Origin of the sequence: Streptomyces sp. NPDC006997 (assembly GCF_040635175.1) — a bacterium.
GTDB lineage: Bacteria > Actinomycetota > Actinomycetes > Streptomycetales > Streptomycetaceae > Streptomyces.
Genome location: NZ_JBEYHH010000003.1, coordinates 165864 through 223534, shown reverse-complemented (window position 1 = coordinate 223534; position 57671 = coordinate 165864). Strand labels below are relative to the sequence as shown.

The following is a 57671-nucleotide window of genomic DNA, read 5'->3' as shown; positions in this document are numbered from 1 at the left end:
ATGTCGATGGTGTTGCCGCAGACGTTGACCGGCACGTGGACCGGAACCTGCAGCACATTGCCCGACAGCACGCCCGGGGAGTGGGCGGCGGCGCCCTGGGCGCCAGCGTCGGCAGTGGCCACACCGGCGGTGCCGGCCACAGCGGCGGCGGCGACGGAGGTCAGGGCCAGGCCCTTCGCGATACGCGACATGGAGAGGTGCTCCTTGGGATTGACACAAACATCCGGGCGGGATGCCCGGCGTTGTGTCAACGCCTGGGAATCACGGGAGTTGTGCCGCCAAAGGAGTGATCTCAGGCCATGCCCGACCTTCACCGCTTCGACACACTTGCCCGCTTTCGCCGTATTAATCCGGATAGCAGCTAGAGTTGCCGACCGTCCGACGCACCCCTATAGCCAGTCAATCGCACTGTCGTTTTCCGAAAGGGCACTGCCGGTCATGCGCAATTCCCCGGGTCCGCTGCTGCGCCGTGCGACGGTCGGCGTCCTCGCCCTCGCCACCTTCTGGACCTCCGCCACGGCCCCGGCCTCCGCCGCCGAGGCGGAGCGGCTGCCCTTCACCGAGCGCTACCGCGCCACCCAGCACGGCGGCATCGTCCGCGCCGCCAACACCTCCGTCAGCTGCCGTACGACGGCGCCCGGGTGCGCGTCCGCGCGACGCGGCGCGGTGGCCGCCAACGGGGACTTCGACATGTTCTACGTCGACGTCGACCGCGATCCGAACACCTACAACTCCTCCCGCGCGGAGGTCCGGCTGCCCGCGGGCGCCCGGGTCACGTACGCGCGGCTGTACTGGGGCGGCAACCTGCGCGTCGGGGAGCAGAAGCCGCCCGTGGACAACGGGCGGGTGCTGGTGGCCGAGCCGGGCGGCGCCTACAAGGAGGTCCTCGCGGACACCGTCGTGGGGCACCGGGTGGCGCACGGCGCCGACGCCTTCCAGGCGTCCGCCGACGTCACCGACCTGGTGCGGGACAGCGGTGCCGGGCTCTACACGGTGGCCCAGGTGAACGTGGCGATGGGCAGGTCGGCGGCCGGGGCGTGGGGCGGCTGGACGCTGGTGGCGGCGTACGAGAGGGCGGCGGAGCCGCTGCGGCGGCTGTCGGTCTGGGACGGCTTCGCGTCGCTGGACGGGCGGCGCGGGCTCCGGCTGCCCGGCCCGCGGCTGCCGGAGGGCTCCGCCGGCTACGCCGGTCTCGTCGCCTACAACGGCGACCGCGGCCGCACCGGCGACTCCCTCACCGTCTCCGGCGCGGCCCTGTCGGACGCGGCCAACCCCCGGGACGACGTGCTGAACTCGACCATCAGCGGGGCCGCGGGCGCGCGCGTCCCGTCGTACGCGCACACGCTCGGCTACGACTCCGACGTGTACGACCTCGGGGCCGCGCCCCGGCGCCGGGGTGACCAGTCGGGGTCGCGGCTCGTCGCCCGGCGCGAGTCGGCCTGGGCCGGGGTGCTGTTCACCGCCGTCGACGCCCGCGACTGACGGCGCCTCCCCCGCCCGTCCCGAGCACCCTCCGCGAACGAGAAGGCCCGCGTATGCACCAGCCAGCCACCGACCCTCCGTCGCGGGTCCTGCACCTCGCCCAGCCCGCCCACGGCGGGGTCGCCGAAGTCGTCACCGCGCTGACGCGGGCCCAGCTCGCCGCCGGATGGCGGGTGGCGGTCGGCTGCCCGGACGGTGAACTCGCCGCGACGGCACGGCGGTTGGGCGCCGACGTGTGGTGCTGGGCGGCGACGCGGGCGCCGGGGGCGGCGCTGGCCGGTGAGGTGCGGCGGGTCGCCCGGATCGTGGACGGGGCGCGTCCTGACCTGCTGCACGCGCACAGCGCCAAGGCCGGTCTCGCGGGGCGGCTGGCGGTGCGCGGGCGGGTGCCCACGGTGTTCCAGCCGCACGCCTGGTCGTTCGAGGCCGTCGGCGGGGCGACCGCCGCGCTGGCCGTCCGCTGGGAGCGGTTCGGGGCGCGTTGGGCGCACCGGGTGGTGTGTGTCAGCGAGGCGGAGCGCGCGACGGGGGTGCGTGCCGGGATCCGGGCCGCCTGGGCCGTCGTACCGAACGGCGTCGACGGTGAGCGTTTCCGGCCCGCGCCCGCCGACGCCCCGCGGGCCCGGCTCGTCCCGGCGCTGGACGCGGGGGCGCCGCTGGTGGTGTGCGTGGGGCGGCTCTGCCCGCAGAAGGGACAGGACGTGCTGCTGACGGCGTGGGACGACGTCGTACGGCGGGTGCCGGGGGCGCGGCTCGTGCTCGTCGGCGACGGGCCGGACCGGGACCGGCTGCGCGCCCGGGCGCCGGAGTCGGTGCTGTTCCCCGGGGCCGTCACCGATCCCGTGCCCTGGTACCGGGCCGCCGACCTGGTCGTGCTGCCGTCCCGCTGGGAGGGCATGGCGCTGGCGCCGCTGGAGGCGATGGCGTGTGGGCGGCCGGTGGTGGTGACCGACGTCGGCGGCGCCCGGGAGAGCCTCCCGCCCCCGGCCGTCGCGCACTGCCTGGTCCCGGCGGCCGACCCGGCGGCGCTGGCCCGCGCGCTCACCGCGCTGCTCGGCGACCCGGCCCTGCGGGCGGCGCTCGGCGCGGCGGGACACCGCCACGTCCGCGCCGCGCACGACGTACGGCACACGGCCGAGGCGGTCGCCCGGGTGTACCGCGAGGTGCTCGCGGAGCGACGGTCGACGGCGTGTCCCCCACAGACCGGCCACCACCGGGACGAGTTCAGGGAGTCGATCCACTCGTGACTGCGGAAAGCACTGCGGCGGGCACGGCCGCGAGTCCTGCGGCGGGTACCGTCCCGTCCCCTGGTGGCCGGGCGCGGGCGGCGGCTCTCCGGTTCCCCGTGCCCCGGACCACCGCCGCCCCGTACACCTCCCCGGTGCCGCTGCTGCTCGTCGACCTCGGCGCGGCCCTGCCCGGCGCCGTCGCGCTGGCCGGGCGGCGGCCCCTGCTCGGGGCGCTGCTGCTGGCCGGGGCGATGCTGCTGCGTCCGCACCGGCCGCCGCGCCGCACCGAGGGCGTGCTGGACGAACTGCCCGCGCTGTGCGGACGGATCGCGGTGCTGTGGCTGGCGCTCGCCGCGCTGGTGGCGGCGTACATCCCCCAGCACCTGCTGTCCGCCCGCGCCCTGCTCACCGGCCTGCTGCTGCACACCGCGGCGGACTGCGCCGGGCGGGCCCTGGTGCACCGGCGGCGGCGTACCGCGCTGCTGCGGCACCCGCGCGCCGCGCTCGTCGTCGGACCGGCGGCGACCGCGCGCCGGGTGGCCGCCGCGGTACTGCGCCACCCGGCATGCGGGGTGCGGCCGGTGGGGATCGTGGCCGCCGACCACGCCTCCGAGGGTTCCGACCCGTTGCCCGTGCTGACCACCGACGACGAGGTACAGCGGGCGCTCATCCAGAACGGGGTGCGGGACGTGCTGGCCGTACACCCCGCCGTACGGTCCGAGCGGGCCGCGCTGCTGCGGGGGCTCGCCGAGTCGGGGTGCGCGGTCTGGGAGCTGGACGCCGACTCGCCGTCGTACCGCGCGCCCGAGCGGCTCGCCGGGTTCGCCTGCCGACGGCTGGTGCTGACGCCCGGCCGGCACGGCGGCCCCGGCAAGCGGACGCTGGACGTCACCGTGTCCGGGGTGCTGCTGCTGGTGTGCGCGCCGCTGCTGCTGGCGTGCGCGGCGGTGCTGCGGCTGACCGGCGGGCCCGGCGTGGTCTTCCGGCAGGAGCGGATCGGTGAGGACGGCAGGCCCTTCACGCTGCTGAAGTTCCGTACCCACCGCCCGGCCGACGCGCACGAGTCGGCGACCCGGTGGAGCGTGGCCGACCAGCGGGACATGCCCTGGTTCTGCCGCTTCCTGCGGCGCACCTCGCTGGACGAGCTGCTCCAGCTGTGGAACGTCTTCCGCGGCGACATGAGCCTGGTCGGGCCGCGCCCCGAACGCCCCTACTTCGTCGAGCGGTTCAGCCAGACCCACCCCGGCTACGCGGCCCGCCACCGGATGCCGACCGGGATCACCGGCCTGGCGCAGGTGCACGGGCTGCGCGGGGACACCTCGATCGAGGACCGGGCCCGCTTCGACAACGCCTACATCGACAACTGGTCGCTCTGGCAGGACGTGTGCCTCCTGCTGCGCACCGCCGCCGCGCTGCTCCGGCCCACGGGGAGCTGAGCGCGGATGAGCCTCGCCGTGCCGGTCCTGCCCGTGGTGGCCGTGGTCGCCCTGCTGGCGCTCCCGCACCCACCCGACGGCGGTCCGACCCCGGCCGACGCCGCGTCCGCGCTGCTCGTCGGCTGGTGCGTCGTACGGCTGCTACGGCAGCGGCGGCGGCCCCTGTCCCGTACGGCGGCCGCGCTGTTCGGGCTGCCGGTGGCGGGGCTGGCGCTGGCGGCGGCGGGCGCGGCGTCCACGGAGTCGGCGCTCACCGGGCTCGCCCGCTACGCGCAGGTCTTCGTGCTGGTCCCGGCGGCGGTGCTGCTGCTGATCCGGGACCGGCGTGACGTACGGGTGCTGGGCTGGGCGTTCGTCGGTCTGGCGGGGTGGCAGGGGGCGGTCGGCGTGCACCAGTACCTGACCGGGACCGGAGCCTCGTACCAGGGGCAGCCGGTGCGGGCCGTGGGCACGTTCGGGCCACAGGACGTGATGGGGATGGCCGGTGCGGTGTCCGTGGGGCTGGTCTGCGCGCTGGCTCTCGCGCTGGGGCGGGCGCCGGTACGGCAGCGGGTGGTGGCCGCCGGGTGCGCGGTCGCGCTGCTGGTGCCGCTGGCGCTGTCCTTCAGCCGGGGCGCGTGGATCGCCACGGCGGTGACGTGCGCGGCGCAACTCGTGCTCGCCGGGGCGCGGCGGGCGCTGGCGGTGGGCGCGGTGGCCGTCGCGGCGGGGGTGCTGCTGGTGGGCGGGTTCGGGGTCGGTACGGCGCTGCTCGAGGAGCGGATCGCGAGCATCTCGCGGGTCGCCGACGCGCCCGACCAGTCGGTGACCGACCGGTACGCCCTGTGGGCGGCGGCGACCGGGATGTGGGGGGAACGGCCGCTGACCGGCGTCGGGTTGAAGGGGTTCCCCGAGTACCGGGACGCGCACGCCTCCCTGGCGCTGTCCTCGGCCAGCGACACGGAGGGCGCGGGCGCGGGCTTCCGGCGCCAGCCGCTGCTGTCCCCGCACAACATGTACCTGCTGGTGCTGAGCGAGCAGGGGCTGATCGGCCTGCTCACCCTCGCGGGCAGCTGGCTCGCGCTGCTGGTGTGCGCCGTGCGGGGGCTGGTGCGGGCCCGCCGCTCGGCGTCCGGCCTCGACTGCGCCCTCCTCGCCTGCGGACTCCTGACCTGGCAGCTCACCGACTTCGCCTACGCCGACATCGGCGGGCCCTCGACCGTGCTGACGGCGGTGACCTTCGGGGTCGCCGCGTGGTGGGCGCTGGTCGGCGGACGGGAGCCGCAGGACACGGGCGGGACGGTCGCCCTCGGGGGCGGGCGCGCGGTGGCGGAGGTGGGGGCGCGGTGACGGCGGGGGTGGGGCGAGGGGCAACCGCCCAGGAGGCACCCGACGCGCCTGACGTGGCGGACGTGCCTGGCGCGCCTGAGGTGGCCGACGTGCCTGGCGCGCCTGACGTGGCTGACGTGCCTGACGTGCCTGACGTGCCTGGCGCGCCTGAGGTGGCCGACGTGCCTGGCGCGCCTGACATGGCTGACGTGCCTGGCGCGCCTGACGTGGCTGACGTGCCTGACGTGCCTGACGTGCCCGACGTGCCCGACGTGCCCGACGTGGCTGACGTGCCCGACGTGCCCGACGTGCCCGACGTGACCGACGTGACCGACGTGACCGACGTGACCGACGTGGCTGACGTGGCGGACGTGGCCAACGGGGTCGACGATGCCGATGTGGCGGACGTGGCCGACGCGACCGACGCGACCGACGTGGCGCCCTCGCGGGACTCCCGTGGCTTCCTCGCCAGGGCCGCCTTCCTCACCGCCGGGCTCTCCGTCGCCGGGGCCGTGCTCGGGCTGCTGCGGGACCAGGCGCTGGCGCGGCTGTTCGGGGCCGGGGCCGACACGGACGCGTTCCTGGTGGCGTGGACGGTGCCGGAGTTCGCGGCGACGCTGCTGATCGAGGACGGGCTGGCCTTCGCACTGGTCCCGGCGTTCAGCCTGGCCCTCGCCCAGCGGGCCCGGGGCGCCGCCGGGGACCCGGTGCGCGCGCTGGTCGTGGGCACCCTGCCGCGGCTCGCGCTCGCCCTGGTCGCGGTCGCCGCGCTGGCGATCGCCGCCGCGCCCCACCTGGTCGCCGCGCTCGCCCCCGGCCTGTCCGACCGTGCCCTGGCCGTCGACTGCACCCGTCTGACCGCGACCTGCCTGCTCAGCTTCGGGCTCGCCGGATACTCCAGCGCCGCCCTGCGCGCGCACCGCAGGTTCCTCGCCCCGGCGGGCATCTACGTGGCGTACAACACCGCCGTCATCACGGCGATGCTGCTGCTCGGCGGGCGCTGGGGCGTGCGGTCGGCGGCGGTCGGCGTGGCGGTGGGCGGCTGTCTGATGGTGGCGGTGCAACTGCCGGTGCTGTGGCGGCGGCTGCGGGAGGGCGCGGACGTCGTCGTGGCGGGGCCCGAGTCCGCCGCCGCGCCCACCCGGGTCGGGCTGGCCCTCGTCGGCACCGTGCTGCTGTTCGCGCTGTGCCGTCAGTCGCAGGTGCTCATCGAGCGGTTCCTCGCCTCGCACCTGCACGCCGGGGCGATCTCGCACCTGAACTACGCGCAGAAGGTGGCGCAGCTCCCCATGACGCTGTCGCTGATGCTGTGCACGGTCACCTTCCCGGTGGTCGCGCGGGCGCTGGCGGAGGGCGATACCGGGCGGGCCCGGGAGCGGGTGCAGCGGGACCTGGCGCTGGCGGCGTGCGTGGTGCTCGCGGGCGCCTCGGTCGTCGTCGCCTGCGCCCCGCAGATCATCGAGGTGCTGTTCCAGCGGGGCGCGTTCACCGCCCGCGACACGGCGGCGACGGCGTCCGTGATGCGGGTGTACGCCCTCGGGCTGCTCGGCCAGACCCTGGTCGGCGCGCTGGTCCGCTGCTACTTCGGCGCGGGCCGCCCCACCTGGTACCCGCTGGCCGCGATGGCCGTCGGCATCGCCGCCACGGCCTGGCTCGGCGGCTGGGCGGTCCGCCCCTGGGGCACCGCCGGGATCGCCGCCGCCAACGCGGCCGGGATCACCGTCACCGCCGCGCTGCTGCTGGCCGGTGCCCGCCCCGACGGCCCACCGGGCGTCGTACCGCTGGACCGCCGGGCGGTGCTGGCCAGGCTGGGCAGGCCGGTGGGGGCGGCGGTGGCCGCGACGGCGGCGGGCGCCTGCGCGGCCAGCTGGCCCGGCCCCGCGGTGCTGGGGCTGGCCGCCGGTGCCGTGACCGTCGCCGTCGTCTACGTGCCGCTCGGCCGGGCCCTGGGCGACCCGGGCTGCGCGCTCGCCGTGAGTTCCCTGCGTTCCGTGATCCGGAGGCTTCCGTATGTCCGTTCCCGTTGACGTCCGCCGCCGCAGCCGCCCGGCTCCGGCGCCCGGCCCGGTGCCGTGGGTGGCGATGTACCACTCCGTCGGCGACCCCACCGACGACCCCTACGGCGTCACCGTCGCCCCGGACCGGCTCGACGCCCAGCTCGGCTGGCTGCGGCGGCGCGGGCTGCGCGGGGTGTCCGTGGCGGAGCTGCTGGCGGCCCGCGCGCGGGGGGAGGGCGGCGACCTGGTGGGGCTGACCTTCGACGACGGGTACGCCGACTTCGTCACCCACGCGCTGCCGCTCCTTGACCGGCACGGCTGCGGCGCGACCCTGTTCGTGCTGCCCGGCCGCCTCGGCGGCGACAACGCCTGGGACCCGCTGGGCCCGCGCAAGCCGCTGCTGACCGCCGACGGCATCCGGCACGCCGCGGCGCGGGGCGTCGAGATCGGCTCCCACGGGCTGACCCACGTGGACCTGACGAAGGCCGACGACGCCCTGCTGCGCGCCGAGGTCGCCGACAGCCGGGCGGCGCTCGCGGAGCTGACGGGCGCTCCGGTCGCCGGGTTCTGCTACCCGTACGGCACCCTCGACCGCCGTACCGTCGACGCCGTGCGCGCCGCCGGGTACGCCTACGCCTGCGCCATCGACCCCGGCCCCCTCACCGGCCCGCACGCCCTGCCCCGGCTGCACGTCGGGCAGCGGGACACCGCCGTACGGCTGCTGCTGAAGTACAAGCTGCACCGGCTGCGCAGACGGCCCGTGACCGGAGCGGAGGCGGCGCGGTGAAGGCGCTGCACGTCATCACCGGGCTCGGCGTCGGCGGCGCCGAGCAGCAACTGCGGCTGCTGCTGCGGCACCTGCCCGTCGACTGCGACGTCGTCACGCTCACCCACCCGGGACCGGTCGCCGCCGGACTCGAAGCCGACGGCGTGCGGGTGGTCCACCTGGGCATGACCGGCAACCGCGACCTCGGCGCGCTGCCCCGGCTGGTGCGGGTCATCCGGGACGGCGGCTACGACCTCGTCCACACCCACCTCTACCGGGCCTGCCTGTACGGCCGTGTCGCCGCCCGGATCGCCGGGGTGCGGGCGATCGTGGCGACCGAGCACTCCCTCGGGGACTCCCAGATGGAGGGCCGCCCGCTGACGGCCGGGGTGCGGGCGCTGTACCTCGCCGGTGAGCGGCTCGGCCGGACCACCGTCGCCGTCTCCCCCACGGTCGCGGACCGGCTCAAGCGGTGGGGCGTGCCCGCGCCCCGGATCGCGGTGGTGCCCAACGGCGTCGACCTGGACCGCTTCCGCTTCGACCCGTGGGCCCGGCTGCGCACCCGGCAGCGGCTCGGCCTGCCCGACACGGCGTACGTCGTCGGCGGCGTCGGACGGCTCACCGCCGCCAAGCGCTTCGGCGTCCTGGTGCGCGCCCTGGCCCGGCTGCCCGCCGACCACTGGCTGCTGCTGGTCGGCGGCGGTCCCGAGGAGAACGTGCTGCGCCGCACCGCCCACGAGGCGGGCGTCGCCGACCGGGTGCTGTTCACCGGCGAGCGCCCGAGCGTGCCGGACGGCTCACCCGGCCCCGACCTGCCGTCGCTGCTGGCCGCGATGGACGTGCTGGCGTCGCCCTGCCCGGAGGAGGCGTTCGGGCTCGCGGTGGTGGAGGCGCTGGCCTCGGGGCTGCCGGTGCGGTACGCCTCCTGCCCGGCCGTCGAGGACCTCCCCGCGCGGGCCGCGCCCGGGGCCCGCCGGGTCGCCGGGGACGCGGGCCCGGACACCTTCGCGCACGCCCTCGCCGAGGTCCGCGCGGCGGGCCCGCGCCCCCGCACCGCCCCCGACGCCGCCCACCACTACGGCATCACCCGCAGCGCGGCCCGCCTCCTCGACGTGTACCGGACCACGCTGGGGCTGGAGCCGGGGCAGCAACCGGTGCGCGTTCCGGCCACGCAGGTCGTCGGCCCGGCGGCGCACGTCATCGGCCCGGCGGCGGGGCCGGTGCGCGTCCCGACGGAAGCGGTGCGCTCCCGCGCGGAACAGGCAGGCATCTCCGCGAAACAGGCGGGCGTGTTCCCGGACGCGGCGGGCGTCCCCACGAAACAGGCGGGCGTGTCCGCGGACGCGGCGGGCGTCCCCACGAAACAGGCGGGCCTGTCCGCCGAACCGGTGCCCCGTCCCCCGGAACAGGCGGGCGCGCCCGCGGAACCGGTGCGCGTGCCCGCGGAACAAGTGCGCCTCCCCGCCGCGCCGCAGGAAACCCCGCAACCGTCCCCCCAGGGAGTCAGCCCCTCATGACCGAGAACCCCATCGGAGCGCGCCGTCACCCGGCCCGCGCCGCCCTGGCCCGCGCCCGGAGACTGCCGCCCTGGTCACTGCTGGTGGCCGGGACCCTCACCGGCGCCCTGCTCGGCGGCGCGTACGGCGCCCTGCGCACCCCCGAGTACTCGGCGACCAGCTACGTCGTCGCCCTACCGGACGGCAAGTCCGACCCGTCCGCCGCGCTCGGCCTCGCCCAGGCGTACGGCCGGGTCGCCACCCAGCTCGCGGTGCTCGGGGACGCCCAGGTGTGGGCGGGCGTGCCGGTCGGCACCCTCAAGGACAGTGTGCGCACGGCGACCTCGCCGGACGCGCCGATGGTCGCCGTCACCGCCAGCTCCGCCCGCCCCGACCTCGCCGCCGACATGGCCAACGCGGTCGCCCGCGCCCTCACCCGGCACGCCGACGACAGCGCCGACGACACCCGCGTCGAACTCCGGCAGTTCGCCCGCGCGGTGGAGCCGACCGAGCCGTCCTCCGCCTCCCCGGGGCTGACCGGGCTGGTCGGGGCCAGCGCGGGCGGGCTGCTCGGCGGGCTGGCCCTGCTGGTGCGGCCCCGCCGCGCCGCCGACGGCACCGGGCACCCGGCCGCCGTGCCCGGACCGGCGCTGGCCGCCGACGCCCACGGACAGCTGTGACGTACACGACGGAACTCCTCACCGACGAGGACACCTTCGCCGCCCTGGCCCCCGACTGGGACCGGCTGTACGGGAGTTGCGGTGCCGCGACGCCGTTCCAGAGCCACGCCTGGCTGCACTCCTGGTGGCTGTCGTACGGCCGCCACGGGCGGCTGCGGCTGGTCGTCGTCCGGGACGGGGCGGACCTCGTGGCCGCCGCGCCGCTGACCCTCGTCCGCACTCCGGTGCCGTCCCTGGTACCCCTCGGCGGGGCGATCTCCGACTACGGGGACGTCCTGCTGGACGACGCGCACGGCACGGACGCGGTCGCCGCGCTCGCCGAGGCCCTCACCCGGGCCGCCCGCGGCGCGCTGATCGACCTGCGCGAGGTCCGGCCGGGCGGTGCCGCCGAACGCCTCTACGACCACTGGCCGGGACCGCGGCGCCGGGTGCCCGACGCGCTCTGCCTGGAGCTGCCCGCCGCCCCCATGGCCGACCTCGTCGCCCGGCTGCCGTCGGCCAAGGCCCGGCAGCGGGCGCGCGCCAAGCTGCGCAGGCTGGCCGCGCTCGGCGTCGAACGGCACGTCGTCGAACCGGACGAGGTCGACAAGGCCCTGCGCCGCCTCCTCGAACTGCACCGCCTCCAGTGGCAGGGCCGCAAGGTGACCCCCGAGCACCTGCGGACCCGGTTCCGTGAGCACCTGGTGCGGTCGGTGGGGCCGATGGTGTGCTCCGGCGACGCGGTCGTCACCGAGTTCCGGCTCGCGGACGACGTGGTCGCCGTCGACCTGACGCTGCGCTCGCGCTGTCTGACGGGCGGCTACCTGTACGGCGCCCACCCGTGTCTGCGGGAGAGCCGGGCGGACGTGGCGGTGATGCTGCTGGACGCCTGCGCCGAGCACGCGCGGGGCACGCTGAGCCTGCTGCGCGGCGACGAGCCGTACAAACGGCACTGGCGGCCCGAACCCGTCGTCAACCAGCGGCTGCTGCTGGCCCGGCGGCGCACCGCCCCGCTGCTCGCCGCCACCGCCTGCGACGTGGCCGTCCGGCTCCACGGCAAGGAACTGCTGCGCCGCCGGGCCGAGTGGCGCCGACGGGGAGGACACGACGGTGACGGCGGGTCCTGAGCGGGCCCGCCGCCCGGGCGCCGGATCAGCCCCGCCGCGACCACCAGGCGGGCCGCAGGCACACCTTCCCGCCAAGCCAGTGCTCCACCCACTCCCCCAGGTCGACGGGCGAGCAGTCGGCCGCGGGCTGGGTGGGCGTCGGAGTGGGGGTGGGGGTGGGTGTCGGAGTGGGAGTCGGGGTCGGCTCGGGCTGTTGCTGTTCGCCCCGCCCGGACAGGGCCGCCCGGTACACCTCCGCCGACCTGGGGTTGTCGTCGCACTGCCAGACGCCGTGCGGGCAGTAGTCGGTGAGCGTGTTGTACAGCGGCCGGTGCTCGTCCATCCAGGCGATCATGCGCCGCACGTACTCCGCGTTGTCGCCGTTGCGGAACAGCCCCCACTCCGGGTACGAGATGGCCTTGCCGTGCGCCCTCGCGAACTCGACGTGGCCCTTCAGGCCGTAGGGCTCGTCGACCTGCTCGTCGAAGGAGAGCCCGGCGGGCTGGTCGTAGGCGTCCATGCCGACGATGTCGACGACGCCGTCACCCGGGTAGCACCGGGTCCACGGCACGGCGTCCCGGCCGCGGCTCGGGGTGAAGTCGAAGCGGAACCGCTGGCCCGGCACCGCGCGCATGGCGGCGACGATCCGGTTCCAGTACGCCTTCCACGCCTCCGGGTCCGGGCCGCAGCGGTGGGTGTAGGTGGTGCCGTTCATCTCCCAGCCGAGCACGATCACCGTGTCCGGCACGTTCAGCGCGACCAGCCGTTCGGCGAGGGCGCGGAAGTGGTGGTCGTAGCGCCCGGCGGCGCCGCGCCGCAGCTGCCGCCGCACCTCGGCGTCGGGGACGCCCTCCTCGGTCCGTTCCAGCATGGGCACGTTGAGGACGAACATCCGGTCGTCCTTCCCGTTCCGCCAGCGGGCCCAGTCGTCGAGGAAGGCCGGGGCGCCCTCGATGTTGCTCCAGCGGTCACCGGGCAGATAGGTGTGCCCGACGCGCAGCTCGGCACCGCCCAGCCAGCGGCTCAGCTCCGCCATCCGGGCCACCCCGCGCGGACCGTAGTCGAGGTAGGCGCCGAAGGCGGGAGCCGCCGCGGGCGCGGGGGGCACCGGCGGCTCGGAGGGCGCCGCTGGCTCGGAGGGCGCCGGTGGCCCCGGGGGCGCCGCTGGCGCGGGGGGACCGGCTTCCGCCACCACCCCCAGGCCCACGGCGAAACCGGGGACCGACGCCAGCGCGGCCGACGCGGCGACCGTCGCCGCGAGGAGCGCGAGCCGCCGGGGCCGCGCCCGTCGTCGCTGTGGGGCCATGCCCACTCCTTCCTGCACGCGTGATCGTCACTCACTGACACCCAGTCACACCACTACGAGGTACGCCAGTGCGGCTACGGCGTTGGAGCGTTCCGCGCGCCCGCACGGGTGAACCGACCCGAGGAGAACGACCGTGTCGCTGTTCGACACCCGCGTCCCCGCCGTCCTGCTGCGGATCGACCGGAACCCCTTCCACCACGGCACCCTCGGCGCCGCCCGCTCGCTGGGCCGCGCCGGACTCGACGTGCACGTGGTCGCCGACTGCGCGGACAGTCCGGTCCGCGCCTCCCGCTACGTACGGCAGGTGCATGCGCCGCCCCGGCCGGGCGCGGGGCCGGACGAGATCGTCCTGGCGCTGCGCCGGGTCGCCGCCCGGATCGCGCGGCCCGCGGTGCTGGTCCCGATGGACGACGCCAGCGCCGTCGCGGTGGGGCGGCTGCACCCCGAACTCGCCCCCTCCTACCTGCTGCCCACCATCCCCGCCGCGCTGCCCGAGCGCCTCGCCGACAAGGCGGAGCTGGCGGCCCTGTGCGCGGCACTCGACCTGCCGCACCCGCACACCGTGGTCCCGGACAGCGCGCGCCAGGCCGCCGACGCCGCCTGGCGGCTGGGCGTGCCGGTGGTGGCGAAGTGGAGCCGCCCCTGGCTGCTGCCCGCCGGCGCCGGGCTGCGCAGCACCACCCTGGTCCGCTCCCCGCGGCAGGCCCGCGAGCTGTACGGGCGCGCTGCGGACGCCGGGAGCAGGCTGCTGCTCCAGGAGTTCCTGCCGCCCGGCGCCGGACTCGACTGGTTCTGCCACGGCTACGCCGACCGCTCCGGCTCGGTGCGCGGCGGCGGACCGGGCCGCAAGCTGCGCTCCTGGCCGCGCGAGGCGGGCCTGACGGCGGTCGGTGAGTGGACGCCGAACCTCGACGTACTGGCGCTCACCGAGCGCCTCACCGCCGAGGTGGGCTTCCGCGGCGTCTTCGACCTGGACTTCCGCCGCTGCGGCCGGACCGGCCGCTACCACCTGCTCGACTTCAACCCCCGCCCCGGCGCCCAGTTCCGGCTGTTCAGCGACACCGCGGAGCTGGACGTCGTACGCGCCCTGCATCTGGACCTGACCCACCGTCCGCTGCCGGTCGGGGCGCCGCGGCACGGGCGGACCTTCGTGGTGGAGAACTACGCGCCCCTGACGACGCTGCGCCCGGCACCCGCCGGACGTGAGCTGGCCTGGCACGCCGACGACGACCGGGGCCCCGGCCGGGAGCTGTGGGGGCTGTGGTCCCGGCACGTCTCCCGGCGGCTGCGCACCCGGCTGCGCCACCGGGCCCCGACCGGCACCGGGCGCACCCAGCCCCGGGTGGTCCGGCAGGCCACCGCCCCGGCCGACGACGCGGGGGACGCCCCCGCGGCCCGGCCCACCGACGAGAAAGCGAGCAGCCACTGATGTACGACCTGCTGGTGGTCGGCGCGGGCCCCTACGGCCTGTCCGTCGCCGCCCACGCCGCGAGCGCGGGGCTGTCCCTGAAGGTGCTGGGCCGCCCGATGGCGTCCTGGCGCGACCACATGCCCCGCGGCATGTTCCTGAAGTCGGAGCCCTGGGCGTCGAACCTCTCCGACCCCGAGCGCCGCTGGCGCCTGGACGCCTACTGCGCGGACCGGGGCACGACGGCCCGGCACGGTGAGCCGGTCCCGGTGGAGACGTTCACCGAGTACGGCCTGTGGTTCGCGCGGCACGCCGTCCCCGACGTCGACGAGCGCGCCGTGACCCGGCTGGCGCCCTGCGCGGGCGGCTTCGAGGCGGTCCTCGACGACGGTTCCGCCGTCGCCGCCCGGACCGTCGTCCTCGCGGTCGGGGTGATGCCCTTCGCCGAGGTGCCGACCGCGCTGCGCGGGCTGCCGCCCGACCTCGTCTCGCACAGCGGCGACCACGCCGACCTGGGCCCGCTGCGCGGCCGGGACGTCACCGTCGTCGGCGCGGGGCAGGCCGCGCTGGAGACGGCGGCGCTCCTCGCCGAGCAGGGCACCCGGGTGCGGATCCTGGCCCGCGCGGACCGGCTGTGCTGGAACGACGTGCCCCCGCCCCGGCCGCGGCCCTGGTGGCGCTCGGTCCGCGCCCCGCACACCGCCCTCGGCCGCGGCTGGCGCAACTGGCTCTACGCCGAGCGACCCGGCCTCGTCCACCTGCTGCCCGGCGCCACCCGCGCCCGGATCGCCGCCACCGCCCTCGGACCGGCGGGCGCCTGGTGGGTACGGGACCGGGTCGAGCCGTCCGTCGAGGTCCACCTCGGCCACCGCGTCGCGGCGGCCAGCCCGGAGCCGGGCGGGGTACGGCTGGAGGTGGTCCGCCACCGGCCGGGCGCCGGAGCCTGCGGTGAACCGGCCTGGTCGCTCCAGACGGAGCACGTCATCGCGGCCACCGGCTTCCGCGCCACCGCCGACCGGCTCACCCCGCTCACGGCCGAGCTGCGCGGCTCGCTGCTCCGGCTGCCCGACGGGTCCCCCGCGGTCGGCCGCGACTTCGAGTCGTCGTACCCCGGGCTGTTCCTCGCCGGGCTGGTCACGGCCGGTGCCTTCGGACCGGCGATGCGCTTCGTCCACGGCACGGCGTTCACCGCGCCGACGCTGGTACGGGGGGTGCGGCGGCGGCTCGCGGCGGGGGCGGGCGTCGGCGCGATTCCGGCGCCGGGGCGGCGGACGGCACCCGAGCGGGAGACGGCGACGCGCTGCTGAGCCGCGACGCGACGCGCCCCGGGTGGCGGCCGGTTGGGGGCCGTCACCCGGGGCGCGGGGTGCGGGGCGCGGGTGCCTACCGGGTGGAGGCGGCGCGTCCGCGGCGGTACAGCAGGGCTCCGCCCGCGATCAGCACGGCGCTGGCGGCGGAGGCGCCGAGCAGGGCGGCGCCGCCGGTCTCGGCCAGTTCGGGCGACGTCCGGTGCTCCTCCTCGGCTGCGGGCGGGGTGCCGGGCTCCTCCTCGGCTGCGGGCGGCCGCTGGTGGTCGCCGGGCGGCTGCTCCTTGTCGGCCGGGGGCGGCGGCTGCTCCTCGTCGGCGGGGGGCTTGTCCTCGTCGGCGGGGGGCGGGGTGGACGGGGGCGTCGGGTGCGTCGGGGGCGTGTCGCCGTAGCCCGGCGGCTCCGAGCTGGCGCAGCCGTTGCCGAAGGCGGGGTTCAGCGCGCCGACCACGTCGACGGTGTTCCCGCAGGCGTTCACGGGGACGTCGACCGGTACCTGGGCGTCGTTGCCGGTCCCCACGCCGGGGGAGCCGACGGCGGCACCGTGCGCGGAGGAGCCGGAGGTACCGTGCCCGCCGTCGCCGTAGCCGCCGTCGTGGCCGCCTCCGTGGCCGCCACCGTGGCCCTCATGGCCTCCGTGGCCCCCGTGGTGCTGCTTCGGGGGCGTGTGCGAGGTGTTCGCGCAGGAGTTGCCGAAGGCCGGGTTCAGCGCGGCGACGACGTCGACGGTGTTGCCGCAGGCGTTCACCGGCACGTGCACCGGCACCTGGGCGGCGTTGCCGGAGGCGACGCCGGGTGACTGCCGGGCACCCGCGTCAGCCGTCGAGTCGGCGAGGGCGGGGCTGCCGCACAGGGACAGAATGCCGGTCGCGGCAGCGGCCGCCACCATTCCCCTGCTCAGGGTCTGTCGCAATCTCGTGGTCTTCCTGGTGAGAAGAAATGTACAGAAATGAGACAGCCGGTCCCGGACGGGCGGGAACCCTTGTCCGAGACCGGCCGGGGCGCAGCCGAACGAGCCGGTGCGCTACGACGTCACTTGTTGACGCACACGTTGCCGAACGCCGGGTTCAGCAGACCGACGACGTTGATCGTGTTGCCACACACGTTGACGGGGATGTGGACGGGCACCTGCACGACGTTGCCGGAGAGGACACCCGGGGAACCGACAGCGGCCCCCTGGGCGCCCGCGTCGGCGAACGCCGGGGCGGCCCCGCCCAGAGCCATGATCGCGCCCGCGACAACGGCAGCGCACTTCTTCATGAGAATTCCCTTCTCTGCGGTCATGCCCCTATGACGGCCGAAACCGAGCGAGCACAGCTTCAACGGCTCGCACCATGACCGGCAGCTGTAGAACGAGGGATAGACGGTTTGAGAAACTCTGGAACGCGGGTCGCCCGGGAATTCACCCGTTCGCGCCGTGTCACCACTCGTTTCACCCCCGGCATTCGGACAAAGACGTCTCCGGAGAAGCCCGGGAGTCCGCGCGTCACCGCTGCGGAGCACCCGGGCTCGACCGGGATCCTCGAATTCGGGTCAGCCGCCGTTCGCCGACAGGACCGACAGGTCCTCCAGAATGTGCGACAGGGCGGCGTCGCGCTTCGCCTGGGTGGAGTTGTCGGCGCACTGCTGGGTCAGCTCGTCCGACAGGATCGGCACGTCCTGGATCGGCACCAGGTTGATGACCGCGACGTTGATGTCCTCAAGGCCGACGCACGGCTTGTTGAGCGACCCCTCGACCAGCGAGAGCTGCGGGCTCATGTCGCCCTTGGTCGCCGAGTTGCCGTAAGCCGACTCGGCTCCGTTGCCGTTGGCCACGGCCGGGCCGGAGTCGTCGCCCACGGCAAGCGCGTGGGGAGCGGCCGCCACCGACATACCGATGACGGAAGCGGCGGCCGCCGCGGCGACCATTGCCTTCTTGAGCACTTCGCATTCCTTTCCTCGTAGCGACGCATGTCCTACGGCCTCATCAACCCGGCGGATCAGGATTAGTTGCGGCTGTTCACCCGGTTGGCCCGCATGTGGGCCGACCGGGTGAACAGGAGAAACCACACCGGACACACGGAGTTGACCAGAGAGCTCCGGTGGACGGGGTTTCCTCAGAAAGGACTTCCAGTGATCAAGAAGGTTGTTGCCACCGCGGCGATCGCCGCGTCCGTCATGGGCGCTTCCGCCGTCGCCGCTCCGCAGGCGATGGCGATCGGCGATGACAGCGGCCCGGCCCTCGCCAACGGCAACGGTGCCGCCCAGTTCTACGGCAATTCGGCCACCTACGGGAACATGAGCCCGCAGATGGCGCTCATCCAGGGCTCGTTCAACAAGCCGTGCATCGCCGTCAGCGACATTCCCGTCAGCGTCGTCAACCTCATCCCGGTCCAGAACGTGCCGATCCTGTCGGACCAGATGACCCAGCAGTGTGCCGAGAACTCCACGCAGGCCAAGCGCGACGGCGCGCTGGCGCACCTGCTGGAGGACGTGTCGGTCCTCTCGTACAACGGCGAGGAGTGAGCTGCCGACCCCCAGCTGACCTGGGCGGGGCCGCCGGAGTCGATCCGGCGGCCCCGTCCGCGTGGTCGCCGCCGGTCAGCGGACGGTGTCGTAGAGCGCGTCGATCTCCTTGGCGTACACCTCCGCCACCGCGTGGCGCTTGACCTTGAGGGACGGTGTGAGCAGGCCGTTGGCCTCGGTGAACTCGCCCTCGACGAGGGTGAAGGCGCGGATGGACTCGGCGCGGGAGACCGCCTCGTTGGCGTGGTCGACGGCCCGCTGGACGTCGGCGCGGATCCGTTCGTCGCGGATGACCTCGGCGAGCGGGGTGTCGGCGGGCAGCTTGCGGACGGCCAGCCAGTGGGCGACGGACTCCGGGTCGAGGGTGACGAGGGCGGCGACGAAGGGCCGGTTGTCGCCGACGACGACGCACTGGCCGACCGGTGAGCGGCTGCGCAGCCGGTCCTCCAGGACGGCGGGGGAGACGTTCTTGCCGCCGGAGGTGACGAGGATGTCCTTCTTGCGGCCGGTGATGGTGAGGTAGCCGTCCTGGTCGAGCGCGCCGAGGTCGCCGGTGTGGAACCAGCCGTCGGTGAGGACGGCGTCGGCGGCCTCCGGGTTGTTCCAGTAGGTGCCGAAGACGATACCGCCCCTGAGCAGGACCTCGCCGTCGTCGGCGATGCGGACCGTGGTGCCGGGGACCGGGCGGCCGACGGTGCCGGGGCGCGGGCCGAGGGGCGGGACGATGGTGGCGGCGGCGGTGGTCTCGGTGAGGCCGTAGCCCTCGAAGATGAGGATGCCCGCGGCGTAGAAGAACAGGTTGAGGTCGCGGTCGAGGGGGGAGCCGCCGCTGATGGCGTAGCGGACCCGGCCGCCGAGTTCCTTGCGGACCCTGCGGTAGACCAGCAGGTCGTACAGGGCCCACGCGGCGTACAGCGCCGGTCCGGGGCCCTTGCCGGTGCCGAGGAAGCGGTCGAGGTGGGCCTCGCCGAAGCGGACGGCGATCCGGTCGGCGCGGTCGAAGGAGGCGCCGCGGCCGAGCTTCTCGGCGGTGGCCCGGCCGGTGTCGTGGATCTTCTCGAAGAGGTAGGGCACGCCGACGAGGAAGGTGGGCCGGAACTCCTTGAGCGCGGGACGGAGTTCGGCGGGCTTGACGCTCGGGAAGTGGCCGGTCTCGATCCTCGCCATCAGGCAGGCGATCTGCAGGACGCGGCCGAGGATGTGGGCGAGCGGCAGGAACAGCAGGGTGGAGGCGGTCTGCCGGGAGACGGCCTTGAAGACCGGGTGGAGCAGTTCGACGGTGTTCGCCGCCTCCGCGTGCAGGTTGGCGTGGGTGAGGACGCAGCCCTTGGGGCGGCCGGTGGTGCCGGAGGTGTAGCAGACGGTGGCGGTGGTGTCGGGGGTGAGCGCGGTACGGCGTTCGGTGACCTCGTCGTCGGTGAGGTGCCGGCCGAGCCGGGTGAGGTCGTCCAGGCCACCCGCGTCGAGCTGCCAGATACGGGGCTGCTCGGGCTGGCCGGAGGTGGCGGTGGCGGCCGTGGCGGCGTTGTCGGCGGTCTCCGTGACGATGAACCGGGCGCCGGAGTCGCGGACGATCCACTCCACCTGGTCGGCGGAGGAGGTGGCGTAGACGGGGACGCTCTGACCGCCCGCCGCCCAGACCGCGAAGTCGAGGACCGTCCACTCGTAGCGGGTGCGGGACATCAGCGCGACCCGGCCGCCCGGTTCGAGTCCGGCGGCGATCAGGCCCTTGGCGACCGCGGTGACCTCCCGGGCGAAGGCCTCCGCGGTCACCGGCCGCCAGCGCCCGTCGGCGGTACGGCGGCGCGTCACCACCGCGCCGGGGGCCTCGGCGGCGTTGGTGTAGGGGATGTCGGCGATGCTGCCGGCCGTCGGGCGGGGGACGAGGGGCGCGGCCCGCGCCTCGCGCACCGTGCCGTCGGCGTCCCTGACCAGTTCGACGCCGGTGTGGTCCGTGCCCTCCTGCACGCGGGGGTGCTGCTTGGCCCGCTTCAGATCCCTGCGTACGCCCATGGCGGCTCCCGGTGCGGCGAACGGCGTTGTCGCGACAGTAACTTACTTGGAAGTAAGGAGGAGTCAATGGGGCATGCGGGTGACGTCCGGGCTCGTCAGGACAGGGCGTCCGCCTGGCGGATGGCGTCGGCGAGCTGGGCCACCGCGCGGTCGCCGGTGTCGTCGGCCAGGTCCTCGGCCTCCTCGGTGAGCTCGGTCAGGGACGGGGCGCCGGGCAGGCGGGGGCGGTCGGTGCCGCCGCGCAGGGCGTCGGCGAAGTAGGCGGCCACCGCGGTGACCCGGAACCGGTCGGAGGCGCTGGCCCGGGAGCCGTCGACGGCGCCGGTCTCCACGGCGGCGGACTCCTCGTGCGGGGTGCGGCTGTCGGGGTCGAGCCAGCGGACGGTGGCGGTGGCGAGGTGGCCGGAGGCGCCGGGCCGGGTGCGCACCGCGTACAGGGCGGTCACCGTGTGGCCGGGGCCGATCTCGCCGCCGTCCACCGCGTCGTCGCGGAAGTCCTCGTCGGCGACCTTGCGGTTGTCGTAGCCGACGAGGGTGAACTCCTCGACCGTCTCCGGGTCGAAGGCGACCTGGGCCTTGGCGTCGCGGGCGGTGAGGCCGATGGTGCGCGGGAGCTGCTCGGCGAAGACGTCGTAGGCGTCGTCCGGGGTGGAGACGTAGACGGTGTGGCCGTCGCCGCGGTCGGCGAGGCGTTCCATCAGGGCGTCGCCGTAGTCGCTGCCGACGCCGACGCCGAACAGGGTGATGCCGTGCGCGCGGCGGGCGCCGTCGATGCGCTCCAGGATGGAGTCGGCGTCGGTGTCGCCGGTGTTGGCGAGCGCGTCGGAGACCAGCACGACCCGGTTGGTGGCGCCGCGCCGCAGGCCGTCCTCGGCGGTGGCGTAGCCGGTCGTCACGCCCGCGCCGAGGTTGGTGGAGGCTTCGGTGCGCAGGTCGTCGATGGCGTCGTGGACGTCGTCGCGGTGGCCGCCGATCCGGGTCATCGGCAGGACGGTCTCCGCCTCGTCGCTGAAGGTGACCAGGGCCACCGAGTCGTCGTCGCGCAGCCGGTCCGTCATCACGCCCAGGGACTTCTTGGCGAGGTCGAGACGGCCGGGCTCGGCCATGGAGCCGGAGATGTCGAGGACGAAGGTGAGCGCGGCGGGCGGGCGTTCGCCGCGGCTCCCGGCCTCGCGGGTGGCCAGTCCGACGCGGACCAGGGACCAGTCGTCCTCGCTGGTGCGGGCGCCGTCGACGGTGACGGAGAAGCCGTCGCCGTCCGGGCGGTCGTAGTCCTGGCGGAAGCTGTTGACGAACTCCTCGGGGCGGACGGTGGTGGGGGCGGGCAGCCGTCCTTCGGCGAGGGTGCGGCGGGCGTAGCCGTAGGAGGCGGTGTCGACGTCGAGGGCGAAGGTGGAGAGGTAGTCGGGGGCGGGGGCCACCTCACGGGAGTCGTCCTCGCGGAAGTCGTCCTCACGGGAGCCGTTCTCGCCGGAGCCGTTCTCCCCGCTGCCGTCGCGCCGTTGGTCGGGGGCGGGCAGCGGGGCCTCGCCGCGGGAGTCGCGGGCGCCGCCCTTGTCGGTCGCGGAGTTCGGCTCGCCGGTGCCGCCGCAGGCGCTGAGCAGCAGCCCGGCCGCGACGGCCAGCGCGGTGAGCGTGCCCCGTCCCCGAAGGGTCGGCTGGGTGTGGTTCATGGGTGGCCCCCTGAGCGCGTCGGTGTCGCCTTCTGTGACTGTGACGGCGTGAGGTGCCGGAAGGTGCGGGACGGGGCGTTGCGGAAGGGTCTCGATGCGGGCACGGACCAGGGCCGTCGAGACCGGTAGGTGATCTTCCGGTGACCTAGGAGACCACGTCCTTGCGGGCGAACCCGCGGAAGGCCAGCGCGAACAGCACCAGGGCGTACGTTATCGAGATCGCGGTGCCCTGGATCATGCCGGACCACTCGGGGTTCGGCTGGACGGCGTCCGCCCAGGCGAACTGCCAGTGCGCGGGCAGGAAGTGGCGCCAGTCGCCGAGGGCGGTCACGGCATCGAGGACGTTGCCGACGATGGTCAGGCCGACCGCGCCGCCGACCGCGCCCAGGGGCGCGTCCGTCTTCGTGGACAGCCAGAACGCCAGCCCGGCGGTGACCAGTTGGGAGACGAAGACGAACCCGACGACGACCACCAGCCGTCCGGCCGCCGTGCCCGCGTCGAGCGCGCCCCCGGTGGGGATCTGGAGGGGGCCCCAGCCGTAGGCGGCCGTGCCGACGGCGACCGCCACCACGGGCAGCAGCACCATCGCGGCCAGGCTCAGCCCCAGACCGACGACCAGCTTGGACCACAGCAGCCGGGCCCGCGGCACCGGCGCCGCCAGCAGGTAGCGCAGGGAGGACCAGCTGGCCTCCGAGGCGACCGTGTCCCCGCAGAACAGGGCGACGGGGATGACCAGCAGGAAACCCGCGGAGACGAAGAGGTTGACGGCGGCGAAGTTGGCGCCGGAGGCGGTGGCCGTGTCCATCAGGGTGATGCGGTCACCGCCGCGGTCCGGCTCGCCACCGATGGCGAACGCGGCGACGAGGACGAACGGCAGCACGGCGAGGATCGCGAACATCACCAGGGTGCGGCGGCGCTTGAGCTGGCGGATCAGCTCGACCCGCAGCGGCAGGGTGCGGCCCGCGCGGTAGCCGTCCGCCACGGCCTGGCGCTCGGTGAGCGTGTCGGCGCTCATGCGGAACCTCCGATCAGGGTGAGGAAGGCGTCCTCCAGGCGGCGGTGCGGACCCATCGCGGTGACGGGCACCTCAAGCCGGACCAGTTCGGCGACCAGGCGGGCGGGGCTGCCGTCGGCGGCCAGGCGGATGAGCAGTCCGTCGTCCGCGCGGACCGCCGAGGCGACGCCGGGCAACGCGGCGATCTTCTCCACGACGGGTTCCTCGACGGGCGCGGCGGTGCCGACGAGCAGGGTGTCGCCGGAGCCGATGATCTCCCCGACGGGGCCCGCCTGCACCAGCCTGCCGCGGTCCATGACCACGAGGTGGGTGCAGGACTGCTCCACCTCGGCGAGGAGGTGGCTGGAGACGATGACCGTGCGGCCCGCCGCCGCGTACCGGATCATCACCTCGCGCATCTCCCGGATCTGGGGCGGGTCGAGGCCGTTGGTCGGTTCGTCGAGGATGAGCAGGTCGGGCAGGCCCAGCATGGCCTGGGCGATGGCGAGGCGCTGGCGCATCCCCTGGGAGTAGGTGCGCACCGCGCGGGCGAGGGCGTCACCGAGCCCGGCGATCGCCAGGGCCTCGTCCAGGTGGGCGTCCTCCGGCGGGCGGCCGGTGGCCCGCCAGTACAGCTCCAGGTTCTCCCGGCCGGACAGGTGCGGCAGGAAGCCCGCGCCCTCCACGAAGGCGCCGACACGGGAGAGGACGGGCGCGCCCGGCCGGATGGCGTGGCCGAAGACGCGGACCTCGCCGCCGTCCGGCTGGATCAGGCCCATCAACATGCGGAGGGTGGTCGTCTTGCCCGCGCCGTTGGGGCCGAGGAGGCCGAGGACCTGGCCCTTCTCCACAGTGAAGGAGAGGTCGCGGACCGCGTACCGGTCGGCTGACCTGGCGTACCGCTTGCTCAGGTCGGTGATCTTCAGCGGCACGTCGGCGAGCGCCGGGTCCGGGGCGGGGGTGGTGGTGCGGCGGCGGCCGGTGACCAGCAGGGCCGCGGCGAGGACGGCGGCCAGCGGGGGCAGCCACCACACCCAGGCCGGAAGCGGCGCGGCGGCGGTGGTGACGCCGGGCGCGGTGGGCACCTTGAGGTCGCCCTTCAGGGAGACCTTGTACGTCGCCGAGGCGGCCGGGGAGGCGTAGCCGAGGTCGGTGGAGGCGATGACCAGGCGCAGGCGGTGACCCTTGTCCACCTCGTGGTCGATGGCGGGGAGGGTCAGGGTGACGTCCCTGCCCGCCTTGGCGTCCTCGATCCGCACCGGGGTCACCAGCTGGGAGGGCAGCACCTGCTGGCCGCCGTCCGGGCCGACGTCGTACACCTTGGCGAAGAGCACGGCGTCGGCGCTGGTGGACTCGGTGTGGACGGTCGCCGTCGGGGAGCCGGTGATGCGCAGGTCGCGGTCGAGGGGCGCCGACTCGAACCTGGCGTACTGGCCGGGGAAGTCGAGGGACACGCCGATGCCGAGGGTGGAGAGCTGGGCGAGGCCGCCGGAGCCGCCGAGGCCGGGCAGGGCGGAGACGGCGGGCGGGGCGCCGCCGGGCGGGTTGTCGAAGCTCTGTTCGCGGCCGGTGAGCGGGATGGAGCGCTGTCCGCTGTCCAGGCCGGGGTAGGTGTCGGCGCTGGCGCCCCGGAGGAGTGCCTGGCCGTCGGTGGAGTCGATGCCGCCGGTGCGGGTGACGCGGAAGGCGGGGCCGGTGTCGGCGCCCTCGTCGTCCTTGAGGTAGCGGTCGAACCAGGACGTCACCCGGGCGTGGATCCGGTCGCTCTCGGGGTCGCCGCCGTCATGGCCGCCCGCGATCCAGTCGACGTCGACGGGGGCGCCGTTGGCGCGGATCGCCCTGGCGGCGGCGTCGGCCTGGCCGAGCGGGAAGAGGGAGTCGGACTGGCCCTGCACCAGCAGGGTGGGCACGTCGATGAGGTCGGCGACGGCGGACGGTGAGCGCTCCGCCAGCAGGACGCGCGCCTCGGGATCCGGGGCCCCGGACTCCGCGACCCGTTCGTACATCGCGCACAGCCGGGGCTCGAACCGGTCGCAGCCGCCGCCGGAGTTGACGAAGACGCCCGCCCACAGCTTCTTGAACACGCCGTTCGGGAACAGCGCGTCCGCGAGGTTCCAGTAGGTGATCGCCGGGGCGACGGCGTCCACCCGGTCGTCGTACCCGGCGGCCAGCAGGGCGATCGCGCCGCCGTAGGAGGCGCCCGCGACGCCCACGCGCGGGTCGCCGGGCCTGTCGAGGCGGACCTCGGGCCGCAGGGACAGCCAGTCGATGAGCTGGGAGACGTCGGCGACCTCGCCCTTCGGGTCGTTGAGCCCGATCTTCCCGGTGGAGCGGCCGAAGCCGCGTGCCGACCAGGTCAGCACCGCGTACCCGTCCTCGGCGAGTTCCTCGGCCTGTTCGCGGACGTCGTCCTTGCTGCCGCCGAAGCCGTGGCCCAGCAGCACGGCGGGGCGGCGGCCGGTGTCGGCGGAGGTGAAGTACGAGGTGTCGACCCGCACCCCGTCGCCCACGCTCAGCACCCGGTCGGTGCGGTGCACGGCGGGCGTGTCGTCGGAGGCGACGGCCGTCCACGTACCGGCACCGGCGAGTACGGCCACGGCGGCGACGGCGGCGGCGAGCAGCCGCCGTGGTCCGCGCGGCCCCCGCAGCCCGGGCAGTCGAAGATCCATGCGTCAACGGTACGGGCCGTCACTGACAACCGGGGCAGCCCCCGGGGTGAACCCGGTGACCTCCCACGGGGGTACGGCACCCGGGGCGTGTACCGCGCTCGCGGTACACGCCCGCCGCGGGCACCGGGTCAGTGGTTGCGCGGGAAGCCCAGATCCACGCCCGCCGGGGCGTCGGCCGGGTCGGGCCAGCGGGTGGTGACGACCTTGCCGCGGGTGTAGAAGTGCGTGCCGTCGTTGCCGTAGATGTGGTGGTCGCCGAAGAGGGAGTCCTTCCAGCCGCCGAAGGAGTGGTAGCCGACGGGGACGGGGATGGGCACGTTGACGCCGACCATGCCCGCCTCGATCTCCAGCTGGAAGCGGCGGGCGGCGCCGCCGTCCCGGGTGAAGATCGCGGTGCCGTTGCCGAAGGGGGAGGCGTTGATGAGGGCGACGCCCTCCTCGTAGGTCTCCGCGCGCAGGACGCACAGCACCGGGCCGAAGATCTCGTCCTGGTACGCCCCGGCGGTGGTGGGCACCTTGTCGAGGAGGGAGATGCCGATCCAGTGGCCCTCAGCGCATTCGGGGTGCCCCTCGACCGTGTAGCCGGTGCCGTCCAGGACGACCTCGCAGCCCTCGGCCGCCGCGCCCGCCACGTACGACGCCACCTTGTCGCGGTGGGCGGCGGTGATGAGCGGGCCCATCTCGGAGGCGGGGTCGGTGCCGGGGCCGATCTTGATCTTCTCGGCGCGCTCGCGGATCTTCGCCACCAGCTCGTCGCCGACCGCGCCGACCGCGACCACCGCGGAGATCGCCATGCAGCGCTCGCCCGCGGAGCCGTAGGCGGCGGAGACGGCCGCGTCGGCCGCCGCGTCCAGGTCGGCGTCGGGCAGCACCAGCATGTGGTTCTTGGCGCCGCCGAGGGCCTGGACGCGCTTGCCGTGGGCGGAGGCGGTGGTGTGGATGTAGCGGGCGATCGGGGTGGAGCCGACGAAGGAGACCGCCTTGACGTCGGGGTGCTCCAGGAGCCGGTCGACGGCCACCTTGTCGCCGTGCACGACGTTGAAGACGCCGTCCGGGAGGCCCGCCTGCGCGAGCAGCTCGGCGAGCCGCACGGCCGCCGACGGGTCCTTCTCGCTCGGCTTCAGCACGAACGTGTTGCCGCAGGCGATGGCCAGCGGGAACATCCACATCGGCACCATCGCCGGGAAGTTGAACGGCGTGATGCCCGCGACCACGCCCAGCGGCTGCCGGATCGCGGCCACGTCGACACGGCTGGCGACCTGCGTCGACAGCTCGCCCTTGAGCTGCACGCTGATCCCGCAGGCCAGGTCGACGATCTCCAGGCCGCGCGCCACCTCACCGAGGGCGTCGGAGTGCACCTTGCCGTGCTCGGCGGTGATCAGCTCGGCGATCTCGTCGCGGTGGGCGTCCAGCAGGGCCCGGAACGTGAACAGGATCGAGGTGCGCTGGGCCAGCGAGGACTGGCCCCAGGTGGCGTAGGCCTCCTTGGCGGCGGCGACCGCGGCGTCCACCTCGTCGACGGAGGCGAAGGCGACCTTCGTGGTGACCTGGCCGGTGGCCGGGTCGGTGACCGGGCCGTAGGTGCCCGACGTGCCGTCGACGGACTTGCCGCCGATCCAGTGGTTGACGGTCCTCGTCATGACCGGGTGCTCCTTCACAGATGGCGGCGTCGGGTGGAGACGTGCCGTTCGTACAGCTCGCGTGCCTTGACCGCGGAGGGCCTGGTGGCGGTCTCGGCGACGGGTACATCCCACCAGGCCTGCGCCGGGGGCGCGCCCGACACTGTGTCTGCCGTTTCGGTCTCCACGTAGACACATGTGGGGGTGTCGGCGGCCCGCGCCTCGGCGAGCGCGGCGCGCAGGTCGCGCACGGTACGGGCGCGCAGCACCCGCATCCCGAGGCTGGCGGCGTTCGCGGCGAGGTCGACGGGGAGCGGGGCGCCGGTGTAGCCGCCGCCGTCGGCCGGGAAGCGGTAGGCGGTGCCGAACCGTTCGGCGCCGACCGACTCCGAGAGGCCGCCGATGGAGGCGTAGCCGTGGTTCTGGAGGATCACCACCTTGATCGCGACGCCCTCCTGTACGGCGGTGACGATCTCCGTCGGCATCATCAGGTAGGTCCCGTCGCCGACCAGCGCCCACACGGGCCGGTCGGGCGCGGCGAGCTTCACGCCGAGGGCGGCGGGGATCTCGTAGCCCATGCAGGAGTAGCCGTACTCCAGGTGGTACTGGTCGCGGGACCGGGCGCGCCAGAGTTTGTGCAGGTCACCGGGGAGGGAGCCGGCGGCGTTGACGAGGATGTCCGTCTCGTCGACGAGGGCGTCCAGGGCGCCGAGGACCTGCGGCTGGGTCGGGCGCCGTACGTCGGGTTCGTCGGCCTCGTAGCAGGCGTCGACGCGCTGCTCCCAGCGTTCCTTGTCCTCGGTGTACTCGGCGGCGTAGGCGTCGGGGACGCGGTGGCCGTGCAGGCGGAGCGCGTCGGTGAGTTCGGTGAGGCCGCTGCGGGCGTCCGCGACCAGGGGCAGGCCCGCCATCTTGTGGCCGTCGAAGGGGGCGATGTTGAGGTTGAGGAAGCGCACGCCGGGCGCCGCGAACAGGGTGTTCGAGGCGGTGGTGAAGTCGGTCCAGCGGGTGCCGACGCCGATGACCAGGTCGGCGGTGCGGGCGAGTTCGTCGGCGGTGGCGGTGCCGGTGTGGCCGATGCCGCCGACGTCCTGGGGGTGGTCGTAGCGGAGGGAGCCCTTGCCCGCCTGGGTGGCGGCGACCGGGATGCCGGTGGCCGCGGCGAACTCGGCGAGGGCCTCCTCGGCGCGGCTGTGGTGGACGCCGCCGCCCGCGACGAGGAGGGGGCGGTGGGCGGCGCGGATCGCGGTGACCGCCTCGGCCAGCTCGGTGGGGTCGGCACCCGGACGGCGCACCACCCAGGTACGGTCGGCGAAGAAGTCGTCCGGCCAGTCGTACGCCTCGGCCTGGACGTCCTGCGGGAGGGCGAGGGTGACGGCTCCGGTGTCCACGGGGTCGGTGAGGACGCGCATGGCCTGGAGGACCGCCGGAATCAGGGCCTCCGGCCGGGTGATCCGGTCGAAGTACCTCGACACCGGGCGCAGGCAGTCGTTGACGGACACGTCGCCCGCGTACGGCACCTCCAGCTGCTGGAGCACCGGGTCGGCGGGGCGGGTGGCGAAGACGTCGCCGGGGAGGAGGAGGACGGGGAGGTGGTTGATGGTGGCGAGCGCGGCGCCGGTGACGAGGTTGGTGGCGCCGGGGCCGATGGAGGTGGTCACCGCGTGCGTGGAGAGGCGGTTGGACTGCCGGGCGTAGCCGACGGCCGCGTGCACCATGGCCTGCTCGTTGCGGCCCTGGTGGTACGGCATCGTGTCGCCGTACTCGACGAGCGCCTGGCCGATCCCCGCGACGTTGCCGTGGCCGAAGATGCCCCAGGTCGCGCCGATCAGCCGCTGTCGTACCCCGTCGCGTGCGGTGTACTGGGCGGACAGGAAGCGGACGAGCGCCTGCGCGACGGTGAGCCTGGTCGTCGTCATCGGTACCCCTCTGTGTGGTCCGGGTGGAAGCAGATCCGCCACTCCCTGTTCTTCCCCGGTCCCGCCATGACGTTCAGGTAGTACATGTCGTGGCCGGGCTGGGCGACGGACGGGCCGTGCCAGCCGTCCGGGACGAGGACGGCGTCGCCGGAGCGGACCTCCGCGAGGACGTCCGAGCCGCCCGCGCGGGAGGGGAACACGCGCTGGTACCCGAACCCGTTCGGACCGTCGATCTCGAAGTAGTAGATCTCCTCCAGCTCGGACTCCTCGCCCGGCCGGTCCTCGTCGTGCTTGTGCGGCGGGTACGACGACCAGTTGCCGCCCGGGGTGATCACCTCCACGGCGATGAGCCGGTCGCAGACGAAGGTGTCGGCGGCGGCGAAGTTGCGGACGTGGCGGGTGCACGTGCCGCTGCCGCGCACCTCCACGGGGACCTCCGACGCGGGACCGCGGCGGGCGGGGAGTCGTCGCTCGCACTTCGCTCCTGCCAGGGCGAAGCGGCCTCCCGCGTCGGAGGCGATCTGGACCCGGGCGTCCCGGGGCGCGTACGCGAAGTCGGTGACCGACGCGAACACGTTCTCCCGGCCCAGGAGTTCGAACATCTCACCATGTACGTGTACCGTGCAGCCGCCGTTGAGCGGCAGGACGACCCACTCGCTGTCGCCGGTGGCGAAGGTGTGCGTGCCGCCCGGCGCCAGCTCCAGGACCCGCAGCGCGGCGTACCCCCATCCGGCCCGCTCCGGGTCGATGTCGAGGGCGTACCCCGCGCGGGTGGCGCCGCCCTTCGGGAGGTGCAGCTCCTTCGGCTGGTTGCTCATGCGTCCCTCACAGCAGTCCTACGGCGGTGTCCACGGCGGCGGCCACGTCGCCGTCCGCCGGGTACAGCAGCGACCTGCCCACCACCAGGCCGCGCACGGTCGGCAGCCGGAGCGCGCCGCGCCACTTCTCGTACGCCTCCGCCTGGTCGTCGGGCTTGTCCCCGACGTCGCCGCCGAGCAGGACCGCGGGGAGGGTGGTCGTCTCCATCACCCGGGCCATGTCGTCCGGGTCGTCGGTGACCGGCACCTTCAGCCAGGTGTACGCCGAACTGCCGCCGAGCCCGGAGGCGATGGCGAGGGAACGGGTGACGGCGTCGGCGGACAGGTCGTTGCGCAGCCGCCCGTCCGCGTCCCGGTGGCAGAGGAACGGCTCCACGAACACCGGCAGCCCGCGCGCCGCCATCTCGTCGACCGCGCGGGCGGTGGACTCCAGCGTGGTCAGGGAGCCGGGGTCGCTGTAGTCGATGCGCAGCAGCAGCTTGCCCGCGTCGAAGCCGAGGCGCCGGATGTCCTCGGGCCGGTGGCCGGTGAAGCGGTCGTCGAGTTCGAAGGCGGCGCCCTGGAGTCCGCCGCGGTTCATCGAGCCCATCACCACCTTGTGGTCGAGGGCGCCGAGCAGCAGCAGGTCGTCGAGGATGTCGGCGGTGGCGAGGACGCCGTCCACGCCGGGCCGGGAGAGCGCGAGGCAGAGGCGTTCCAGCAGGTCGGCGCGGTTGGCCATGGCGAACTTGCGGTCGCCGACGCCGAGCGCGCCGCGGGCCGGGTGGTCGGCGGCGACGATCATCAGCCGTCCGCTGTCGCCCAGCAGCGGCCTGCGGGGGCGGCGGGCGGCGGCCTCCGCTATCGCCTCCGGGTGCCGGCTGCGGGTGCGGACCAGGTCCGCGATGTCGACGGTCACCGGACCGCTCCGGCGGCGAGCGCGGCCTCGACCTCGTCGGGGGTGGGCATCGCGGAGGAGCACTCCAGGCGGGAGGCGACGATCGCCCCGGCCGCGTTGGCGTGCCGTATGGTCCGCTCCAGGCCCCAGCCGCTCAGCAGGCCGTGACAGAGGGCGCCGCCGAAGGCGTCCCCGGCGCCGAGTCCGTTGAGGACGGTCACGGGGAGGGGCGGGACCTCGGCGGACTCGCCGTCGGCGCTCACCGCCAGGACGCCCTCGGGTCCCTGTTTGACGACGGCCAGTTCCACCCCGGCGGCCAGCAGGGCGCGGGCGGCGGTGTGCGGGTCGCGGACGCCGGTGGCGATCTCGACCTCGTCGAGGTTGCCGACGGCGACGGTGGTGTGGCGCAGGGCCTCGGCGTAGAAGGGGCGGGCGGTGTCGGGGGCGGTCCAGAACATCGGCCGCCAGTCCAGGTCGAACACCGTCGGGCCCGCCTTGGCCCGGTGGGTGAGCGCGGCGAGGGTGGCGGTGCGGCTGGGCTCCTCGCTCAGACCGGTGCCGGTGACCCAGAAGACGCCCGCCTCCCGGATGGCCGCCAGGTCGAGGTCATGGGCGTCGATCTCCAGGTCCGGGGCCTTCGGCTGGCGGTAGAAGTACAGCGGGAAGTCGTCCGGCGGGAACACCTCGCAGAAGGTGACCGGGGTGGGCAGTCCGGGGACCGGGGTGACCCAGCGGTCGTCGACGTCGAAGCCGCGCAGCGCCTCGTGGAGGTAGGTGCCGAACGGGTCGTCGCCGGTGCGGGTGATCACCGCCGTACGGCGGCCGAGCCGGGCGGCGGCGACCGCGACGTTCGTCGCCGAACCACCGAGGAACTTGCCGAAGGACGTCACCCGCGGGAGCGGGACACCCGTCTGCAACGGGTACAGATCCACTCCGATCCGCCCCATGGTGATCAGCTCGTACGCCATCGAGTCCCCTTCGCGGTGCTCTTCGCGCGCTCCCACTGGTTCTCCACGGTTTCTAGCTCCGCACGGGGAACCCTGTCAATATTTTGTCCGGACATTCTGACGACACGCGTGAGACGGCTGGAACAGCCACTGTCAACGCGCCCCGCCGACGGACCGGCGTACGCCTTTGCGGCACCTTCGTCACAAACACCACCCCCGTGTCACACATGTCGCGTGTACGCGGGTCCCCGGTCACACCCACCGCACAGCCCCTCTCCGCCGTCACTCCCCGTCGTTGACCGGGCACAGGCTTGGTGATCGCCAGCGCTGCGCCCGGCTCCCCCGACGGCCGCCCCCCGGCCGCCGCCGTGGCGCGCGCGGGGAGGTGCAACTCATGACCGACCGAAGGCTCTGGTCCTACAAGGAGATCGCGGCTCACATCCGGGTGCAGCCCGACACGGTGCGCTCCTACCGCAAACACGGTCTGCTGCCCCCACCCGACCATGTGGAGGGCGGCAAGCCCTACTGGTACGCCGACACCGTCCGCTCCTGGGTCGCCGCCCGGCCGGGGAACCGGGGGCGACGACGGGACTGAGCCCCGCCCCCGGCGCCGCGGAAAGCCGATTGCGCCGGTGCCGGTGGGCGGCGGAGGATCCCGGGATGAGCCCCTCCAGCTTCTCCGTGAAACCCGTCCTCACCGGCGAGAAGACCGTGCTGCGGCCCTTCACCGCGGACGACGCCCCGGTGATGTGGGAGATCATCGGCGACCCGGAGGTCGTCCGCTTCACCGGCGCCCCGCCCACCACGCTCACCCCGGAGCGGGTGCGCTCCTGGTACGCCACCCGCGCCGAGCAGCCCGACCGCCTCGACCTGGCGGTGACCGACCGGGCCACCGGCGAACTCGTCGGTGAGGTGGTGCTGTACGAGTACGACCCCGACGCCCGCAGCTGCACGTTCCGCACCCTGCTGGGCCCGCGCGGCCGGGGCCGGGGGCTGGGCACGGAGGCGACCCGGCTGGTCCTCGCCCACGGCTTCGGACGCCTGGGCCTGCACCGCGTCCAGCTGGACGCCTACGCCCACAACCACCGTGCCCTGCGCGTCTACGAGAAGGCCGGGTTCGTGGTCGAGGGGGTGCGGCGGGAGGTGGAGCTGCGGGACGGGGTGTGGGTGGACGAGGTGGTCATGGGGCTGCTGGACCGGGAGTGGGCCGCGCTCCGGGGCGGGAGCGGGGGTGTCAGTCCTGCCAGCGCCGGGCTTCCGGGCGCTGGTGGGGGTGTCACTCCCGCCAGGGCTCTATGACCGTCACCCCGGCGCCGGGTGCCGTGCCCAGCGCGGACAGTGCCTCCGGGGCCGCGTCCAGGCCTATCGCCGAGGTGACCAGCAGGTCGGGGCGGAGGGTCCCGGAGCGGACGAGGTCCAGCAGGGCCGGGTAGGCGTGGGCGGCCATGCCGTGGCTGCCCAGGATCTCCAGCTCCAGGGCGACCGCGCGGGCCATCGGGACGGCGGTGGTGCCGTCGGCCGAGGGCAGCAGGCCGACCTGGACGTGGCGGCCCCGGCGGCGCAGGCCGTTGACGGAGGCCGCGCAGGTGACGGGCGAGCCGAGGGCGTCCAGCGAGAGGTGCGCGCCGCCGCCGGTCAGCTCCCGGACCGCCCGCGCGGTGTCCTCGGTGTGGGAGGCGTCCACGCCGTGCGCCGCGCCGAACTTCCGCGCCAGGTCCAGGGCGCGCGGCGACACGTCGACGGCGATGACGCGGGCGCCCGCCGCCGCGGCGATCATCACCGCCGACAGCCCCACTCCCCCGCAGCCGTGCACCGCGACCCACTCCCCGGCCGCCACCCGGCCCTGCTGGACGACGGCGCGGAAGGCGGTGGCGAACCGGCAGCCCAGGGAGGCCGCCGTGGTGAAGGACATCTCCTCGGGGACGGCGACGAGGTTCACCTCGGCGTGGTGCAGCGCCACGTACTGGGCGAAGGAGCCCCAGTGGGTGAAGCCGGGCTGGGTCTGCCGCTCGCACACCTGCTGTTCGCCCGCCGCGCAGGACGGGCAGGTGCCGCAGGCGCAGACGAACGGCACGGTGACCCGGTCGCCCGGTCGCCAGCCGGTGACCCGGGCACCGACCTCCTCGATGACACCGGCGAGTTCATGGCCGGGGACGTGCGGCAGGGTGACGTCCGGGTCGTGGCCCTGCCAGCCGTGCCAGTCGCTGCGGCACAGGCCGGTGGCCTCGACCCGCACCACGACGCCGTGCCCCACGGGCCGCGGGTCCGCCACCTGACGCACCTCGGCCGGTTCCCCGAACCGCTCGAACACCACAGCCCGCATCCGTCACTCCTCCCTGTCCGTACGTCCCGGGCAGTCCAGGGCGTGTTGCGCGTCCCGCCTGCCGACCGACGCCTGGCCCGCCCCGCGGGCGGACGACGGGACTATCGCAACACGCCCTGGCCGCCCGTCGTCACCTTGCCCCCCTCCCGGTCCGTCTCCCGCTCCGTCTCGCCTTCCGCCTCGCGGCCCTGCTCAGGCGGGGTGCCGCCGGGTGCCGACCCGCCTTCGCTCAGCCCGAACCGGGCGTGCAGGCGGCGCAGGGGCGCCGGGGCCCACCAGGTGGCCCGGCCCGTCAGGCGCATCACCGCCGGGACCAGCAGGCTGCGCACCACCATGGCGTCCATCAGCACCGCCAGCGCGATGCCCAGGCCGAGCATCTTGGTGTTGGTGACCCGCGAGGTGCCGATGGCGACCATCACGACCGCCAGGATGACCGCCGCCGCGGTGATCAGACCGCCGGTGCGCTGGAGCCCGTACCGCACGGCCCGCCGGTGGTCGCCGGTCTGGTCGTACTCCTCCTTGACGCGGGAGAGCAGGAACACGCCGTAGTCCATGGAGAGGCCGAAGGCGACGCAGAACATCAGGACCGGCAGGGTCGTCTCGATGGAGCCGGTGCTGGTGAAGTCGAGCAGGCCGGACAGGTGGCCGTCCTGGAAGACCCAGACCATGGCGCCGAACATGGCGGTCAGGCTGAGGGCGTTGAGCAGCACCGCCTGGAGCGGTATCAGCACGCTGCCGGTGAGCAGGAAGACCAGGATCAGGGTGACGACGGCGATGAACAGCGCCGCCCAGGGCAGTTGCTCCCCTATCGCGTCCTTGGTGTCGACGAGGACGGCGGCGGTGCCGGTGACGGCGGTGTCGAAGGGCGCGTCGACGGCGCGGATGTCGCCCACCAGGCGCTGGGCGGGTTCGTCGACGGCCTCGCCCTCCGGCTGCACCGTGAAGTACGCGGCGTCGCCCTGGACCAGCGGGCCGTCCACCCGCAGCACCTCCGGCAGCGCGGCGACGCGCTCCCTGTAGTCGGCGTACTCGGCCTCGGTGGCGCGACCCTCGGCGAGGATCTCCAGCCCGCCGCCGGGGCTGCCGGGGAAGCCGTCGCGGATGTCCTGCTGGACGACGTGCGACTCGGCGTTCGAGGGGAGCTGGCGGTCGTCGGCGGTGCCGAACTTCACGCCGAGGAACGGCAGTCCGAGCAGGACCAGGACGGCGGTGGTGCCCAGGGCGAAGAAGGGCGCCCTGCGCATCACCAGGCCCGCCATCCGGCCCCAGCCCCGGCCCTCCTCGGCGCCCGGGGTCCGCTCGCCACCGCCGCCGCGCCGGAAGAGTCGGCGCAGGTCGAGGGAGTTCACCCGGTGGCCGAGGAGCAGCAGGGCGGCCGGGAGCAGGATCAGCGCCGCCGCCGCGGCGAGCAGGACGACGGCGATACCGGCGTAGGCGAAGGACCGCAGGAAGTACTGCGGGAAGAGCAGCATCGCCGCCAGGGAGACCGCGACCGTCAGGGCGGAGAAGAGGACCGTGCGGCCCGCCGTGCGCAGGGTGGTGGCGACGGAACTCAGCGGGTCGGCACCGGCGGCCAGTTCCTCGCGGAAGCGGCGGACGATGAACAGGGCGTAGTCGATGGCGAGGCCCAGGCCCAGGGCGGTGGTGAGGTTCAGCGCGAAGACCGACACGTCGGTGAACTCGGTGAGGCCGCGCAGGACGGCGTTGGTGCCCAGGATCGCCACGATGCCGATGCCGAGCGGCAGCAGGGCCGCGATGGCGCTGCCGAAGACCATCACCAGCAGCACCAGCGTCACCGGCAGGGCGATCATCTCGGCCCGCACCAGGTCGTCCTGGATGGTGGTCTGCATCTCGTGGCGCACGGCGACGATGCCGCCGATCCGCACCTCCAGCGGGCCCTGGCTGCCGCGGAAGTGGGGCGCGATGCGGTCCAGGGTCTCGCCCGCGGTGGTCTCGTCGCCGGTGACGCGGGCGGCGATCAGCGCCTGGCGGCCGTCCTCCGCGCGCAGGGCTGGTGAGCGGGAGTCCCAGTAGGAGCCGACGCCGGTGACGCCCTCCTCGGCGGCCAGCCGCTCGGCGAGTTCCCCGGCCTGCGCGGCGACCGCCGGGTCGTCGACCGAGGCGCGGCCCGCGTCGACGAGGAGCAGCAGGTTGGGCTGGGAGGCGGGGAACTCGCGCTCCAGGGCCTCCGTGGCGTACGTGGACTCGGCCCCCGGGTCCTCCCAGCCGCCGCTGGAGAGCCGGTCGGCGACGCCGCCGCCCGCCAGCACGGCGAGCAGGGTCACCACGAGGGCCGCGAGGAGTGACAGCCGTGGGCGGGCGGTCACGAAACGGGTCCAGCCGCGGACCGCGGGCCGGTCGGCGCGGGGCTCGTCGCCCCGGGGCCGACCGCCCGGGCGCGGGTTTTTGACTTCGGTCATCCTGCGGTGTCCCCTTCACCGTGGCCCAGCCGCCCGGCGTACGAGCAGGCAGCATGGGAGTGTCATTGCCATAGACTGGCAAACACGAGTCGTCGCTCGCGTTTATCTAGAATGCGAGCGACCGCTCGTGTTTGTCAATCGCGTCCGGAGAGCTGGGGATCACGCGTGTCCGAGGAGCGAACGGAACCAGGGGCGGAAGAGGCCAAGGACCGGCCGCGCCGCCGTCAGGCCCGCGGCGAGCGGCGGATCGCGCAACTGCTGGAAGCCGCCGCGAACGTGTTCTCCACGACCGGCTACGCCGCCGCCAGCACCAACGCCATCGCCCGTGAGGCGGGCGTCTCGCCCGGCACGCTGTACCAGTTCTTCCCGAACAAGGAAGCGATCGCGATCGAGCTGGGCAGCCGCCTGATGCACGAGATGCGGGAGGCCTACGGCGAGGCGCTCGCGCCCGTCGACCCGGCGACCCCGCTGGAGGAGGCCATAGGCGCCGCGGTGGACCGGTTCATCGCCTTCAACTGCGAACGCCCGGAGTTCTTCGCGCTGATGCACGGCTCCGACGTCCCGGGCCGGATCGCCGAGCAGCACGACGCCCTGCACGCGACCCTGCTCGGCCGGATCGAGGGCCTCCTCACCTCCCTGCTGCCCGACCGCCCCCCGGCCGACATCAGCCGCGTCGCCCAGGTCTGCCTGGGCGTCTACAAGGCGGGACTGGAGCTGGTACTCGCCCACGAGGGCGCCGAGCGGGAGGCCTACGTCCGGGAGATCAAGGACGTACTGGTCCGCTACCTGGGACCGATGAGCGCGGGGACACAGCGCGACCCCTCTTGGATTCATACCCCCTAGGGGTATAACCTGGCGAGTGTGGCCCCTCCCCCGGGGTCACGTCCGACCCACACGCCTCGACGAGGAGTAACGACATGAGCGCCCAGACCGACACCCAGGGTTCCGTCACCGCCGTCTACAAGGTGAGCGGGATGAGCTGCGGCCACTGCGAGGGCGCCGTCTCCGGCGAGCTGTCCCAGCTGCCCGGCGTCAGCTCCGTGCGGGCCGTCGCCGCCTCCGGCGAGGTCACCGTCGTCTCCGCCGCCCCGCTCGACGAGGACGCCGTGCGCGCCGCCGTCGACGAGGCGGGCTACGAGCTGGTCGGCAAGGTCTGACCACGGCAGCCGCCGGAAGCCCGCACGCCCGGCGACCAGCGCGCCACCGCCCGGCGCACGCGCACGACCGCCCTCCGGCGCACGCACGAACCCACCCCACGGCACCGGGCCGTACCCGACGCCCCGCGCCCGTACGGCCCGGCCCCTCCCCTGGAGCCCGGGAATGACCAGCAGCACCAGCACCACCCGCACCGCCCCCGACGAGGCCCCGATAGCCGCCCCGGCGCCCGGCGCCGAGGTCGAGCTGCTCATCGGCGGGATGACCTGCGCGTCCTGCGCGGCCCGCGTCGAGAAGAAGCTCAACCGCATGGACGGCGTCACGGCCACCGTCAACTACGCGACGGAGAAGGCCCGGGTCAGCTACCCCGCCGGGACCGAGGTCGCCGACCTGATCGCCACCGTCGTGAAGACCGGGTACACCGCCGAGGAGCCCGCGCCGCCGCAGCCGGAGCCGACGGCCGAGCCGGAGGCGCGGACCGGCGACCCCGCACTCGACGTCCTGCGCCACCGGCTGCTGGTCTCCGTCGCGCTCGCCCTGCCCGTGGTGCTGCTCGCGATGGTCCCGGCGCTCCAGTTCGACAACTGGCAGTGGCTCTCCCTCACGCTCGCCGCCCCGGTCGTCGTCTGGGGCGGCTGGCCGTTCCACAAGGCCGCCTGGACCAACGTCCGGCACGGCGCGGCGACCATGGACACCCTGGTGTCGGTCGGCACGCTCGCCGCGTTCGGCTGGTCGCTGTGGGCGCTGTTCCTCGGCGACGCGGGGATGCCGGGGATGCGGCACGGCTTCGACCTCACCGTCTCCCGTGCCGACGGCGCCTCCACGATCTACCTGGAGGTCGCCGCCGGGGTCACCGCGTTCCTGCTGCTCGGCCGGTACCTGGAGGCCCGCTCCAAGCGCCGCGCGGGCGCCGCCCTGCGGGCGCTGCTGGAGTTGGGCGCCAAGGACGTGGCGGTCCTGCGGGGCGGCGCCGAGGTCCGCGTACCCGTGGCCGATCTGAAGGCCGGGGACCGGTTCGTCGTCCGCCCCGGCGAGAAGATCGCCACCGACGGCACGGTGGTCGAGGGCGCCTCCGCCGTCGACGCGTCCATGCTGACCGGCGAGTCCGTGCCGGTGGACGTGGCCGTCGGGGACGCCGTGACCGGCGCGACCGTCAACGCCGGGGGACGGCTGGTCGTCGAGGCCACCCGGGTCGGCGCGGACACGCAGCTCGCGCGGATGGCCCGGCTGGTGGAGGACGCGCAGAGCGGCAAGGCGGAGGTGCAGCGGCTCGCGGACCGGGTCGCCGCCGTGTTCGTGCCCGTGGTGCTGCTGCTCGCGACCGCCACCTTCGGCGTCTGGCTCGGCAGCACCGGGGACACCGTCGCCGCGTTCACCGCCGCCGTCGCCGTACTGATCATCGCCTGCCCCTGCGCCCTCGGCCTGGCCACCCCGACCGCGCTGCTGGTCGGCACCGGGCGCGGCGCCCAGCTCGGCATCCTGATCAAGGGCCCGGAGGTGCTGGAGTCCACCCGCCGCGTCGACACCGTCGTCCTCGACAAGACCGGCACCGTCACCACCGGCCGCATGACCCTGCGGGAGGTGTACGCCGCCCGGGGCACCGACGAGAAGGAGGTGCTGCGGCTCGCGGGCGCCCTGGAGCACGCCTCCGAGCACCCCGTCGCCCGCGCGGTGGCCGACGGGGCGGCGGAGCGGCTGGGCGCGCTGCCCGGCGTCGAGCACTTCGAGAACGTCCCCGGGCGGGGCGTACGCGGGCGCGTGGACGGCCACGAGGTCACCGTGGGGCGCCAGCTCCACGACACGCTGCCCGAGGAGCTGGAGCGCGCCCGGGAGAGCGCCGAGCGGGACGGCCGTACGGCCGTGGTGGTCGGCTGGGACGGGGCGGCGCGCGGGGTCGTCGCCGTAGCGGACGCCGTCAAGGAGACCAGCGCCGAGGCGGTGCGCCAGCTGCGCGCGCTGGGGCTGACACCGGTGCTGCTGACCGGCGACAACCGGACGGTGGCCGAGGCGGTCGCCGCCGAGGTCGGCGTCACCGAGGTGGTCGCCGAGGTGCTGCCCGAGGACAAGGTGGACGCCGTACGGCGGTTGCAGGGCGAGGGCCGGGTCGTCGCGATGGTCGGCGACGGGGTCAACGACGCCGCCGCGCTCGCCGCCGCCGACCTGGGGCTGGCGCTGGGCACCGGCACGGACGCGGCGATCGAGGCGGGCGACCTGACGCTGGTGCGCGGGGACCTGCGGGCGGCGGCGGACGCGATCCGGCTCTCCCGGCGGACCCTCCATACCATCAAGGGCAACCTGGTATGGGCCTTCGGCTACAACGTGGCCGCGCTGCCGCTGGCCGCCGCGGGCCTGCTCAATCCCATGATCGCGGGGGCCGCGATGGCGTTCTCGTCGGTGTTCGTGGTGACGAACAGCCTGCGCCTCAGGACTTTTCGGTCGGGGGTCCCTCTGGAGTCCGGGGCGAGCCTCACATAAGCTCTTCACACGGCTCGCGCACTTTCCTTACGCTTGAGCCCCGTTCGGGGAATCGGGTCTCTCGTGTGCTAACGGGACAAATGCAAGAGACGCAGATCACAGTGATCTGAACGTAACCATCGAAGGGGTTCGAAGGTCTAAGTTGGCGATGTCAGACAGCGTCTTGGGGGGCGCTGGCTGGCGTCTGGGGATGTCTTGGGGGACTTTCCCAGATGGGGGTACCTCCCGGCTCGCACGTAGGTGAGAGCCTGGAGGAGCGTTGCCGGGGCCACGCGACGCCCGGGGAGCTTTGAGCGGCCCTCCCAGCGTGCGTTGTCCCGGCAGATCGCACAGCACCATGCAGGACGGCACGACAGCGGTACCGCAACAACAGCGATTCAGGCGCTGGTCTCACAGACGCCCGGCCGGATCCCGTGGGGGGAATCCGCACCGGGACATGGGAAGGCGCCCTGGTCGTCGGCCCGTGGGGGGACTGACGTACCAGGGCGCCTTCTGCCGCGTCCGGCGCCTCTCGGCTCTCTGTACGGGGCCTCAGCGAGCCTCGACGGGGACGAAGTCCCGCTCGACGACGCCCGTGTAGATCTGCCGGGGACGGCCGATGCGGGAGCCCGGCTCCTTGATCATCTCGTGCCACTGGGCGATCCAGCCCGGCAGCCGGCCGAGGGCGAACAGGACCGTGAACATCTCGGTCGGGAAGCCCATGGCCCGGTAAATCAGACCGGTGTAGAAGTCGACGTTCGGGTAGAGGCTGCGCGAGACGAAGTAGTCGTCGGAGAGCGCGTGCTCCTCCAGCTTCAGCGCGATGTCCAGCAGCTCGTCGGACTTGCCGAGCGCGGAGAGGACGTCGTGCGCCGCCGCCTTGATGATCTTGGCGCGCGGGTCGAAGTTCTTGTAGACCCGGTGCCCGAAGCCCATCAGCCGGACGCCGTCCTCCTTGTTCTTCACCTTGCGGATGAAGGAGTCGACGTCGCCGCCCGCGTCGCGGATGCCTTCCAGCATCTCCAGGACGGACTGGTTGGCGCCGCCGTGCAGCGGGCCCCACAGCGCGTTGATGCCCGCGGAGATCGAGGCGAACATGTTCGCCTGCGAGGAGCCGACCAGCCGGACGGTGGAGGTCGAGCAGTTCTGCTCGTGGTCCGCGTGCAGGATCAGCAGCTTGTCCAGGGCCGCGACCACGGTCGGGTCCAGGTCGTACTCCTGCGCCGGCACCGAGAACGTCATCCGCAGGAAGTTCTCGACGTAGCCGAGGTCGTTGCGCGGGTAGACGAACGGGTGGCCGACCGACTTCTTGTACGCGTACGCCGCGATCGTCGGGAGCTTCGCGAGCAGCCGGATCGTGGAGAGGTTGCGCTGCTGCTCGTCGAACGGGTTGTGGCTGTCCTGGTAGAACGTGGACAGCGCCGAGACCACCGACGACAGCATGGCCATCGGGTGCGCGTCGCGCGGGAAGCCCCGGTAGAAGTTCTTGACGTCCTCGTGCAGCAGGGTGTGCTGCGTGATGTCGTTCTTGAAGCCGGACAGCTCGTCAACGGTCGGCAGCTCACCGTTGATCAGCAGGTAGGCCACTTCGAGGAAGGTGGAGCGTTCGGCGAGCTGCTCGATCGGGTAACCCCGGTACCGCAGGATGCCCGCCTCGCCGTCGAGGTAGGTGATGGCCGATTTATACGCGGCGGTGTTGCCGTACCCGCTGTCCAGAGTCACCAGACCGGTCTGGGCCCGCAGCTTCCCGATGTCGAAGCCCTCGTCCCCGACCGTGCTATCGATCACCGGGTAGGTGTACTCGCCGCCGCCGTACCGCAGTACTACAGAGTTGTCGCTCACGTCTTCCCTCACCGACGTAGTGCCTCATCTTCGAGGTGCCCTGACTGTCTCTACCATCCCCCATTTGGCTCAGGAGAGTGCACTCGGGGTCGACCATTGGGCTGATTGGCGGCACTCAGTGCCGCCAACTTGCACATCCTGCCCGCTGACTTCCCCATCCGGAAGTGCTCTGTGACCTTCGCGACTCGTTTGATCGATCATTTGTTACCTTCGGTGGCCGACACGGACCCGAAGGTGCGCTGGAGGGTCCTTCTCACCGGCCCAGGGGGCGCGGTGAGAGGCGGAAGTCGAGCGCGGTGCAGCGCCGCCCAGCCGAGACCGTCCGCACGGCCTGTCCGATCGCCTTGCGCGAGCCGACCAGGACGACCAGTCGCTTGGCCCGGGTGACCGCCGTGTAGAGCAGGTTGCGCTGGAGCATCATCCAGGCGCCGGTGGTCACCGGGATGACGACCGCCGGGTACTCACTGCCCTGCGAGCGGTGGATGGTCACCGCGTACGCGTGCGCCAGTTCGTCCAGTTCGTCGAAGTCATAGGGAACCTCCTCGTCCTCGTCCGTCAGCACCGTCAGCCGCTGCTCGACCGGGTCGAGCGAGGTGACCACGCCCACGGTGCCGTTGAAGACCCCGTTCTCCCCCTTCTCGTAATTGTTGCGGATCTGGGTGACCTTGTCGCCGACGCGGAACACCCGGCCGCCGAACCGCCGCTCGGGGAGGTCGGGACGGCCCGGGGTGATGGCCTGCTGGAGGAGGCCGTTGAGGGTGCCCGCCCCGGCCGGACCGCGGTGCATGGGCGCCAGGACCTGCACGTCACGGCGCGGGTCGAGCCCGAACTTCGCGGGGATACGGCGGGCCGCGACGTCCACCGTCAGCCGCCCGGCCTCCTCCGTGTCGTCCTCCACGAACAGGAAGAAGTCCTTCATGCCGTCGGTCACCGGATGCTGCCCCGCGTTGATCCGGTGCGCGTTCGTCACCACGCCCGACTGCTGGGCCTGGCGGAACACACGCGTGAGCCGCACCGCCGGGACCGGGCTTCCGTCGGCCAGCAGATCGCGCAGCACCTCGCCCGCCCCGACGCTGGGCAACTGGTCGACGTCGCCGACGAAGAGGAGGTGGGCGCCCGGCGGCACCGCCTTGACCAGCTTGTTGGCGAGCAGCAGGTCCAGCATGGACGCCTCGTCGACCACCACCAGATCGGCGTCCAGCGGCCGGTCCCTGTCGTACGCCGCGTCGCCGCCCGGCTTCAGCTCCAGCAGGCGGTGCACGGTGGACGCCTCGGCGCCGGTCAGCTCCGCGAGGCGCTTGGCGGCCCGGCCGGTGGGCGCGGCGAGCACCACCTTGGCCTTCTTGGCGCGGGCCAGCTCCACGATGGAGCGGACCGTGAAGGACTTGCCGCAGCCCGGACCGCCGGTGAGGACGGCGGCCTTCTCGGTCAGCGCCAGCTTGACGGCCGCCTCCTGCTCGGGCGCCAGCTCCACCCCCGTACGGCCCTTCAGCCAGGCCAGCGCCCTGTCCCAGGCGACGTCCCGGAAGCCCGGCATCCGGTCCTCGTCGGTGCGCAGCAGGCGCAGCAGCTGGGCGGAGAGGGAGAGTTCGGCGCGGTGGAAGGGGACCAGGTAGACGGCGGTGACGGGCTCCGGGGAGCCGTCGGGGCCGGGCACCTGTTCGCGTACGACACCGGGCTCCTCGCCGTCCTCGCCCGGCGCCGCCAGTTCGGCGAGGCACTCGATGACCAGGCCGGTGTCGACCTGGAGCAGCTTCACCGCGTCGGCGATCAGCCGCTCCTCGGGGAGGTAGCAGTGGCCCTGGTCGGCGGACTGCGACAGCGCGTACTGCAGGCCCGCCTTGACGCGCTCCGGACTGTCGTGCGGGATGCCCACCGACTGGGCGATCTTGTCGGCGGTGAGGAAGCCGATGCCCCACACGTCGGCGGCCAGCCGGTACGGCTGGTTCCTCACGACCGAGATCGACGCGTCGCCGTACTTCTTGTAGATGCGCACCGCGATGGAGGTGGAGACCTCGACGGTCTGGAGGAAGAGCATGACCTCCTTGATCGCCTTCTGCTCCTCCCAGGCGTCGGCGATCTTCTTGGTGCGCTTGGGGCCGAGGCCGGGGACCTCGATGAGGCGCTTCGGCTCCTCCTCGATGACCGTCAGGGTGTCCAGGCCGAAGTGCTGGGTGATGCGGTCGGCGAAGACCGGTCCGATGCCCTTGACCAGGCCGGACCCGAGGTAGCGGCGGATGCCCTGGACGGTGGCCGGGAGGACCGTCGTGTAGTTCTCCACGGTGAACTGCTTGCCGTACTGGGGGTGCGAGCCCCAGCGGCCCTCCATCCGCAGCGACTCCCCGACCTGCGCGCCGAGCAGCGCCCCGACGACCGTGAGCAGGTCCCCCGCGCCGCGGCCGGTGTCGACCCGCGCGACCGTGTAGCCGTTCTCCTCGTTGGCGTAGGTGATCCGCTCCAGGACGCCTTCGAGGACGGCCAGTCGCCGTTCCCCCTGCGCGTTCCCCGTCTCGTTGGACATGATCCGACCGTAGCGGGTGCGACTGACAGCGATGAACGGCCACGTACGGAGATGAGGGTGCTGATGTACCACTACGACCTGCTGGTGGTGGGCTCGGCCAACGCCGACCTGGTGGTCGCCGTCGAGCGGCGGCCGGGCGCGGGGGAGACGGTGCTCGGCTCCGACCTAGCCGTCCACCCCGGCGGCAAGGGCGCCAACCAGGCCGTCGCCGCGGCCCGGCTCGGCGCGCGGACGGCGCTGCTGGCCCGGGTCGGCGCCGACGACCACGGGCGGCTGCTGCTCGACTCGCAGCGGGCCGCCGGGGTCGACACGGTGGGCGTGCTGGTGGGCGGGGCGCCGACCGGCGTCGCGCTGATCACCGTGGACCCGTCCGGGGACAACAGCATCGTGGTGGCGCCCGGCGCCAACGCGCTGCTCACCCCGGCAGACGTGCGCGCCGCCGCCAGCCTGTTCCACGCCTCCCGGGTGGTCTCGGCGCAACTGGAGATCCCGCTGGAGACGGTGGTGGAGGTGGTCCGGTGCCTGGCGCCCGGCAGCCGGTTCGTGCTGAACCCGTCGCCGCCGCGGGCGCTGCCCGGCGAGGTGCTGGCGGCCTGCGACCCGCTCGTCGTCAACGAGCACGAGGCCCGCGTCATCCTCGGCGACGCGTGCGTCAGTGACGTGCCCGAGGACTGGGCGCGGCTGCTGCTGGCCAAGGGCCCACGGTCGGTCGTCGTCACGCTGGGGGCCGCGGGCGCGCTGGCGGCGTCCCGGGAAGGGCCCGCGCGGGTGCCGTCGGTGCGGGTGGACGCCGTGGACACCACCGGCGCGGGCGACGCGTTCACCGCGGCGCTGGCCTGGCGGCTGGGGGCGGGCGAGCCGCTCACGCGGGCGGCCGCCTACGCGGCCCGGGTGGGGGCGGCGGCGGTCACTAGGGCGGGGGCGCAGGAGTCGTACCCCACGGCGGAGGAGGTCGCGGGGGCGGGGGACTGAGCCCGCGGGAGCGGGGCGGGAACACTTCGAGGGGGCCGGTCCGTCGACCGGCCCCCTCGGGTTCCCTCCCCTTTTCCCCGTGTTTCCCCCGTACTCCCCCCGTGCAGAACCCCTCTGGATTCCCCCCGGGATCCCCCCAGAGGTCCTGACGCGTAGTACGACCCACCGCGCGCCGGGATGGTTGCACCGCTCCGCGGACTTCTCTGGAGTGGCATATGACGGGGGCCAGGTCGATGACGGAAGGAAAAGGAGTGAACAGATGACGGACCAGGAACGGGTCTCCGTTGCCGAGGCCATCCGCAGCGCCGCCGAGCAACTCACCGAACTGCTCGGCCGGGCCCCCGAGTCCGTCTCCTCGGTGAAGCCGACCGAGCAGGGCTGGGAGGCCCGCGCAGGTCGACCGGGACCGCCGCTGACGCAACGATCCGGCGGGCTCAGCGCATCACATGCTCCACGAACCGCGCGGCCGTCTCCGCCAGCACCTCCCGCCCGTCCCGCGCCCACAGAGCGTCGTTGAACAATTCCACCTCGATGGCGCCGGTGTACCCCGCCGCCTCCACGTACCCCAGCCACTCCCGCATGTCGATGGAGCCGTCCCCGATCTGCCCGCGTCCGTTGAGGACGCCCTCCGGCAGCGGGGTCGTCCAGTCGGCGAGCTGGAAGGTGTGGATACGGCCCCCCGCGCCCGCGCGGGCGATCTGCTCCGGCGCCTGGTCGTCCCACCAGAGGTGGTACGTGTCGACGGTGACGCCGACCTGGTGGGCGGGGAAGCGTTCGGCGAGGTCGAGGGCCTGGGCGAGGGTGGAGACGACGCAGCGGTCGGCGGCGTACATGGGGTGCAGCGGCTCGATGGCGAGCCGTACGCCGTGGGACTCGGCGTAGGGTCCCAGCTCGGCCAGCGCGTCGGCGATGCGTTCGCGGGCGCCGCGCAGGTCCTTGGAGCCGGGCGGCAGGCCACCGGAGACCAGGACGAGGGTGTCGGTGCCCAGCGTGGCCGCCTCGTCGACGGCGCGGCGGTTGTCGTCGAGGGCACGCGCGCGTGCGTCGGCGTCCAGGGCGGTGAGGAAGCCGCCACGGCAGAGCGTGGTGACCGTCAGACCGGCGTCGCGGACGAGTCGGGCCGACGCCTCGACGCCGTACTCCTGGACGGGTTCGCGCCACAGGCCGACGCCGCGGACGCCGAGCCGGCCGCAGGCGTCGGTCAGTTGGGGCAGGGTGAGCTGCCTGACCGTCATCTGGTTGATGCTGAAGCGCGCGAGGTCGCCGGGGCCGCTGGCTTGGCTCACTGGTCGACTCCGTACAGCGCGAGCAGGTTCTTCACGCGTTCCTCGGCGAGCTCGGGGTCGGGGAACAGGCCGAGGCCGTCGGCGAGTTCGTAGGCGCGGGCGAGGTGCGGCAGGGAGCGCGCCGACTGGAGGCCGCCGACCATCGTGAAGTGGGACTGGTGGCCGGAGAGCCAGGCCAGGAAGACCACGCCGGTCTTGTAGAAGCGGGTGGGGGCCTGGAAGAGGTGGCGGGAGAGTTCCACGGTGGGGTCGAGCAGGGCGCGGAAGCCCGCGACGTCCCCGGTGTCGAGGACGCGTACCGCCTCCGCGGCGAGCGGGCCCAGGGGGTCGAAGATGCCGAGGAGGGCGTGGCTGAAGCCGTGGTCGTCGCCCGCGATCAGTTCGGGGTAGTGGAAGTCGTCGCCGGTGTAGCAGCGCACGCCCTGGGGGAGGCGGCGGCGCAGGTCGACCTCGCGCTGGGCGTCGAGGAGGGAGACCTTGATGCCGTCGACCTTGTCGGGGTGGGCGGCGATGACGTCGAGGAAGGTGCGGGTGGCCGTGTCGAGGTCGCCGGCGCCCCAGTAGCCTTCGAGCGCCGGGTCGAACATGGGGCCGAGCCAGTGCAGGACCACCGGTTCGGTGGCCTGGCGCAGGAGGTGGCCGTAGACCTCCAGGTAGTCGTCGGGGCCGGACGCCGTGGCGGCCAGGGCGCGGGAGGCCATCAGGATGGCCTGGGCGCCCGCCTCCTCGACGACGGCGAGCTGCTCCTCGTAGGCCGCGCGGACGTCGGCCAGGGTGCCGGTGGCCAGCTGGTCGGTGCCGACGCCGCAGGCGATCCGGCCGCCGACCGCCTTCGCCTCGGCGGCGCTGCGGCGGATCAGTTCGGCGGCGCCCGCCCAGTCCAGGCCCATGCCGCGCTGGGCGGTGTCCATGGCCTCCGCGACGCCGAGCCCGTGGGACCACAGGTGGCGGCGGAAGGCGAGGGTGGCGTCCCAGTCGACGGCGGCGGGCGAGTCGGGTGAGACGTCGGCGTACGGGTCCGCGACGACGTGCGCGGCGGAGAAGACGGTCCGCGAGGTGACAGCGCCTTCTGCGGTGAGGACCAGGGGTTCGGTGCGGGGTTCGTAGGTCCGCAGGCGGCCGTGCGGGTCCGGGAGGCGGATGGTCACAGCGCGATCTCCGGCACCTCGATACGGCGGCCCTCGGCCGAGGACCTCAGGCCCAGCTCGGCGAGCTGGACGCCACGGGCGCCGGCGAGCAGGTCCCAGTGGTAGGGGGCACCGGCGTGGACGTGCTTGAGGAACAGCTCCCACTGGGCCTTGAAGCCGTTGTCGAAGTCGGCGTTGTCCGGGATCTCCTGCCACTGGTCGCGGAACGCCTCGGTGGCCGGGATGTCGGGGTTCCACACCGGCTTCGGCGTGGCGCTGCGGTGCTGGACGCGGCAGTTGCGCAGGCCCGCGACGGCGGAGCCCTCGGTGCCGTCGACCTGGAACTCCACGAGTTCGTCGCGGTTGACGCGGACGGCCCAGGAGGAATTGATCTGCGCGATGGCGCCGCCGTCGAGTTCGAAGATGCCGTAGGCGGCGTCGTCGGCGGTGGCGTCGTAGGGCTTGCCGTTCTCGTCCCAGCGCTGCGGGATGTGGGTGGCGGCGATGGCCTGGACGGACCTCACCCGGCCGAACAGCTCGTGCAGGACGTACTCCCAGTGCGGGAACATGTCGACGACGATGCCGCCGCCGTCCTCCGAGCGGTAGTTCCAGCTCGGGCGCTGGGCCGTCTGCCAGTCGCCCTCGAAGACCCAGTAGCCGAACTCGCCGCGTACGGAGAGGATCCGGCCGAAGAAGCCGCCGTCGATGAGGCGCTTGAGCTTGAGCAGGCCGGGGAGGAAGAGCTTGTCCTGGACGACGCCGTGCTTGATGCCCTTGGCGTCCGCGAGGCGGGCCAGCTCCAGGGCGCCGTCCAGGCCGGTGGCGGTCGGCTTCTCGGTGTAGACGTGCTTGCCCGCGGCGATCGCCTTCTTCAGGGCCTCCTCACGGGCGGAGGTGACCTGGGCGTCGAAGTAGATGTCGACGGTGGGGTCGGCGAGGACCGCGTCGAGGTCGGTCGAGAAGTGGTCGAGGCCGTGCCGTTCAGCAAGCGCCTTCAGGGCGTGTTCGCGGCGGCCGACGAGGATCGGTTCCGGCCACAGCACGGTGCCGTCGCCGAGGTCGAGGCCGCCCTGTTCGCGGAGGGCCAGGATCGAGCGGACCAGGTGCTGGCGGTAGCCCATGCGCCCGGTGACACCGTTCATGGCGATACGCACCGTCTTGCGTGTCACGTCATTCCCTTCGTACGCGGTCCGCGCGCCGCGTACGCCCGGCCGCCTCGGAAAGGAGTGCGGTGATGAGCCAAGCAGCAAGCGCTTTCTATTGCTTCAGAAGCTAGCCTCTGAACAGCGGTTGGACAAGACCACTGCGAAGGCGAGTTGTTCGAAGGGTCGAACAACGGGTGTCCTTGGCCGTAGGGTCTGCTCCGGAACCGCGGTGGGGGGTCCGGATGTGTAGGGGGACGTACGTACGTCCGAGCCGGGCCCGGGGTCTTGTGTGGGAGAGGCGTACGACGAGATGCGCGACCGGAGGACGAGGACATGACGGTGACCCTGGCGGACGTGGCGGCTCGCGCCCAGGTCTCGCCCGCGACGGTGTCGCGCGTGCTGAACGGCAACTACCCGGTCGCCGCGTCCACCCGGGAACGGGTGCTCAAGGCGGTCGACGAACTGGACTACGTCCTCAACGGCCCCGCGAGCGCGCTCGCCGCCGCCACCTCCGACCTCGTCGGCATCCTCGTCAACGACATCGCCGACCCGTTCTTCGGGATCATGGCCGGGGCCATCCAGTCGGAGATCGGCGGCCCCGGCGGGCGCGCGGGCGGCGAACGGCTCGCGGTCGTCTGCAACACGGGCGGTTCGCCGGAGCGTGAGCTGACCTACCTGACCCTGCTCCAGCGGCAGCGGGCCGCGGCGGTGGTGCTGACCGGCGGTGCCATCGAGGACGCGGTGCACGCGTCGGCGATGGCGGCGAAGCTGCGGAAGCTGGGCGACGCCGGGACGCGGGTCGTGCTGTGCGGACGGCCGCCCGCGCCCGACACCGGGGCCATCGCCCTGACCTTCGACAACCGCGGTGGCGCCCGGCAGCTCACCGAGCACCTCATCGGCCTCGGGCACCGGCGGCTCGGGTACATCGCGGGCCCCGAGGAACGCACCACCACCCGGCACCGCCTGGAGGGCCACCGGGAGGCGCTGGCCGCCGCCGGGATCGCGGAGGACGCACGCTGGACCGTGCACGGCCGCTACGACCGGGGCTCCGGCTACGAGGCCACACTGGAGCTGCTGCGCCGGGACCCGGCCCTCACCGCCGTCGTCGCCGCGAACGACTCCGTCGCCCTGGGCGCCTGCGCCGCGCTGCGCGACTCCGGGCGGCGCATCCCCGAGGACGTCTCCGTCGCCGGGTTCGACGACCTGCCGTTCAGCATCGACGCGGTGCCGTCCCTGACGACGGTACGGTTGCCGCTCGCCGGTGCGGGGGCGCGGGCGGGCCGCATCGCCATGGGGCGCGAGGAGCCGCCGCCCGGGGGGATCGCCACGGTGCGGGGGGAGTTGATGGTGCGGGGGTCTTCGGGGGTGCCGCGGGCTTGAGGGGGGCGGTATCTGGGCGGCAGGGCCTGCCTCCGCCGGAGAAGCGAGGCTTCTCGGAGAAGCGAGGCTTCTCGGAAAGGTGAAGCGCCCCGGAAAACGCGAAGCTCCCCGGGAAGTCCCGCAGACTTCCCGGGGAGCGGCAGGCGGCTCCGGGTCGGTGAGGTGTTGGCCCGGCTCGGTCGTCGTGCTCCGGGGTCAGGGACGGAGCGCGGCGGCGGGGAGGGTGCCGTCTGCCGGTCTGGGCGTGCCGCCGGTGAGGGCGGCGACCGACCTGCCGTGACCCGGTCAGGTGGGCCGCGGTCAGGTCGGCCGGTGCGGGTGTCCCGAGCCCCGAGGGGGGTGATCCCGGGGCGCGGGACGCCCGCCGGTGCCACTACTTGGTGAGCGGCGCCAGCTTGTCGTCGTTGGCGTACGCCTCGGCGGCGTTCTCCTTGGTGACGATGAGCGGCTCAAGCAGGTAGGACGGGACGACCTTGACGCCGTTGTCGTACGACTTGGTGTCGTTGATCTCCGGCTTGTCGCCCTTCTGGAGCGCCTTGACCATGTCGATGGTCGAGGTGACCAGCTTGCGGGTGTCCTTGTTGATGGTGGAGTACTGCTCACCCGCCATGATCGACTTGACCGACTCGACCTCGGAGTCCTGACCGGTGACGACCGGGAGGTCCTTGCCCGCGCCCTTCACCGAGGTGAGGATGGCGCGCGCCAGGGTGTCGTTCGGCGAGAGCACGCCGTCGAGCGTCTTCTTGCCGCTGTAGGTCGAGTTCAGCAGGGCGTCCATCCGCTGCTGGGCGTTCTCGGCCTTCCAGCCCTGGGTCGCGGTCTGCTTGATGTCGGTCTGGCCGGAGCCGACAACGATGTCCCCCTTGTCGATCAGCGGCTGGAGCACGTCCATCGCACCGTCGAAGAACACCTTCGAGTTGTTGTCGTCCGGGGAGCCGGAGAACAGCTCGATGGTCCAGGGACCCTTCTTGTCCTTGGCCTTCATGCCGTCGATCAGGGCCTGGCCCTGGAGCTGGCCGACCTTGAAGTTGTCGAACGCGATGTAGTAGTCGACGTCCTTCGTGTTGGTGATCAGCCGGTCGTAGGCGATGACGGTCGCGCCCGCCTCCTTGGCCTGCGCCACCTGCGTGGCCAGCTGGGAGGCGTCCGTCGCGCCGATCACGATGACCTTGGCGCCCTTGGTGACCATGGCGGATATCTGCGCCTGCTGGTCGGCGACCGTGGTGGAGGCGCCCGCGTACTGGACGTCCGCCTTGAAGCCCGCGTCCTTCAGGCCGTTGGTGAACAGGTTGCCCGCGAGCACCCAGTTCTCCGAGGTCTTCGACGGCAGCGCGACACCGATGAGGGAGTCCTGCGAGAAGCCGCTGTCCGAGGCGGAGTCGGAGGAGGTGGACCCCTCACGCTCGTTGGAGCAGGCGGCCGTGCCCAGGGAGAGGAGTGCGACAGCGCCGACCGTGGCAACGGCTCTGGTGATGAGTCTGCGCATGGGAGTTGTGCCCTTCTTGCAAGGTGGTGCCGAGAGGTGCGCCGCGGAGTGTGGCGCGAGGGGGAGCGAGCTGGCGGCAGCCCGCGAGCGGTGGCCCTTGGCCGGTGCCCGGTCCTGGTCGGAAGGTCCGGTCAGGACCCGGCACCGGACCGTGGTCCGCGGACCTTGGTCGACAGACCTTGGTCGACAGACCTTGGTCAGCTGGCGACCGGGGCCTTCTGGGGATCGGAGGCCGGACTCTGGGGTTCGGCCGGTGCCGCCGGTTCCTCCCGACGGAACGGACGCGAGAGCGTTCCGATGATCGAGAACCGTCCCTGGCTCTTGCTGTAGACGTCGAACGCGACGGCGAGGAGGAGCACCAGGCCCTTGATGATCTGGACCCGGTCCGAGCCGACGCCTTCGAGCTGGAGGCCGTTGTTGAGCAGCGCCATGACCAGACCACCGACGATCGAGCCGCTGATGGTGCCGAGGCCGCCCGAGACCGCCGCGCCGCCGATGAAGACGGCCGCGATGGCGTCGAGTTCCCAGCTCAGTCCGTCCTGCGGCCCGGAGGCCGTGGACCGCGCCACGAAGATCATGCCCGCCAGCGCGGCCAGCACCGACATGTTCGTCATGACGAAGAAGTTGACCCGCCGCAGCTTCACACCGGACAGCTCGGCCGCCCGGGAGTTGCCGCCGACGGCGTAGATGTGGCGACCGCCGATGGTGTTGTTGGTGTAGTGCGAGTACGCCAGCACCAGGACGATCAGGATGATGCCGGAGATCGGGAAGCTGGTGCCGACCCGGCCGCCCGCGAAGCGCAGCGTGGCGAAGAGGATGACGCCCAGCATGATGGCGAGGCGGACGCCGGTGACCCACAGCGGGGCGAGTTCGGCGTTCATCTCCTGCCGCGTCTGGCGGCCCTTCCACTCCCGCCAGACCACGGCCGCGCAGGCGGCGAGACCCAGCAGCAGGGTGAGGTTGTTGTAGCCGGTCCCCGGACCGACCTCGGGCAGGAAGCCCGCGCCGATCTTCCGGAAGCCCTCGGGCACCGGGATGGTGTCGGCGTTGCCGATGAACTGGTTGCCGCCGCGGAAGAGCAACATGCCGGCCAGCGTCACGATGAACGCCGGGACCCCGACGTACGCCACCCAGAAGCCCTGCCAGGCGCCGATCACCAGGCCGACGAGCAGACCGAGCAGGATGCCCAGCGGCCACGGGAGGTCGTACTCCTGCATCGCCTTGGCGACCACGATGCCGGTGAACGCCGCGACCGAGCCGACCGAGAGGTCGATGTGCCCCGCCACGATCACCATCAACATGCCGATGGCGAGGATCAGGATGTACGAGTACTGGCTGACGACCGCGATCAGGTTGCTGGAGGTCAGGGTGAGGCCGCCGGTCCAGATCTGGAAGAGCAGGACGATCGCCACGAGGGTGAAGATCATGCCGAACTGGCGGGCGTTGGACTGGGAGCCTCCGAAGAGGTTCTTCTGCAGCTCTTTGAATCTGCTCATGAGGTCGGGCTCTTCTTCATCGCGGTCATCTGCTTCATCAGGAGTTCCGGATCGGCGTCGCTGCGCGCGACCTCGCCGGTGATGGTGCCTTCGAACACCGTGTAGATGCGGTCGCACAGGCCGATCAGCTCAGGCAGCTCGGACGAGATGACGATGACGCCCTTGCCCTGGTCCACGAGCCTGTGGATGATCCCGTAGATCTCGTACTTGGCCCCGACGTCGATTCCGCGCGTCGGCTCGTCGAGGATCAGCAGGTCCGGGTCGGTGAACATCCACTTCGCCAGGACGACCTTCTGCTGGTTGCCGCCGGAGAGCTTGACCACGCCCTCGTCGACGGTCGGGGTCTTGATCCGCAGGCTCCTGCGGTAGTCGTCGGCGACACTGTGCTCGCGCACCCGGTCGATGACGCCGCGCTTGCTGATCTTCTTCAGCTTGGCCGCGACCGTGGAGGTCTTGATGTCGTCCAGCAGGTTGAGCCCGATGGACTTGCGGTCCTCACTGACGTACGCCATTCCGTGACCGATGGCGTCGGCCACCGTCTTGACCTGGATCTCCTCGCCGTCCTTGAAGACGCGCCCGGAGACGTACCGGCCGTAGGAGCGGCCGAACAGGCTCATCGCGAGTTCGGTCCGGCCGGCGCCCATGAGGCCCGCGAAGCCGACGATCTCGCCGCGCCGCACATGGAACCCCGAGCCCTTGCAGACCAGGCGGTCCTCGGCGGTGGGGTGCCGTACCGTCCAGTCCCTGACCTCGAAGAAGACCTCGCCGACGTTCGGGGTGTGCTCGGGGAACCGGCTGCTCAGCTCCCGGCCGACCATGCCGCGCACGATGCGGTCCTCGTCGACCTCGTCACCCTTGACGTCGAGGCTCTCGATGGTGTGGCCGTCGCGGATGATCGTGATGGTGTCGGCGACCGCCTCGATCTCGTTGAGCTTGTGCGAGATCATGATCAGGGTGATGCCCCGGTCACGGAACCCGCGCAGCAGGTCGAGCAGGTGGCGGGAGTCGTCCTCGTTGAGGGCCGCGGTCGGCTCGTCGAGGATCAGCAGCCGGACGTCCTTCGCGAACGCCTTGGCGATCTCCACGAGCTGCTGCTTGCCGACACCGATGTCCTTGATCAGCGTGTCGGGGTCCTCGTCGAGTCCGACCTGCTCCAGCAGCTCCAGCGCCCGGCGGCGCGCGAACTTCCAGTCGATCGCGCCGCGCCTGCGGGGCTCGTTGCCGAGGAACAGGTTCTCGGTGATCGACATGCCCGGTACGAGGGCCAGTTCCTGGTGGATGATCGCGATCCCGGCGTGTTCACTGGCCCGGATGTCGCTGAACCGGACGTGTTCGCCCTGGTAGATGATCTCGCCGGTGTAGCTGCCGTACGGGTAGACGCCGCTCAGGACCTTCATGAGCGTGGACTTGCCCGCGCCGTTCTCCCCGCAGATGGCGTGGATCTCGGCCTCCCGGACGACCAGGTTCACGTCGTCGAGGGCCTTCACGCCGGGGAAGGTCTTGGTGATCGACCGCATCTCCAGCAGGACCGGGCTCCCGCTCACGACAGCGGTCCCACTCTGCGCGCGCCGTGGCCATCACGCGGCCCCAGGCGATCCGGTATGCGGCATTGGGTGGACATCAGCTTGCCTCCGTTGGCACGACGCGGTCCCTGAGGTCCGCGCTGAAACTGAACGGGACGTTAAGTTCATTTGTTTTACTAAGTCAAGTGCGGAGCGTGGTGGACCAGCGGGAGATGACCTAAGTGCAACAAGTCGGGACAAACCTTCCAAAAGTCGGGCGTTACAACCAGGCGGTCGTGCTTGACCAGATCCAGTGGTCCGACGGGATCAGCCGCGTCGAGATCGCGGAGCGCACCGGTCTCACCCCGCAGACGGTGTCGGGCATCGTGCGCCGACTGATCAACGAGGGCGTCGTGCGCGAGGACGGCTCCAGCCGGGCGTCCGGCGGCGGCAAGCCCCGCACCACCCTGCGCGTCAACGCCACCGCCCGCAGCGCGGTCGGCCTCCACTTCGACGCCGTCCAGCTCGCCTGCGCCGTGGTCGACCTGCTCGGCCACCCCCTGGCCATCCGGCGGCGGCCCACCCCGCCGGGTTCCGACCCCGCCCAAGTCGTCGCCGTCATGGCCGGGTTGGTGAGCGAGGCGCTGACCGAGGCGGACGTTCCCCGCGACCGCGTACTCGGCCTGGGCCTCGCCACGCCGGGCCCGATCGACCAGGAACTCGGCCCGGTCGCCGCGCCGCCGAGCCTCGCCTACCTGGACCGGTTCCCTTTGCGGCAAACACTCAGCGAGGCCACCGGGATGCCGGTCACCCTGGACAACGACGCGACCGCCGCCGCGATCGGCGAGCGGTGGTCCGGCGCGGGCAAGGGCGTGGCGAACTTCGCCTACTTCTTCTTCGGCACCGGCATCGGCGGTGGCCTCATCCTCAACCACCAGGTGTACCGCGGGGGTTCACTGAACGCCGGGGAGTTCGGCCATCTCTCGGTGCGGCCCGACGGGCCGGAGTGCTACTGCGGCAACCGGGGCTGCCTGGAGATGCTCGCCAGCCCGTCCGCCCTCGTGGCCGCGACCCGGCGGCGGCTCGCGAACCTGCCCGACGGTGGCGGTGTGCTGGCGCAACGGTTCGCGGCGAACCCGGAGTCCGTCGACCACGCCGCGATCCGGGGCGCCGCGGCGGCCGGTGACCCGGTCGCCGTCGCCGTGATCGACGAGGCCGCGGCCCAGGTGGCCTCAGTGGCCTCAAGTGTCGCCAACCTGCTGGACGTTGACCTGATCGTCCTCGGCGGCCACGGCATCGGCGAGGTGGAGTCGCGGTACGTCGACGTCGTCGCGTCGGCCCTGGCGACCAGGCCGGTCTCCCGGCACATCAGGGTCGTCGACGTGACCGCCTCCCCGCACGGCGCCGACGCGGCGCCGGTGGGGAGCGCGGCGCTGGTTCTGCACACGGCGTACTCACCGCAGTTGTCGGCGCTCCTCACGGACTGAGCGGGACTGGGCAGGAGTCGGTTTTCGGCCGCGCCGGGGTGGTCGAAACGGCGGCAGCCGGAAGTGGACCGGGTCGCTTGGGGAAGGGCCACTGGTCCCGAATCTGGTAACGATCCGTTCACTACTTGAAGTCGACTTCTGAGCTTGATCTTGAAGCTTCTTTATAACTTAAAGGCAACGACTGTGGGGGGCCGTGGCGGGGTGGCGGGGGATGCGGCTGGGTAGAGTGACGCGAATCACAGTTCTCTGACGGACCTCGCTGGACCTCGGTGGGCCTCGGTGGACCCCGGCGGGCCGCGGCGCGACCCCCGGCGGGCCTCGTGAGGTGCGTACGGGACGACCAGTAGGGTCGATGAGCATGAAACTGGCGTTCTCCACTCTCGGCGTCCCCGGTCTCCCCCTCCCCGACGTGACCCGGCTCGCCGCCGAGCACGGCTACCACGGCGTCGAACTGCGCACCCACCCCGAGGAACCGGTCCACACCGGCCTCTCCCCCACCGAGCGCACCGAAGTCGCCGCCCACTTCGAGGCCGCCGGGGTCGAGATCCTCGGCCTCGCCGGGTACGCGCGCGTGGCCGCGCCGGGCGACGACGCACCCGTCCTCGCGGAGATCCGCGCCCTGCTCGACCTCGCCCGCGACCTGGGTGCCCCGTACGTCCGGGTCTTCCCCGGCGCCGACGCGCACGGCCAGTCCCCGGAGGAGGCCGACGCGACCGCCGCCCGCCGACTGGGCACGGCGGCGGAACACGCCACCGACGCCGGTGTACGCATCCTGGTGGAGACCCACGACTCCCACCGCACCGCCGCCGACGTGATCCGCGTCCTGGGCCTGGTCGGCCACCGCCAGGTCGGCGCGCTGTGGGACGTCATGCACACCTGGCTCGGCGGCGAACAGCCCTCCGAGACGTACGCCGCCCTCTCCCCGTACCTCGGCTACGTCCAGGTCAAGGACATCGCCTCGGCCGACGACCGCACCCCGCTTCCCCTGGGCGCGGGCGTCCTCCCCCTCGCCGAGTGCGTGGAGATCCTCTCGCGGCACGGCTGGGACGGCTGGCTGTGCTGGGAGTACGAGAAGCGCTGGTACGAGGACGCGGCCCCGCTGCCTGACCTCCTCACCGCGGGCCGGACCCACCTGGGCAGACTGCTCAACGACTCGGCGTGAGGAGCGTCGGCGTCAGGGGGCGTCGAGCTGGTGGTCGGCCCAGACGTAGGTATGCGGAAGCAGGTCGCCGACCGGAACGGCCCGAACGCCTCCGTCCGACCCCACGATGACCCGCACCCCCGGGAAGTAGTCGAGGAGCACCTGCCGACACCGGCCACAGGGCGGGACCACACCCCGGTCACGGTCGCCCACGGCGACGATGGTCTCCAGCTCGTAGACACCCTGGGCGGCTGCCGCGCCGACGAGCACCAGTTCGGCGCAGGGGCCTCCGGTGAAGTGGTAGGCGTTCACGGCGGTGACGACCCGCCCGTCCGGGGCACGGCCCGCCGCCGCCATGGTGTGGTTGTCGCCTCGGCAACGGGTACGGGCTACGTGGGCG

The 57671-nt window shown here is 73.4% G+C and carries 46 protein-coding genes and 1 pseudogene (2 of these 47 cut by a window edge); 22 read left to right on the top strand and 25 right to left on the bottom strand.

Annotation, left to right across the window (positions count from 1 at the left end; all coding sequences use genetic code 11):
* Positions 1-191, bottom strand: partial view of a chaplin ChpG gene (chpG, locus tag ABZ659_RS04195; protein WP_360213190.1) — the 5' portion only. 49 nt of this gene lie to the left of the window's left edge; 191 of the gene's 240 nt are visible here — the first part of the coding sequence; it begins with the start codon at positions 189-191; its stop codon lies beyond the left edge, outside the window.
* A gap of 247 nt (positions 192-438) precedes the next feature.
* Between chpG and ABZ659_RS04190 the strand changes: the two genes are divergently transcribed.
* The 9 genes and pseudogenes from ABZ659_RS04190 (at position 439) to ABZ659_RS04150 (ending at position 11500) form a co-directional block, all read left to right on the top strand.
* Complete coding sequence (locus ABZ659_RS04190) at positions 439-1482, top strand: DUF3344 domain-containing protein (RefSeq protein WP_360213188.1); 1044 nt, start codon at positions 439-441, stop codon at positions 1480-1482.
* 53 nt (positions 1483-1535) lie between these two features.
* Entirely contained in the window at positions 1536-2729 is a 1194-nt protein-coding gene (locus ABZ659_RS04185; RefSeq protein ID WP_360213186.1) for a glycosyltransferase, read from the top strand.
* Positions 2730-2827: 98 nt separating this feature from the next.
* A complete protein-coding gene (locus ABZ659_RS04180; protein ID WP_360213184.1) occupies positions 2828-4147 on the top strand; it encodes an exopolysaccharide biosynthesis polyprenyl glycosylphosphotransferase in 1320 nt (439 codons plus the stop codon).
* A 6-nt stretch (positions 4148-4153) separates the two neighbouring features.
* Positions 4154-5476 (top strand): O-antigen ligase family protein, encoded by a 1323-nt coding sequence (locus tag ABZ659_RS04175; protein WP_360213182.1) that lies wholly within the window; start codon positions 4154-4156, stop codon positions 5474-5476.
* A gap of 377 nt (positions 5477-5853) precedes the next feature.
* Positions 5854-7482 (top strand): lipid II flippase MurJ, encoded by a 1629-nt coding sequence (locus ABZ659_RS04170; RefSeq protein WP_360213406.1) that lies wholly within the window; start codon positions 5854-5856, stop codon positions 7480-7482.
* Between the two features lie 55 nt (positions 7483-7537).
* Positions 7538-8239 carry a polysaccharide deacetylase family protein gene (locus tag ABZ659_RS04165; protein WP_360213404.1) on the top strand — a complete coding sequence of 234 codons (702 nt, stop codon included), beginning with the start codon at positions 7538-7540 and terminating at the stop codon, positions 8237-8239.
* A pseudogene (locus tag ABZ659_RS04160) lies at positions 8236-9336 on the top strand (glycosyltransferase); the annotation flags it as partial. The gene ABZ659_RS04165 and the pseudogene ABZ659_RS04160, both read left to right, overlap by 4 nt.
* A gap of 395 nt (positions 9337-9731) precedes the next feature.
* Positions 9732-10394, top strand: a complete 663-nt coding sequence (locus tag ABZ659_RS04155; RefSeq protein ID WP_360213180.1) for a lipopolysaccharide biosynthesis protein — start codon at positions 9732-9734, stop codon at positions 10392-10394.
* Positions 10391-11500, top strand: a complete 1110-nt coding sequence (locus ABZ659_RS04150) for a GNAT family N-acetyltransferase (RefSeq protein WP_360213178.1) — start codon at positions 10391-10393, stop codon at positions 11498-11500. Before ABZ659_RS04155 ends, ABZ659_RS04150 begins: the two co-directional genes overlap by 4 nt.
* A gap of 25 nt (positions 11501-11525) precedes the next feature.
* On the opposite strand, the gene ABZ659_RS04145 is transcribed toward ABZ659_RS04150, so the two are convergent.
* Positions 11526-12785 (bottom strand): glycosyl hydrolase, encoded by a 1260-nt coding sequence (locus tag ABZ659_RS04145; RefSeq protein WP_360213176.1) that lies wholly within the window; start codon positions 12783-12785, stop codon positions 11526-11528.
* Positions 12786-12918: 133 nt separating this feature from the next.
* On the opposite strand from ABZ659_RS04145, the gene ABZ659_RS04140 reads away from it, so the two are divergent.
* Together ABZ659_RS04140 and ABZ659_RS04135 are read left to right on the top strand one after the other, a co-directional pair.
* Complete coding sequence (locus ABZ659_RS04140) at positions 12919-14214, top strand: ATP-grasp domain-containing protein (protein WP_360213174.1); 1296 nt, start codon at positions 12919-12921, stop codon at positions 14212-14214.
* Positions 14214-15500 (top strand): FAD-dependent oxidoreductase, encoded by a 1287-nt coding sequence (locus ABZ659_RS04135; RefSeq protein WP_360213171.1) that lies wholly within the window; start codon positions 14214-14216, stop codon positions 15498-15500. The genes ABZ659_RS04140 and ABZ659_RS04135 overlap by 1 nt, the downstream gene beginning before the upstream one ends.
* 76 nt (positions 15501-15576) lie before the next feature.
* On the opposite strand, the gene ABZ659_RS04130 is transcribed toward ABZ659_RS04135, so the two are convergent.
* From ABZ659_RS04130 to rdlA, 3 genes are all read right to left on the bottom strand, one after another.
* Positions 15577-16413, bottom strand: a complete 837-nt coding sequence (locus tag ABZ659_RS04130; protein WP_360213169.1) for a chaplin — start codon at positions 16411-16413, stop codon at positions 15577-15579.
* Positions 16414-16532: 119 nt separating this feature from the next.
* Positions 16533-16724, bottom strand: coding sequence for a chaplin (locus ABZ659_RS04125; protein ID WP_360213402.1), 192 nt, complete (start codon positions 16722-16724; stop codon positions 16533-16535).
* A gap of 309 nt (positions 16725-17033) precedes the next feature.
* Complete coding sequence (rdlA, locus tag ABZ659_RS04120) at positions 17034-17423, bottom strand: rodlin RdlA (protein ID WP_360213167.1); 390 nt, start codon at positions 17421-17423, stop codon at positions 17034-17036.
* A 189-nt stretch (positions 17424-17612) separates the two neighbouring features.
* Here rdlA and ABZ659_RS04115 point away from each other — a divergent pair, with 189 nt between their 5' ends.
* Positions 17613-18005, top strand: coding sequence for a rodlin (locus ABZ659_RS04115; RefSeq protein WP_360213165.1), 393 nt, complete (start codon positions 17613-17615; stop codon positions 18003-18005).
* A gap of 75 nt (positions 18006-18080) precedes the next feature.
* Here ABZ659_RS04115 and ABZ659_RS04110 read toward each other — a convergent pair whose 3' ends face one another.
* The 9 genes from ABZ659_RS04110 to iolC all read right to left on the bottom strand — a co-directional run bounded on the left by ABZ659_RS04110 (position 18081) and on the right by iolC (position 31555).
* Entirely contained in the window at positions 18081-20018 is a 1938-nt protein-coding gene (locus tag ABZ659_RS04110; protein ID WP_360213163.1) for a long-chain fatty acid--CoA ligase, read from the bottom strand.
* 95 nt (positions 20019-20113) lie between these two features.
* Positions 20114-21691 (bottom strand): von Willebrand factor type A domain-containing protein, encoded by a 1578-nt coding sequence (locus ABZ659_RS04105; protein WP_360213161.1) that lies wholly within the window; start codon positions 21689-21691, stop codon positions 20114-20116.
* Between the two features lie 145 nt (positions 21692-21836).
* Complete coding sequence (locus ABZ659_RS04100) at positions 21837-22706, bottom strand: ABC transporter permease (protein ID WP_360213159.1); 870 nt, start codon at positions 22704-22706, stop codon at positions 21837-21839.
* Positions 22703-25354: an alpha/beta fold hydrolase gene (locus ABZ659_RS04095; protein WP_360213157.1), complete on the bottom strand. Its 2652-nt coding sequence runs from the start codon at positions 25352-25354 to the stop codon at positions 22703-22705. The genes ABZ659_RS04100 and ABZ659_RS04095 overlap by 4 nt, the downstream gene beginning before the upstream one ends.
* Before the next feature lie 128 nt (positions 25355-25482).
* Positions 25483-26994 (bottom strand): CoA-acylating methylmalonate-semialdehyde dehydrogenase, encoded by a 1512-nt coding sequence (gene mmsA / locus ABZ659_RS04090; RefSeq protein ID WP_360213155.1) that lies wholly within the window; start codon positions 26992-26994, stop codon positions 25483-25485.
* Between the two features lie 14 nt (positions 26995-27008).
* A complete protein-coding gene (iolD, locus tag ABZ659_RS04085) occupies positions 27009-28892 on the bottom strand; it encodes a 3D-(3,5/4)-trihydroxycyclohexane-1,2-dione acylhydrolase (decyclizing) (protein WP_360213153.1) in 1884 nt (627 codons plus the stop codon).
* Positions 28889-29710, bottom strand: coding sequence for a 5-deoxy-glucuronate isomerase (iolB, locus tag ABZ659_RS04080; protein ID WP_360213151.1), 822 nt, complete (start codon positions 29708-29710; stop codon positions 28889-28891). Before iolB ends, iolD begins: the two co-directional genes overlap by 4 nt.
* 7 nt (positions 29711-29717) lie before the next feature.
* Positions 29718-30608, bottom strand: coding sequence for a deoxyribose-phosphate aldolase (locus ABZ659_RS04075; RefSeq protein WP_360213149.1), 891 nt, complete (start codon positions 30606-30608; stop codon positions 29718-29720).
* On the bottom strand, positions 30605-31555 hold the full coding sequence (gene iolC, locus ABZ659_RS04070; protein WP_360213400.1) for a 5-dehydro-2-deoxygluconokinase: 951 nt from the start codon (positions 31553-31555) through the stop codon (positions 30605-30607). Before iolC ends, ABZ659_RS04075 begins: the two co-directional genes overlap by 4 nt.
* 373 nt (positions 31556-31928) lie before the next feature.
* Here iolC and ABZ659_RS04065 point away from each other — a divergent pair, with 373 nt between their 5' ends.
* Together ABZ659_RS04065 and ABZ659_RS04060 are read left to right on the top strand one after the other, a co-directional pair.
* Positions 31929-32129, top strand: coding sequence for a MerR family transcriptional regulator (locus ABZ659_RS04065; protein ID WP_360213147.1), 201 nt, complete (start codon positions 31929-31931; stop codon positions 32127-32129).
* A gap of 65 nt (positions 32130-32194) precedes the next feature.
* Entirely contained in the window at positions 32195-32833 is a 639-nt protein-coding gene (locus ABZ659_RS04060; protein ID WP_360213145.1) for a GNAT family protein, read from the top strand.
* Here the strand turns inward: ABZ659_RS04060 and ABZ659_RS04055 are convergent.
* Both ABZ659_RS04055 and ABZ659_RS04050 read right to left on the bottom strand, forming a co-directional pair.
* Complete coding sequence (locus tag ABZ659_RS04055) at positions 32811-33857, bottom strand: zinc-dependent alcohol dehydrogenase family protein (RefSeq protein WP_360213143.1); 1047 nt, start codon at positions 33855-33857, stop codon at positions 32811-32813. The genes ABZ659_RS04060 and ABZ659_RS04055 overlap by 23 nt on opposite strands.
* Before the next feature lie 101 nt (positions 33858-33958).
* Entirely contained in the window at positions 33959-36277 is a 2319-nt protein-coding gene (locus ABZ659_RS04050; protein ID WP_360213141.1) for an MMPL family transporter, read from the bottom strand.
* 111 nt (positions 36278-36388) lie between these two features.
* Between ABZ659_RS04050 and ABZ659_RS04045 the strand changes: the two genes are divergently transcribed.
* From ABZ659_RS04045 to ABZ659_RS04035, 3 genes are all read left to right on the top strand, one after another.
* Positions 36389-37120, top strand: coding sequence for a TetR/AcrR family transcriptional regulator (locus tag ABZ659_RS04045; protein WP_360213139.1), 732 nt, complete (start codon positions 36389-36391; stop codon positions 37118-37120).
* A 74-nt stretch (positions 37121-37194) separates the two neighbouring features.
* Positions 37195-37434, top strand: a complete 240-nt coding sequence (locus tag ABZ659_RS04040; protein ID WP_360213137.1) for a heavy-metal-associated domain-containing protein — start codon at positions 37195-37197, stop codon at positions 37432-37434.
* 163 nt (positions 37435-37597) lie between these two features.
* On the top strand, positions 37598-39907 hold the full coding sequence (locus ABZ659_RS04035) for a heavy metal translocating P-type ATPase (RefSeq protein WP_360213135.1): 2310 nt from the start codon (positions 37598-37600) through the stop codon (positions 39905-39907).
* A 531-nt stretch (positions 39908-40438) separates the two neighbouring features.
* Here ABZ659_RS04035 and ABZ659_RS04030 read toward each other — a convergent pair.
* Together ABZ659_RS04030 and ABZ659_RS04025 are read right to left on the bottom strand one after the other, a co-directional pair.
* Positions 40439-41728: a citrate synthase gene (locus ABZ659_RS04030; protein ID WP_360213133.1), complete on the bottom strand. Its 1290-nt coding sequence runs from the start codon at positions 41726-41728 to the stop codon at positions 40439-40441.
* A 253-nt stretch (positions 41729-41981) separates the two neighbouring features.
* Positions 41982-44249, bottom strand: coding sequence for an ATP-dependent RecD-like DNA helicase (locus tag ABZ659_RS04025; protein ID WP_360213131.1), 2268 nt, complete (start codon positions 44247-44249; stop codon positions 41982-41984).
* Between the two features lie 63 nt (positions 44250-44312).
* Between ABZ659_RS04025 and ABZ659_RS04020 the strand changes: the two genes are divergently transcribed.
* Entirely contained in the window at positions 44313-45221 is a 909-nt protein-coding gene (locus ABZ659_RS04020; RefSeq protein WP_360213398.1) for a ribokinase, read from the top strand.
* Positions 45222-45480: 259 nt separating this feature from the next.
* Complete coding sequence (gene gvpO / locus ABZ659_RS04015) at positions 45481-45738, top strand: gas vesicle protein GvpO (RefSeq protein WP_360213129.1); 258 nt, start codon at positions 45481-45483, stop codon at positions 45736-45738.
* Here gvpO and ABZ659_RS04010 read toward each other — a convergent pair.
* From ABZ659_RS04010 to ABZ659_RS04000, 3 genes are read right to left on the bottom strand one after another with little or no spacing between them, the layout of a single operon-like run.
* Positions 45656-46456 carry a sugar phosphate isomerase/epimerase family protein gene (locus tag ABZ659_RS04010; RefSeq protein WP_360213396.1) on the bottom strand — a complete coding sequence of 267 codons (801 nt, stop codon included), beginning with the start codon at positions 46454-46456 and terminating at the stop codon, positions 45656-45658. The two genes, gvpO and ABZ659_RS04010, sit on opposite strands and share 83 nt — an antisense overlap.
* 47 nt (positions 46457-46503) lie before the next feature.
* A complete protein-coding gene (locus tag ABZ659_RS04005; protein ID WP_360213127.1) occupies positions 46504-47655 on the bottom strand; it encodes a dihydrodipicolinate synthase family protein in 1152 nt (383 codons plus the stop codon).
* Positions 47652-48803, bottom strand: coding sequence for a Gfo/Idh/MocA family oxidoreductase (locus tag ABZ659_RS04000; RefSeq protein ID WP_360213125.1), 1152 nt, complete (start codon positions 48801-48803; stop codon positions 47652-47654). The genes ABZ659_RS04005 and ABZ659_RS04000 overlap by 4 nt, the downstream gene beginning before the upstream one ends.
* 309 nt (positions 48804-49112) lie before the next feature.
* Between ABZ659_RS04000 and ABZ659_RS03995 the strand changes: the two genes are divergently transcribed.
* Positions 49113-50159: a LacI family DNA-binding transcriptional regulator gene (locus ABZ659_RS03995; protein ID WP_360213123.1), complete on the top strand. Its 1047-nt coding sequence runs from the start codon at positions 49113-49115 to the stop codon at positions 50157-50159.
* A 373-nt stretch (positions 50160-50532) separates the two neighbouring features.
* On the opposite strand, the gene ABZ659_RS03990 is transcribed toward ABZ659_RS03995, so the two are convergent.
* The 3 genes from ABZ659_RS03990 to mmsA (ABZ659_RS03980) all read right to left on the bottom strand — a co-directional run bounded on the left by ABZ659_RS03990 (position 50533) and on the right by mmsA (ABZ659_RS03980) (position 54658).
* The gene (locus tag ABZ659_RS03990; RefSeq protein WP_360213121.1) at positions 50533-51645 is read right to left on the bottom strand and encodes a sugar-binding protein; all 1113 of its coding nucleotides are present in this window, start codon (positions 51643-51645) and stop codon (positions 50533-50535) included.
* Positions 51646-51842: 197 nt separating this feature from the next.
* Complete coding sequence (gene mmsB, locus ABZ659_RS03985) at positions 51843-53141, bottom strand: multiple monosaccharide ABC transporter permease (RefSeq protein WP_360213119.1); 1299 nt, start codon at positions 53139-53141, stop codon at positions 51843-51845.
* The gene (mmsA, locus tag ABZ659_RS03980; protein WP_360213394.1) at positions 53138-54658 is read right to left on the bottom strand and encodes a multiple monosaccharide ABC transporter ATP-binding protein; all 1521 of its coding nucleotides are present in this window, start codon (positions 54656-54658) and stop codon (positions 53138-53140) included. The genes mmsB and mmsA (ABZ659_RS03980) overlap by 4 nt, the downstream gene beginning before the upstream one ends.
* Positions 54659-54939: 281 nt before the next feature.
* On the opposite strand from mmsA (ABZ659_RS03980), the gene ABZ659_RS03975 reads away from it, so the two are divergent.
* Entirely contained in the window at positions 54940-56130 is a 1191-nt protein-coding gene (locus ABZ659_RS03975; RefSeq protein ID WP_360213117.1) for an ROK family transcriptional regulator, read from the top strand.
* Between the two features lie 358 nt (positions 56131-56488).
* Positions 56489-57292, top strand: a complete 804-nt coding sequence (locus ABZ659_RS03970; protein WP_360213392.1) for a sugar phosphate isomerase/epimerase family protein — start codon at positions 56489-56491, stop codon at positions 57290-57292.
* Positions 57293-57304: 12 nt separating this feature from the next.
* Here the strand turns inward: ABZ659_RS03970 and ABZ659_RS03965 are convergent, their stop codons facing one another.
* Positions 57305-57671, bottom strand: partial view of a cytidine deaminase gene (locus ABZ659_RS03965; protein WP_360213390.1) — the 3' portion only. 26 nt of this gene lie beyond the right edge of the window; only the last 367 of its 393 coding nucleotides appear in the window; its start codon lies beyond the right edge, outside the window; its stop codon occupies positions 57305-57307.

Excerpts from the sequence above, each read along its gene's own strand:
- ABZ659_RS04190 (WP_360213188.1), top strand. The coding sequence starts at position 439 with ATGCGCAATTCCCCGGGTCCGCTGCTGCGCCGTGCGACGGTCGGCGTC.
- ABZ659_RS04185 (WP_360213186.1), top strand. The coding sequence starts at position 1,536 with ATGCACCAGCCAGCCACCGACCCTCCGTCGCGGGTCCTGCACCTCGCC.
- ABZ659_RS04175 (WP_360213182.1), top strand. The coding sequence starts at position 4,154 with ATGAGCCTCGCCGTGCCGGTCCTGCCCGTGGTGGCCGTGGTCGCCCTG.
- ABZ659_RS04165 (WP_360213404.1), top strand. The coding sequence starts at position 7,538 with ATGTACCACTCCGTCGGCGACCCCACCGACGACCCCTACGGCGTCACC.
- ABZ659_RS04155 (WP_360213180.1), top strand. The coding sequence starts at position 9,732 with ATGACCGAGAACCCCATCGGAGCGCGCCGTCACCCGGCCCGCGCCGCC.
- ABZ659_RS04145 (WP_360213176.1), bottom strand. The coding sequence starts at position 12,785 with ATGGCCCCACAGCGACGACGGGCGCGGCCCCGGCGGCTCGCGCTCCTC.
- ABZ659_RS04135 (WP_360213171.1), top strand. The coding sequence starts at position 14,214 with ATGTACGACCTGCTGGTGGTCGGCGCGGGCCCCTACGGCCTGTCCGTC.
- ABZ659_RS04125 (WP_360213402.1), bottom strand. The coding sequence starts at position 16,724 with ATGGCTCTGGGCGGGGCCGCCCCGGCGTTCGCCGACGCGGGCGCCCAG.
- ABZ659_RS04110 (WP_360213163.1), bottom strand. The coding sequence starts at position 20,018 with ATGGGCGTACGCAGGGATCTGAAGCGGGCCAAGCAGCACCCCCGCGTG.
- ABZ659_RS04105 (WP_360213161.1), bottom strand. The coding sequence starts at position 21,691 with ATGAACCACACCCAGCCGACCCTTCGGGGACGGGGCACGCTCACCGCG.
- ABZ659_RS04100 (WP_360213159.1), bottom strand. The coding sequence starts at position 22,706 with ATGAGCGCCGACACGCTCACCGAGCGCCAGGCCGTGGCGGACGGCTAC.
- ABZ659_RS04095 (WP_360213157.1), bottom strand. The coding sequence starts at position 25,354 with ATGGATCTTCGACTGCCCGGGCTGCGGGGGCCGCGCGGACCACGGCGG.
- mmsA (WP_360213155.1), bottom strand. The coding sequence starts at position 26,994 with ATGACGAGGACCGTCAACCACTGGATCGGCGGCAAGTCCGTCGACGGC.
- iolD (WP_360213153.1), bottom strand. The coding sequence starts at position 28,892 with ATGACGACGACCAGGCTCACCGTCGCGCAGGCGCTCGTCCGCTTCCTG.
- iolB (WP_360213151.1), bottom strand. The coding sequence starts at position 29,710 with ATGAGCAACCAGCCGAAGGAGCTGCACCTCCCGAAGGGCGGCGCCACC.
- iolC (WP_360213400.1), bottom strand. The coding sequence starts at position 31,555 with ATGGCGTACGAGCTGATCACCATGGGGCGGATCGGAGTGGATCTGTAC.
- ABZ659_RS04065 (WP_360213147.1), top strand. The coding sequence starts at position 31,929 with ATGACCGACCGAAGGCTCTGGTCCTACAAGGAGATCGCGGCTCACATC.
- ABZ659_RS04060 (WP_360213145.1), top strand. The coding sequence starts at position 32,195 with ATGAGCCCCTCCAGCTTCTCCGTGAAACCCGTCCTCACCGGCGAGAAG.
- ABZ659_RS04055 (WP_360213143.1), bottom strand. The coding sequence starts at position 33,857 with ATGCGGGCTGTGGTGTTCGAGCGGTTCGGGGAACCGGCCGAGGTGCGT.
- ABZ659_RS04050 (WP_360213141.1), bottom strand. The coding sequence starts at position 36,277 with ATGACCGAAGTCAAAAACCCGCGCCCGGGCGGTCGGCCCCGGGGCGAC.
- ABZ659_RS04045 (WP_360213139.1), top strand. The coding sequence starts at position 36,389 with ATGCGAGCGACCGCTCGTGTTTGTCAATCGCGTCCGGAGAGCTGGGGA.
- ABZ659_RS04040 (WP_360213137.1), top strand. The coding sequence starts at position 37,195 with ATGAGCGCCCAGACCGACACCCAGGGTTCCGTCACCGCCGTCTACAAG.
- ABZ659_RS04035 (WP_360213135.1), top strand. The coding sequence starts at position 37,598 with ATGACCAGCAGCACCAGCACCACCCGCACCGCCCCCGACGAGGCCCCG.
- ABZ659_RS04025 (WP_360213131.1), bottom strand. The coding sequence starts at position 44,249 with ATGTCCAACGAGACGGGGAACGCGCAGGGGGAACGGCGACTGGCCGTC.
- ABZ659_RS04020 (WP_360213398.1), top strand. The coding sequence starts at position 44,313 with ATGTACCACTACGACCTGCTGGTGGTGGGCTCGGCCAACGCCGACCTG.
- gvpO (WP_360213129.1), top strand. The coding sequence starts at position 45,481 with ATGACGGACCAGGAACGGGTCTCCGTTGCCGAGGCCATCCGCAGCGCC.
- ABZ659_RS04010 (WP_360213396.1), bottom strand. The coding sequence starts at position 46,456 with ATGACGGTCAGGCAGCTCACCCTGCCCCAACTGACCGACGCCTGCGGC.
- ABZ659_RS03995 (WP_360213123.1), top strand. The coding sequence starts at position 49,113 with ATGACGGTGACCCTGGCGGACGTGGCGGCTCGCGCCCAGGTCTCGCCC.
- ABZ659_RS03990 (WP_360213121.1), bottom strand. The coding sequence starts at position 51,645 with ATGCGCAGACTCATCACCAGAGCCGTTGCCACGGTCGGCGCTGTCGCA.
- mmsB (WP_360213119.1), bottom strand. The coding sequence starts at position 53,141 with ATGAGCAGATTCAAAGAGCTGCAGAAGAACCTCTTCGGAGGCTCCCAG.
- mmsA (WP_360213394.1), bottom strand. The coding sequence starts at position 54,658 with ATGCGGTCGATCACCAAGACCTTCCCCGGCGTGAAGGCCCTCGACGAC.
- ABZ659_RS03970 (WP_360213392.1), top strand. The coding sequence starts at position 56,489 with ATGAAACTGGCGTTCTCCACTCTCGGCGTCCCCGGTCTCCCCCTCCCC.